The sequence below is a fragment of the Blautia hominis genome (assembly GCA_002270465.1).
GTDB classification, from domain to species: domain Bacteria; phylum Bacillota; class Clostridia; order Lachnospirales; family Lachnospiraceae; genus Blautia; species Blautia hominis.
On the sequence record NQOF01000001.1, the window covers coordinates 405730 to 463400 of the forward strand.

Annotated in this window: 55 protein-coding genes and 4 tRNA genes (2 of these 59 only partly in view); 9 read left to right on the forward strand and 50 right to left on the reverse strand. The window is 45.9% G+C overall.

Annotation, left to right across the window (positions count from 1 at the left end):
- Positions 1-181 carry the start of an ABC transporter substrate-binding protein gene (locus CI595_RS01895; protein WP_095171134.1) on the reverse strand. The gene continues 830 nt to the left of window position 1, outside the view, so the window shows 181 of its 1011 coding nt (coding positions 1-181); it begins with the start codon at positions 179-181; the stop codon falls past the left edge of the window.
- A gap of 204 nt (positions 182-385) precedes the next feature.
- Between CI595_RS01895 and CI595_RS01900 the strand changes: the two genes are divergently transcribed.
- Positions 386-1393, forward strand: a complete 1008-nt coding sequence (locus CI595_RS01900; protein WP_095171136.1) for a helix-turn-helix domain-containing protein — start codon at positions 386-388, stop codon at positions 1391-1393.
- Here CI595_RS01900 and CI595_RS01905 read toward each other — a convergent pair.
- The 8 genes from CI595_RS01905 to CI595_RS01935 form a co-directional block, all read right to left on the reverse strand.
- The gene (locus tag CI595_RS01905) at positions 1381-1938 is read right to left on the reverse strand and encodes a GNAT family N-acetyltransferase (RefSeq protein WP_095171138.1); all 558 of its coding nucleotides are present in this window, start codon (positions 1936-1938) and stop codon (positions 1381-1383) included. The two genes, CI595_RS01900 and CI595_RS01905, sit on opposite strands and share 13 nt — an antisense overlap.
- 41 nt (positions 1939-1979) lie before the next feature.
- A complete protein-coding gene (locus CI595_RS01910; protein WP_162291785.1) occupies positions 1980-2750 on the reverse strand; it encodes an APH(3') family aminoglycoside O-phosphotransferase in 771 nt (256 codons plus the stop codon).
- A 19-nt stretch (positions 2751-2769) separates the two neighbouring features.
- Positions 2770-3213, reverse strand: a complete 444-nt coding sequence (locus CI595_RS01915; RefSeq protein ID WP_095171143.1) for a GNAT family N-acetyltransferase — start codon at positions 3211-3213, stop codon at positions 2770-2772.
- 61 nt (positions 3214-3274) lie between these two features.
- Positions 3275-3898 carry an NUDIX hydrolase N-terminal domain-containing protein gene (locus tag CI595_RS01920; protein WP_095171145.1) on the reverse strand — a complete coding sequence of 208 codons (624 nt, stop codon included), beginning with the start codon at positions 3896-3898 and terminating at the stop codon, positions 3275-3277.
- Positions 3895-4017: a hypothetical protein gene (locus tag CI595_RS26535; protein WP_279233383.1), complete on the reverse strand. Its 123-nt coding sequence runs from the start codon at positions 4015-4017 to the stop codon at positions 3895-3897. The genes CI595_RS01920 and CI595_RS26535 overlap by 4 nt, the downstream gene beginning before the upstream one ends.
- A 416-nt stretch (positions 4018-4433) precedes the next feature.
- On the reverse strand, positions 4434-5261 hold the full coding sequence (locus CI595_RS01925) for an Rpn family recombination-promoting nuclease/putative transposase (protein WP_095171148.1): 828 nt from the start codon (positions 5259-5261) through the stop codon (positions 4434-4436).
- Positions 5262-5409: 148 nt separating this feature from the next.
- Positions 5410-5685, reverse strand: a complete 276-nt coding sequence (locus tag CI595_RS01930; RefSeq protein ID WP_095171149.1) for a hypothetical protein — start codon at positions 5683-5685, stop codon at positions 5410-5412.
- A 5-nt stretch (positions 5686-5690) separates the two neighbouring features.
- Positions 5691-6083, reverse strand: a complete 393-nt coding sequence (locus CI595_RS01935) for a cupin domain-containing protein (protein ID WP_095171152.1) — start codon at positions 6081-6083, stop codon at positions 5691-5693.
- 242 nt (positions 6084-6325) lie between these two features.
- On the opposite strand from CI595_RS01935, the gene CI595_RS01940 reads away from it, so the two are divergent.
- Together CI595_RS01940 and CI595_RS01945 are read left to right on the forward strand one after the other, a co-directional pair.
- Entirely contained in the window at positions 6326-7141 is an 816-nt protein-coding gene (locus CI595_RS01940; RefSeq protein WP_095171155.1) for a MerR family transcriptional regulator, read from the forward strand.
- On the forward strand, positions 7138-8196 hold the full coding sequence (locus CI595_RS01945; RefSeq protein WP_095171157.1) for a BtrH N-terminal domain-containing protein: 1059 nt from the start codon (positions 7138-7140) through the stop codon (positions 8194-8196). Before CI595_RS01940 ends, CI595_RS01945 begins: the two co-directional genes overlap by 4 nt.
- A 275-nt stretch (positions 8197-8471) precedes the next feature.
- On the opposite strand, the gene CI595_RS01950 is transcribed toward CI595_RS01945, so the two are convergent.
- From CI595_RS01950 to CI595_RS02085, 28 genes are all read right to left on the reverse strand, one after another.
- A complete protein-coding gene (locus CI595_RS01950) occupies positions 8472-9167 on the reverse strand; it encodes an alpha/beta hydrolase (protein WP_330397233.1) in 696 nt (231 codons plus the stop codon).
- 19 nt (positions 9168-9186) lie between these two features.
- The gene (locus CI595_RS01955; RefSeq protein ID WP_095171162.1) at positions 9187-10497 is read right to left on the reverse strand and encodes an MFS transporter; all 1311 of its coding nucleotides are present in this window, start codon (positions 10495-10497) and stop codon (positions 9187-9189) included.
- Positions 10498-11209: 712 nt separating this feature from the next.
- Complete coding sequence (locus CI595_RS01960; RefSeq protein ID WP_095171164.1) at positions 11210-11824, reverse strand: hypothetical protein; 615 nt, start codon at positions 11822-11824, stop codon at positions 11210-11212.
- Complete coding sequence (locus CI595_RS01965; protein WP_095171166.1) at positions 11805-12275, reverse strand: RNA polymerase sigma factor; 471 nt, start codon at positions 12273-12275, stop codon at positions 11805-11807. Before CI595_RS01965 ends, CI595_RS01960 begins: the two co-directional genes overlap by 20 nt.
- Positions 12276-12483: 208 nt before the next feature.
- A complete protein-coding gene (locus tag CI595_RS01970; RefSeq protein WP_095171169.1) occupies positions 12484-14118 on the reverse strand; it encodes a BCCT family transporter in 1635 nt (544 codons plus the stop codon).
- A gap of 118 nt (positions 14119-14236) precedes the next feature.
- Complete coding sequence (locus CI595_RS01975) at positions 14237-16357, reverse strand: acetate--CoA ligase family protein (protein ID WP_095171170.1); 2121 nt, start codon at positions 16355-16357, stop codon at positions 14237-14239.
- 59 nt (positions 16358-16416) lie between these two features.
- Complete coding sequence (locus CI595_RS01980) at positions 16417-16956, reverse strand: 2-oxoacid:ferredoxin oxidoreductase subunit gamma family protein (RefSeq protein WP_095171172.1); 540 nt, start codon at positions 16954-16956, stop codon at positions 16417-16419.
- A gap of 2 nt (positions 16957-16958) precedes the next feature.
- Positions 16959-17696: a thiamine pyrophosphate-dependent enzyme gene (locus CI595_RS01985; RefSeq protein ID WP_095171175.1), complete on the reverse strand. Its 738-nt coding sequence runs from the start codon at positions 17694-17696 to the stop codon at positions 16959-16961.
- 1 nt (position 17697) lies between these two features.
- The gene (gene vorB, locus CI595_RS01990; protein WP_095171177.1) at positions 17698-18750 is read right to left on the reverse strand and encodes a 3-methyl-2-oxobutanoate dehydrogenase subunit VorB; all 1053 of its coding nucleotides are present in this window, start codon (positions 18748-18750) and stop codon (positions 17698-17700) included.
- Between the two features lie 12 nt (positions 18751-18762).
- Positions 18763-18966 (reverse strand): 4Fe-4S binding protein, encoded by a 204-nt coding sequence (locus tag CI595_RS01995; RefSeq protein ID WP_033142472.1) that lies wholly within the window; start codon positions 18964-18966, stop codon positions 18763-18765.
- A 49-nt stretch (positions 18967-19015) separates the two neighbouring features.
- Positions 19016-20305 (reverse strand): MFS transporter, encoded by a 1290-nt coding sequence (locus CI595_RS02000; protein ID WP_330397234.1) that lies wholly within the window; start codon positions 20303-20305, stop codon positions 19016-19018.
- A 27-nt stretch (positions 20306-20332) separates the two neighbouring features.
- Positions 20333-21505 carry a Glu/Leu/Phe/Val family dehydrogenase gene (locus CI595_RS02005; RefSeq protein WP_095171181.1) on the reverse strand — a complete coding sequence of 391 codons (1173 nt, stop codon included), beginning with the start codon at positions 21503-21505 and terminating at the stop codon, positions 20333-20335.
- Positions 21506-21746: 241 nt separating this feature from the next.
- Entirely contained in the window at positions 21747-22505 is a 759-nt protein-coding gene (locus CI595_RS02010) for an IclR family transcriptional regulator (RefSeq protein WP_095171183.1), read from the reverse strand.
- A gap of 455 nt (positions 22506-22960) precedes the next feature.
- On the reverse strand, positions 22961-23245 hold the full coding sequence (locus CI595_RS02015; RefSeq protein ID WP_095171186.1) for a metal-sensing transcriptional repressor: 285 nt from the start codon (positions 23243-23245) through the stop codon (positions 22961-22963).
- A gap of 34 nt (positions 23246-23279) precedes the next feature.
- A complete protein-coding gene (locus tag CI595_RS02020; RefSeq protein ID WP_095171188.1) occupies positions 23280-23867 on the reverse strand; it encodes a DJ-1/PfpI family protein in 588 nt (195 codons plus the stop codon).
- Positions 23842-24504: an ABC transporter ATP-binding protein gene (locus tag CI595_RS02025; protein WP_095171190.1), complete on the reverse strand. Its 663-nt coding sequence runs from the start codon at positions 24502-24504 to the stop codon at positions 23842-23844. Before CI595_RS02025 ends, CI595_RS02020 begins: the two co-directional genes overlap by 26 nt.
- A complete protein-coding gene (locus tag CI595_RS02030; RefSeq protein WP_187143988.1) occupies positions 24494-25438 on the reverse strand; it encodes an ABC transporter ATP-binding protein in 945 nt (314 codons plus the stop codon). The genes CI595_RS02025 and CI595_RS02030 overlap by 11 nt, the downstream gene beginning before the upstream one ends.
- Positions 25439-25447: 9 nt before the next feature.
- The gene (locus CI595_RS02035; RefSeq protein WP_095171193.1) at positions 25448-26314 is read right to left on the reverse strand and encodes an ABC transporter permease; all 867 of its coding nucleotides are present in this window, start codon (positions 26312-26314) and stop codon (positions 25448-25450) included.
- Complete coding sequence (locus CI595_RS02040; RefSeq protein WP_095171195.1) at positions 26311-27300, reverse strand: ABC transporter permease; 990 nt, start codon at positions 27298-27300, stop codon at positions 26311-26313. Before CI595_RS02040 ends, CI595_RS02035 begins: the two co-directional genes overlap by 4 nt.
- Positions 27301-27413: 113 nt before the next feature.
- Complete coding sequence (locus CI595_RS02045) at positions 27414-29090, reverse strand: ABC transporter substrate-binding protein (RefSeq protein WP_095172342.1); 1677 nt, start codon at positions 29088-29090, stop codon at positions 27414-27416.
- A gap of 220 nt (positions 29091-29310) precedes the next feature.
- Positions 29311-30147 (reverse strand): hypothetical protein, encoded by an 837-nt coding sequence (locus CI595_RS02050; RefSeq protein ID WP_095171197.1) that lies wholly within the window; start codon positions 30145-30147, stop codon positions 29311-29313.
- 56 nt (positions 30148-30203) lie between these two features.
- On the reverse strand, positions 30204-31037 hold the full coding sequence (locus tag CI595_RS02055; protein ID WP_242987070.1) for an ABC transporter permease: 834 nt from the start codon (positions 31035-31037) through the stop codon (positions 30204-30206).
- A gap of 9 nt (positions 31038-31046) precedes the next feature.
- Positions 31047-31967, reverse strand: coding sequence for an ABC transporter permease (locus CI595_RS02060; RefSeq protein WP_095171199.1), 921 nt, complete (start codon positions 31965-31967; stop codon positions 31047-31049).
- Positions 31968-32018: 51 nt separating this feature from the next.
- Positions 32019-33626, reverse strand: a complete 1608-nt coding sequence (locus tag CI595_RS02065) for a glutathione ABC transporter substrate-binding protein (RefSeq protein WP_095171202.1) — start codon at positions 33624-33626, stop codon at positions 32019-32021.
- 21 nt (positions 33627-33647) lie between these two features.
- The gene (gene argH, locus CI595_RS02070) at positions 33648-35156 is read right to left on the reverse strand and encodes an argininosuccinate lyase (protein WP_095171204.1); all 1509 of its coding nucleotides are present in this window, start codon (positions 35154-35156) and stop codon (positions 33648-33650) included.
- Between the two features lie 8 nt (positions 35157-35164).
- Positions 35165-36547, reverse strand: a complete 1383-nt coding sequence (locus tag CI595_RS02075; RefSeq protein ID WP_095171207.1) for an MmgE/PrpD family protein — start codon at positions 36545-36547, stop codon at positions 35165-35167.
- A 3-nt stretch (positions 36548-36550) separates the two neighbouring features.
- Positions 36551-37522, reverse strand: a complete 972-nt coding sequence (locus tag CI595_RS02080) for an ABC transporter ATP-binding protein (RefSeq protein WP_095171209.1) — start codon at positions 37520-37522, stop codon at positions 36551-36553.
- Positions 37509-38504 carry an ABC transporter ATP-binding protein gene (locus tag CI595_RS02085; protein WP_095171211.1) on the reverse strand — a complete coding sequence of 332 codons (996 nt, stop codon included), beginning with the start codon at positions 38502-38504 and terminating at the stop codon, positions 37509-37511. Before CI595_RS02085 ends, CI595_RS02080 begins: the two co-directional genes overlap by 14 nt.
- 393 nt (positions 38505-38897) lie before the next feature.
- Between CI595_RS02085 and CI595_RS02090 the strand changes: the two genes are divergently transcribed.
- From CI595_RS02090 to CI595_RS02110, 5 genes are all read left to right on the forward strand, one after another.
- Positions 38898-39761, forward strand: a complete 864-nt coding sequence (locus CI595_RS02090; RefSeq protein WP_095171214.1) for a helix-turn-helix transcriptional regulator — start codon at positions 38898-38900, stop codon at positions 39759-39761.
- A 204-nt stretch (positions 39762-39965) separates the two neighbouring features.
- Positions 39966-40613, forward strand: coding sequence for a TetR/AcrR family transcriptional regulator (locus CI595_RS02095; RefSeq protein ID WP_095171216.1), 648 nt, complete (start codon positions 39966-39968; stop codon positions 40611-40613).
- A 145-nt stretch (positions 40614-40758) separates the two neighbouring features.
- A complete protein-coding gene (locus CI595_RS02100) occupies positions 40759-42177 on the forward strand; it encodes a trimethylamine methyltransferase family protein (RefSeq protein WP_095171218.1) in 1419 nt (472 codons plus the stop codon).
- Positions 42178-42243: 66 nt separating this feature from the next.
- A complete protein-coding gene (locus CI595_RS02105) occupies positions 42244-43368 on the forward strand; it encodes an MFS transporter (RefSeq protein ID WP_162291786.1) in 1125 nt (374 codons plus the stop codon).
- Between the two features lie 130 nt (positions 43369-43498).
- Entirely contained in the window at positions 43499-45031 is a 1533-nt protein-coding gene (locus CI595_RS02110) for a BCCT family transporter (protein WP_095171223.1), read from the forward strand.
- 93 nt (positions 45032-45124) lie between these two features.
- Here the strand turns inward: CI595_RS02110 and CI595_RS02115 are convergent, their stop codons facing one another.
- Genes CI595_RS02115 through pdxA form a run of 8 tightly spaced genes read right to left on the reverse strand, consistent with a single transcriptional unit; the run spans position 45125 to position 53521 of the window.
- Positions 45125-46402: a TRAP transporter large permease gene (locus tag CI595_RS02115; protein ID WP_095171226.1), complete on the reverse strand. Its 1278-nt coding sequence runs from the start codon at positions 46400-46402 to the stop codon at positions 45125-45127.
- An 11-nt stretch (positions 46403-46413) separates the two neighbouring features.
- Positions 46414-46908: a TRAP transporter small permease gene (locus tag CI595_RS02120; protein WP_095171228.1), complete on the reverse strand. Its 495-nt coding sequence runs from the start codon at positions 46906-46908 to the stop codon at positions 46414-46416.
- Between the two features lie 36 nt (positions 46909-46944).
- Entirely contained in the window at positions 46945-48012 is a 1068-nt protein-coding gene (locus tag CI595_RS02125) for a TRAP transporter substrate-binding protein (RefSeq protein ID WP_162291787.1), read from the reverse strand.
- Positions 48013-48029: 17 nt separating this feature from the next.
- Positions 48030-49091 (reverse strand): uroporphyrinogen decarboxylase family protein, encoded by a 1062-nt coding sequence (locus tag CI595_RS02130; RefSeq protein WP_162291788.1) that lies wholly within the window; start codon positions 49089-49091, stop codon positions 48030-48032.
- Positions 49092-49120: 29 nt separating this feature from the next.
- Positions 49121-50164 (reverse strand): zinc-binding dehydrogenase, encoded by a 1044-nt coding sequence (locus tag CI595_RS02135; RefSeq protein WP_095171235.1) that lies wholly within the window; start codon positions 50162-50164, stop codon positions 49121-49123.
- Positions 50161-51207 carry a zinc-dependent alcohol dehydrogenase gene (locus CI595_RS02140; RefSeq protein WP_095171237.1) on the reverse strand — a complete coding sequence of 349 codons (1047 nt, stop codon included), beginning with the start codon at positions 51205-51207 and terminating at the stop codon, positions 50161-50163. Before CI595_RS02140 ends, CI595_RS02135 begins: the two co-directional genes overlap by 4 nt.
- The gene (locus CI595_RS02145; protein ID WP_095171239.1) at positions 51161-52468 is read right to left on the reverse strand and encodes a four-carbon acid sugar kinase family protein; all 1308 of its coding nucleotides are present in this window, start codon (positions 52466-52468) and stop codon (positions 51161-51163) included. The genes CI595_RS02140 and CI595_RS02145 overlap by 47 nt, the downstream gene beginning before the upstream one ends.
- A 9-nt stretch (positions 52469-52477) precedes the next feature.
- A complete protein-coding gene (gene pdxA, locus CI595_RS02150) occupies positions 52478-53521 on the reverse strand; it encodes a 4-hydroxythreonine-4-phosphate dehydrogenase PdxA (protein ID WP_095171241.1) in 1044 nt (347 codons plus the stop codon).
- Positions 53522-53740: 219 nt separating this feature from the next.
- Between pdxA and CI595_RS02155 the strand changes: the two genes are divergently transcribed.
- Entirely contained in the window at positions 53741-55540 is a 1800-nt protein-coding gene (locus tag CI595_RS02155) for a sigma-54-dependent transcriptional regulator (protein ID WP_095171243.1), read from the forward strand.
- 112 nt (positions 55541-55652) lie between these two features.
- On the opposite strand, the gene CI595_RS02160 is transcribed toward CI595_RS02155, so the two are convergent.
- The 5 genes from CI595_RS02160 to CI595_RS02180 all read right to left on the reverse strand — a co-directional run.
- Positions 55653-55726: transfer RNA gene (locus tag CI595_RS02160), tRNA-Met, on the reverse strand.
- Between the two features lie 32 nt (positions 55727-55758).
- Positions 55759-55831: transfer RNA gene (locus tag CI595_RS02165), tRNA-Val, on the reverse strand.
- 37 nt (positions 55832-55868) lie between these two features.
- Positions 55869-55942: transfer RNA gene (locus CI595_RS02170), tRNA-Met, on the reverse strand.
- Between the two features lie 30 nt (positions 55943-55972).
- Positions 55973-56045, reverse strand: a tRNA-Val gene (locus CI595_RS02175).
- A 189-nt stretch (positions 56046-56234) separates the two neighbouring features.
- On the reverse strand, positions 56235-57671 hold the 3' portion of the coding sequence (locus tag CI595_RS02180) for an ABC transporter ATP-binding protein (protein WP_095171245.1). It continues 303 nt past the right edge of the window; 1437 of the gene's 1740 nt are visible here — the last part of the coding sequence; its start codon lies beyond the right edge, outside the window; its stop codon occupies positions 56235-56237.

Here is a 57671-nt window from a genome sequence, read left to right on the forward strand (position 1 = left end):
TTCCCTCTTTGACAGCCGATGTGGATGACTGATTCTCAGGACTTTTCGCATTCTGGGAGGTACTTTTCTTTTCCGTATCCACCTTATCTTTTCCTGTTCCCTGTGCAGAGCATCCTGCTAACAGGCTCACGGCAGCCAGCACCGCAAAAGCCGGCGCCAGTTTTCTTGTCAAATTCATCATAATGTCAACCCTTTCTCAATTACATTCTATCCCTTAGTTAGTTATAGCTAATTGACAGCAGTTATTCTAGCATACTATACTATTTAAGGCAACATTTTTTCTTAATTGCACCTGATAGGAATATTTCCGTCACCGCATATGCAAACAGATATTTCTGTGGTAAACCTGTAAAACCGAGACATAATAAGAAAAAGGAGGAGCAATATGAGTATACACAGCCATCGCGAATTTCAAGACGTCATTCTGCAGAATCTGGAATTCCATCCTATCAAAGAAAACCACTGCACCCGGTTTACCAACAAAAACCGCCCTGAGGACGGCACTTTTGTTTTATACGAACGGCCCGGTCTGTATTCATTGGCAGCCGCAGATTATACGGCTGCAGCCCCTTTCTCTCTTAAATTTGAATGCCGGGAAACCCTGCTTCGTTTCGGCAGTTTCTACTATGGGAAAACCCGTTTTGAAATCCAAGGGATTGCCGCACATACCTCCTCCCCTGCGTCTTTTCTGGTACGCGAGGAGAACATGAAGGGCCGGCAGTTCTGGAATGCAGGACAAAAATGCCGGGGAATTGAATTTGCTTTACATCCCGCCTTCCTGAAACAACTGAACACCATCGACCCCCATACTTCTGTACTGGACAGTCTCTCCAAAAACCGCACATACCATTCATTACCTCCGGCAGTTGTCACAACGCTGCACCAATTGTTTCGCATGATACAAATGGACAGCCTGACGCCTCTCATGCTGGAGGGCAGTCTTATTCAATGCATGGGGATGATAACAGGATCCATGGAACAGGGTATGCTCCATACCCCGGAAGAGATGCCTGCTGTGTATTTGGGAAAGAAAAAGATAACCTTTGATGAATTTGACCTGCTGGCAATTCAGCAGGCAAAACAGATACTCACGGAAAACCTGGCCAATGCCCCCACGATTGCGCAGCTTGGCAAACAGGTTTTTCTTAATGAGCAGAAATTGAAAGCCGGTTTTTCCATGTGTTTTCACATGACGATCGGCTGTTATCTGAAAGAATGCCGCATGGCTAAAGCTGCCGCCCTGCTCACAGCCACCAACTTAAGTGTCAGGGAAATTGGGCAGGCTGTGGGCTATGCAAGCTGTGCAAGTTTTATCAAAACCTTCCGCAGCCATTATCAAAAAACGCCGCAGGCTTTCCGCCTTACACATCCGGGCGGCAGTCATGAAAAGTAATCTTCTGCCAGAATGGCATATCCTGATGCGTCGCAGATTCCCTGATTATTCAAGTCGGCCTGCCTTCTGGTGCCTTCGTATTTCATTCCGCACTTCTGCATCACTTTTCCGGAATTGAAATTACGTGGGTCATGGCGGGATTCCACACGATTCACCTGTACTTCCTCCATAAAATAGCGAATCACCTCTTTGAGTGCCTCAGAGGTCACGCCTTTGTGCCACCAGTCTCTTCCAATACAGTAGCCAATGTGGACCATTTTTATAGAATCATCTTTGGATACAACGGAAATGCCGCCCACCGGTTCCTCCCCATTTTCCTTTACCGTGATGGCCCACTGATAAAAGTCTTTCTCTCCATAGTGAAATATCCAGTCTTCCAAAACTTCCCTGGAAACTTCCTGGCTCTTGTGAGCAGGCCACATAAGGTACTTTGTCACCTGTTCATCCTTTGCCCAGTTGTGAAACATTGCCGCTGCATCGTGAATGGTAAAACGGCGCAGAAGTAATCTGTCCGTCTCCAACACTTTCGTTCCTTTATGCTGCATGGATTCCGCCTCCTTTTCTAATTTTATAAGCTTTTTATAAGCTAAAACAGTTCATCCAACAATATATAATATCTGATTTTCTCCCAGTCCGGAGCGATTTCCAGTTCCTCAAACAACTGCTTTACGCACCCTTCATTTTTTCCTATATTGTATTGCAGGCTTCTGACACACAGTGCAATATCCTGCCAAAGATCCGCCATGCCGGCTCTTCCCAGATCTATAAAACCACTGATTCTCTTATTTTCAGCAAAAATATTGGGCAGACAGTAGTCTCCATGGGAAAAAACCATCTCCTCCCTGGGTTTATGTTCTCTCAGCCATAAAAGAAGTTCTTCCGGGCTGTGAAATTCTTTTGTTCCGTATAGATCCGGCTCTGTTCCTGTTTCCAATTCCAGCCCCTCTGCCACATTGACAGAAGCCTGCTGTAATTTAAAGTCCAGATTCCGCATGGCCGGACACCCGCTGATATCCACCTGCCGCAGCATTTTCAGCCCCTCCGCAAGCAGATGGACCAAAAGTCTGGGATTTTTCAAATACTGCGTATCACAGAGCATGGCGCCCTTTATTTTGGTCATCAGCAAAAATCTTGTATCCCCCATTTTCTCTGCACAGATGATCTTTGGTACCGGAAGTCTGCCCTGCAGCCAGCTCAGGATTTCATGCTCATTTCCGGATTCCTCCCTGTCTCTCTCTGCCTTCAGAACCATGTCTGAAAAACAAAGTATCTGGGAGCCTGACCTGCCGATGGTATCCCTGCTGTATTCCTTGCTCTCTATCTGTTTTTTTATACTTTCTGGAATCTTTCCTTCCATACCTGCCCTCATTCTGCTTCTATTTAGCGCATTTTTTCATAAAGATCAAATCTTTATCTGTCTCAAATCCATTCTTTTCATAAAAATGCTCTGTGGCATTTCCTCGAAGTGTCATGAGCTGAATCTTGTCAATGCCTTTTTCCTGCAGTCTTCGCTCAAATTCATGGTAGATAGCAGAACCGAGTCCGTTTCCACGGCTGGCATTTTTTACACAAAACTCTTTTATCTCAAACAAAATGCCATCGTAAAACTGTTCGGAAAATCCTAAGACCATGCCGCAGAGAACTTCCTCCTCAAAGGCACAAATCCCGTAAAAAGTTTCGGCCGCCGCCATCTGCCCCAGTCTCTTTCCCGCAGTCTCCTCTGTCCAGGCATCGTTCCACGGCGGAGCATTAAACGTCTCCACATACATGGCTGCAAGGGACGGCAGATCCTCTCTCTCAATTTCTTTATATGTAAGCATTTATGAAACCTCCTCTATGAAAATAACAGAATCCCAAAGTGTGTCTCAGCACATCTCCATCTTAATCAAACTGTGTTTTCCAGTGCTCCGCTTTTGACGCTTCAAAACACATGGCGATCTGCTCTTTTGTATTTTTATCCTCCGCAAGCAGCGGCAGCTCATCCATGGAAAAATAACCACTGTCCACAGTTTCCAAATTCTTCTCAAAATGACCGCTGATCGCTGTGCACAGAACAAAAACTTTGCATATTTTGTATGCGTATAGTGGTTTATTATGCTTTTCCCTGTCCTGGACCGCAATGACCATATCGGCTGTTACATTAAGGCCCGCTTCCTCTTTCACCTCTTTGATGGTGTTCTCCTTTACCGACAAGTCCACGTCCACCCATCCGCCGGGCATAGACCATCTGCCGTCATTTTCTTTTACAAGAAGAATCTTATCTCCTTCTATTATGGCTGCCCTGCAATCCATCTTCGGCGTCTGGTACCCCACCTCACAGCAAAATGGATCTTTGACTTTTTCAAAAGGCATCTCCGCCTGTTCACTGATGATCTCCGCGGAAATTTCCCGGATACGCTCAAAACGTTCTATATCATATTTGTCTTTGCAGTAATACAGTGCGCTCTGCGCAAGACTCTGAAGCTCCACTGCCCAGTCCAGCCATTTCTTACTTTCATCCTTCATTTGAATCCTAACAGGTATTCCCGCCTTATCTTTTCCGGCAGGAATGCTCCGGCCTGATGCCGGCCTGCTGCTCCTTTCGTAATTCTCTCATCTATTACTGTTTCCTGTATGATCGCCATAGCTTTTCCTCATTATAACAGAAACAGGGGGAGAAAAACACCTGTAGAATATAACAATATAGGGGCATTCCCCCCTTTAGATCACTATTCACAGTATACTAAAAGTACAGTAACTGTTCAGTACCCTCACAGTTACAGGTAAAACACACAGTCCTATGCTCAGTTTCCGGAGAAAACGAACAGATTGGGTCCAAAAGAAAAAGACAGAATTCCGTATCATATTTCATTTATTTTGTGGAATGTAAATAGAAATATTCAGACAGGCGGATCATTTTCATCCGCCTTCATTCATGAGAATAGAAAGTTCACGGAACGTGCTTTCTATTGAAGATTTGTAGTAACGTTAAAATATGTAATAATAAATGATTTTAGCCCGAGATGGCTGAGAACTGTATCAATAGACATTGCGTACACGATCATAATTTATATTCCTCATATAAAGCATTCAGCAGATGTGTGTCAGAAGCGGCTTTCACGATCAGGTCACTTCGTCCGTCTTTCGCCAACTGAAGAATCAGACCGCTGTAGCGATTCTGTTCTTCACTCCTTCCCTTAGAAATGCCTTCTTCACCGGCCTTTTTCTCGGCATCCTTGATCAATTCTTCCAACAGCATAAATTTCGCCCCCATTTCCCGATTCTTTTTCAATTCTTTGATCCTATTGTGGATCTTATGAACAGTTTCACTTTGGGTTTTTTCTGCACAAGAATCCGTGCTGTCTTCTACATACGCAAGAAATGCAAGCAGTTCTTCTGAAACATCCTCCGGATTGGTACCTTTTGTGTTAAAGAAGATTTTCATCGTCTTATCTCCGAGAGGCATATCTGTTTCCAGGCAGCGATTTTCAAAAGTATACTTATACAGACCTTTGCCAAATGGGTCAAACGTACAAATGAAAATAATATAGCCCGGCTTCATATCATTGTAATCTTCTCCGGGTTTTAAGGCGGCTATGTCCAGTTCGCTCTGGTAATACCGCGACCGCATGGGCAGATTATTTTCCTTCTCATTTTGCATTTCCATATTATAGCCAACGGATAACTCGTCACTGGCATAGATATCCAGCCGGACGCTTTTGAAATCAGAACTGAGCAAAATACTGTGTTCCGCGTGTACGGTTATCTTCGCTATGGGATACCCTAAAAACAACTCCAGTATCAGCCGGCACGCCTCCGGATCTTCCAGTGCAGCAGAAAAGAGAAAAGCATCCTTTAGATCCAGCTGTTCAAATTTTTTCCTTGCCATATGGTTTCCTCCTGGAAAATATGACACGGAAACTCTGTCTGTGCGTTTATTATAGCCCATATCATGCAAAGTTACAATTGTTATATTTATTAAATTTATATAATATTGCAGCTCTATGATATATCATCTGATTTACTGAAATACTAATTTACTTTAGACTACCTATCGCTGCTCCCAGCGCGATCCCCACGGCAATACCTGTACCCAGATTTCCAAATACGGTTTTACCCAAAGCCACTCCCAACGCCAGGCCTAAGCAAATACATATAGACAGCCGTTTTCCTCTTTCACTCTTTTCCTCCGGTATTTCTTCCGCAGTATCTTTTATTTTCTCTTCGGTTTCATCGGTCTGTTCCTCGGCACTTTCCTGTCCTATGGCCTCTTCCGGCAAATTGGATTTTGTCCCTTTATGTTCCTCTTTCATATTCCTTATCCCTCCCCAGCCAACTGTTTGTCATTTTTTATTTTCTCTCTTTTATCCATTCCATCCGGCACAAAGCGAAAGACAATAAATTCCGTATCTTCTTCTGTATCATTTTGAAATGTATGAACAGAATTCTGCACACGCACAATGTCCTTTTCCTTTGCCCTGGCTGTACGAACCACTCCGTCTTCTTTCCATTTACAGGTCAAAACCCCTTTCGTAACCACCAATACCTCCTCAATCTCCGAATGAAAATGCCAATCCTGCACAGCCCCTGCCAAAAGACAGTTTAAGTGAATCTCGTACTCCGGGTAAATAAAATAATCTACAACTGTACGGTTATCTTTTACAACATGTATGCCGTCTCCCCGTCGGTCTATCAAAAGTTTCTCTTCCATAAAAATCTCCCCCTTTTCCGTTTTACTGCATATGCTGACGCATGTTCTGATTATACAATATTCTATATCCGATTACAATGAACCTATAAATCCTCATATCCGCCACATGACAACCCTATTTTCGTTTACATCTTTCTGTTGGCTGTGATAGACTGATTACATATCAGGCGGCAAATGCCTATTGACACTCCTGTGCGGGGGATGGTTTAGACTGGAACGTATCTAAAACAAAGGAGGTTATGATGTATAAAATCAGCCAGTTTTCCAAAATTTCCGGATTAACTGTAAAAGCACTGCGTTATTACGATAAGGAAGGCATCCTAACACCTTCCTTCAGAGACGCAGAAAATCAGTACAGATATTATAGTGATGAGGATTTGAAAAAGGCCCTGCTCATTAAATTCCTGCGCTCTTTAGAATTCTCCATCATGGAAATACGGGAGATTACGGAAGCTGTGGATACAGAAGATGACTTAACATACGTTCTAAAAGAAAAAATCCAGTTTATTGAGACAAATATTGCAAAGGAAAAAGAGCTCATTAAAAAAATAAGCAGAAGGATGCCGTCTTTTGAGGGAAAACAGAAAAGCCAGACATACCATATTGATATTACCGATGTAGAAGAAGTGCTGGCAGCTTCCATCCGTTTTACAGGCAGATACCGTGATCTGGAACAATATGTACCGCTTCTTTACAAAGCTGTAAAAAACAACATAGCGGGCAGACATTTCAACTGTTACTACGATGAAGACTGTGCAGAACCGGCAGACATAGAGCTTTGCCTCCCCGTCAAATGCAGAATAAGGGATGGAGCCGTAACCTGCAGAAAACTGCCCGCTTTTAAGGCATTGCGCACGGTTCACTATGGCAGCTACGACACTTTATATCTTGCCTATCAATCTATCTTTGCCTATGCCAACGCCAACGGCTATAAGATACTGACTCCCACAAGAGAGGTTTACCAAAAAAGCCCCGGTATGATTTTTAAAGGAAATCCTGCCAATTATGTTACAGAGATTCTTTTGCCCTTTGAAACCATCCAAAGGAGTAAGAAATGAAAACAGTGATCGAAGATTTTACCCCCCAGGGAGGAAAGCATTGTATTACCAATGCCCTGAAACAGATTTTTACCTATTACGGACATCCAGTATCGGAGGAAATGCTGTTCGGGCTTTCTTCGGGTTTATCCTTCCTCTACCTCAACCAGTCCGCCAGTCCTATGATAAGCGGAAGAACAAAGGTTTTTGAATTTGAAAAGAAACTGGCCGGACGTCTGGGCATTACCATCAAATGTAAGTCCTCCAAACAGTATTCCCGGGTTTTCCAGGCTGCAAAACATCTCATAGACGAAAAGCATCCTGTTCTGATCTATGCTGACATGCCGTATTTAAAATATCTTGATATGGATCCGGACAGTCATTTCGGAGGACATGCAGTTGTCCTGTTCGGCTATGATGACGCGGCACAGAAATTCTGGATTAGTGACAGGGACAACCATGACTATCCCATCCGGGTGCCCAAAGGACAGATTTCTGAAGATTTTCATCTGGCAGATTACGCGGAAGTGGAAATGGCGCGCACCAGCACGCACAGACCTTTCCCTGCTGACAATAAATATTTAGTCTTTGATCTCACAGGATACCGGGAGCCCGGAAAGGCTGTTTTGTGCGAGGCCGTAATGGAGACCTGCAATACCATGCTCTATCCTCCCGCACAGCTTCTGGGCATTAACGGCATCCTGAAATTTTCTAAAGAAATCCTGAAGTGGAAACAATTCAGCCCTGATAAACTCCGTCTGGCCGGAATCACAAACTATTTTCAGATCCGTGCGGACGGCGGCACGGGAGGCGGTATATTCCGCAAAATGTACGGAGGATTCCTATGTGAGTGCGCGCCTGTATTTCAGGATGAAAGGCTTCCGGAAACAGGGCAGCGTTTTATACAGACAGCCGCATTATGGGATGTTGTGGGTGAAGATTTATGGCAATTGTCTCAAAACGGAAACACAGAACTTCTGGAAAAAATGTCTGCCTCCATTGCAGAGATATACAAAATGGAAAAAGATATGTATCTGTCATTGCTTGAGATCATCAAGCTCCATTTAGCAGAATAAAAAAAAGAGACAAGCTGTCTTTCAGAAATCTATTTCCCAGAAACTATTACAGAAATGCGGTTTTACGGAATACACAAGAGACAAAACCATATGGTGGTGATTATAAGATTCTCCCGTCAGAAAAAGAAATCTGACTCACAGAAACACTTTTCCTTTTGCCTGTACAGTCTCCGCCAAAATCCGTATGGGAACATCTGACATCATCAAAAACAGCCGGACAGCATACCATGATCGCTCACTGCTGCCCGGCCGTCTGTACGTCCATGCCTATCTATTTATAATTCTTTTTCCAGCCAATCCCTATATTTTTCAAGCTGTTCCTTTGTATGAAAATAGTGTTCGCCCTGCTCAACCACTTCCAGGCTGCAGCCAAACCGCTCTGTAAACCTTTTTATTCTGTCATATTCACACAGATCATCTTCACTTCCATAGAGAATGCAAGTGGGGGCATTCCATTTCACAATGGGGTGCTCTCTGGTATAACAATAATAATCCCAGTAAAGTTTCTGCCCTATAGGCGTATCCAGTTCGCCGCTGGCTTCTAAATGCTCAGGCGTAACTTGGAACCAGGTCATCATATTTTCTATCAGCCTTTCCATATCCACCACAGGTGAGAGAAACAGGCATTTTTCAAGCTTCTCATCCTTGCAGGCAAGAAGGCTGAAATATGCACCCATACTGCAGGCAAATAATCCTATAGACTTCCATTTACCTTTTACATATTCCATAACGGTTTTCAGCTCTTCCACACAATTCTGCACCTTACAGGGAATCTGTCTGCCTTTACGTTCCCCATGCTCCGGCAGATCAAAACTCAGAACCTGATATCCTTTGGCCTGTGCAGTTTCTGCTAAAATCCGTATGGGTACATCGGTCTTATTGGACTGGTTTCCATGTACTGCTAATATGACTCTGTCCGCCTCCTCTCCATAGAGAACAGACGGTATGTTATCTATCTGAAATATCTGCATCTTCATTTCCTTCTACACCTCACATTCTCTCTTCCAAATCCCACAGATGCCTGTCCTTTCTAAAAAACAGGCAGATTAAAACTCCTGTTATTCCCAGAAAGAAAAACAGCATAGCTGCACCGGAACCTTTTCCGCTTCCAAAAGCATGCACCAGATAACTTCCCGCTGCCTGTCTGCCCATAATCGGTTCAAAAACCTTATCCACAAACAGTCCGCCTAAAAGATATCCCACCGGAATTGTAAAAAACTGCAGGGTGTTGCGCACAGAATACACACGTCCCTGTATTTCCAGGGGCGTATGGGAGCGGATCAGCACATCCATATTGGCAGACATAAAAGGGATAAACAGCCATCCCAGCACTGCTCCAAAACACCAGACCGGCGCACTTCTTCCGAAGGCCAGAAAAAAATTCTCCGTACTCATGGAAAACAGAAGGGAATTGCAGATGACCCGCATTCTGCTCTTTGGAGGTGCGGACATGGAGACCCAAATACTGCCTGCCACATTTGCGAGCCCTCCGCAGGCATTCACCCATCCAAGTGCCATCTTACTGCCCCCGTTTCTGGACAGAAGCATGGCCGGCAGCGCCGCGTTGTACATGGATGCCACCAGATTGATGGCCGCCAGGAAAAGGATCAAATCTAGGATACCCCTGTTTTTCCTCATATACCCAAGGCCTTCCCCTGCTGCTTTTAGGAGGGAACCCGTCTGCGCCCCGGATGCCAGCTTTTCCTCCGGAATCCGGATAAAGAAGGCAAGGGTGAGAAACGCCACGGCGAAGGTTGCCAGATCAATGGCTATTACTGCCCCAATCCCCCAAAAAGACATGACTGTCATAGCCGCAATGGGATTCAGCACAGTCACAAGTGAGTTTGAGAACGAACGCATACCACTCACCCTCTGGTATTGTTTTTTAGGCGTGAGCAGGCTGACTGCCACATCGGAGGCAGGCTGCTGAATGGTATTCATCAGGCCGTTCAGCCCGTTGATAAAATACAAGTGCCAGATTTCCAGGCGGCCTGCTGACAGCAGATAAAATACCGCAGCCGTACTGACTGCCGCAATGGTGTCACACACAAGCATGGTGTGCTTTTTGTTCCACCGGTCACTGAGCGCCCCCGCAAAAATACTCAGAAGCACATAAGGCGCATAGGAACAGATCGACAGTAGTGAAGTGGACAGCGCTGAACCTGTCTGCTGATACGACCAGATGACTAATGCATAGCTGGTCATGGAACTGCCCAGTGTGGAAAACGCCTGCGTTGCCCACAGAAGGATAAAAGTATGCAGTCCTTCAAATAGTGATTTTACGTTATTCAATTTTTTCATTTTGACTTTGCCCTTTCTTTTATAAACTTGGTTTATTCAAAGAACGCAAAGTCTGACGGACAAAAAGGCATTACGCCCAAAAATTCGTCTCCATACAAATCCGTCCGTGTCTCAGACTTTGCATGGAGCTTTTAAAATGCAGAGTATCACTGTGATCATCCTCTCTTTGTTTTTTTTTGATATTAACATTAACTATTGCATTTGTAAAGTTACATTGATCAACTTTGGATTTTTGCCACAAAAAATAGCAGTTAGGGCAAAACAAAACCCTAACTGCCATCTTTACAAACTTTTACTAATGCGATGGATGGGAATACGAAAATGTCCAATCGGACAATTTTTTAATTGGCGCACCACAGCATTTACATATAATTGCTCGCATTGTATATACCCAGCACTGTACCGGACTCACTTCTACGTGTGATATCACAGTACCTTCATATGAATTACAAGGTACATGAGAACACGATGCAAATAGTGATATACCACTTTCTTCACATTTCTTACCATCACGTTCCAATCGTTCTAAAAGCAAAGCAACCATATCCTTTGAGATATTAATTTCTTTACCTTCTTCATTATAAAATCTGAATTTAAGTGTTTCTCCTTCTTCAGATTTAGCCCAAACATTGACCGATGACGTTAACAAAACCGTAACCAATAATAATATACATAATATCTTTTTAGTTATTTTGATATTTCCCCTTACATCTTATTTTAATAATTCAGCACTACATACATCTCCCCTCCTTTCTAATGAAAGTGTGATATCTTCAACTTGCGCCTCCTTATTATGTACTCTTATTTTCAATATAGATTTATTTGTCTTCGGCAGATATATGATTTCACCATTTTCATCAGACAATTTTCCACTTAAACTGCCATCCGGCAGCCAGTAAATTGTATTTCCATTCCGAAAAATATTTTCGGAATACACATTATCTTCGCTTTCTACTGTATAGTAATATTCTGTTTCTTTGGTGTCTAACGTCAATACATATCCCATTCCCAATGGTGTAAACTGCTTTTTAAGTATTACGCTTTCACCTGTTTTTAACTTAACTTCACCGGAAATACTTGATGCATACACAAGAACATCAGGCTTATTTACCATAACAGCTGTTACTACTGTCAAGATAAGTATGATGACGACAGCAGCGGCTCTATGATACAGATTTTGGGGTCTGTTCCCTTTCCCATCTAATCTGGAATAACATGTAGATAACACTCTGTCACTATCTTTCTCTGAAAAAACGATATCTTCAGCCAGACCTGCAATTCTTTCAAAATCAACATTCATATATCCTTTATTCCTGACTCTCTTCATACTTATCCCTCAATCTTCTCCTCGCTCTTTCTAATCTTTTCTTGACAGCTCCCTCAGAAATCCCAAAAAACTCCGAGATTTCTTTACAGGAATATCCTTCTATGTAAAACAAAATAAGAGGTTCTTTGTCTTTATTCTTTAGTCCAAGAAGAGCATTCATCAGACCAATATCCTCGGTACTATGAGAATGAGAGGAAAGCTCCTCATAAGTAGCTGTCGGATGCATTCTGCGAAACCGAAGCATATTCTTACAAATATTGATATTGACCCGAATCAGCCAGGCTTTTTCATGCTCTTCATTCTCGAAACATTTATCTGCAGATAAAAGCCTGGTAAAAGTATCCTGTACAGCGTCATTGGCATCCTGCTCATTACAAAGCATTAATACTGAAATTTTATACAACATTTGGCTATATTTGAGAAATAGATGATGTAAACGACTTCCTTCCATATGTGTTTTATTACTCCTTTACAAATAACACACCCCAGTCCCGCTTTTAGTGACACGTCATCCAAAAAAAATTATAAATAAAACCAGACAAAGGAGGCTGCATCCCGCCAAAGCGGATACAGCCTCCCTTGTCTGTCATGCGTGAATTCAAATCCATTTGGAGCCGCAGTTTGCGGAGGATGCGGCTATACTTATATCATAGCCAATCCTATTCCTCTTTACAAGCCACCCCAGGGGATATTTTTTCTGTTTCAGAAGAATCTGCTGTCTCCAAGGGCTCATTTGTTTGGATGTTTTCCGGTTTATTTTCTAAAACATCCCTGCTCTTTTTTGATTTATCATCCCCGGTAAGCATCTTCTTCACTGAAATGATCAACAATATCAATACCGCGATCAACGGCAGTCCTGTGAGTACGGAAATGGTCTTGACTGCCTCCAGTCCGCCGATCAGCATAAGGCCGATTGACAGAAGACAGAACAGGATTGCCCAGAATATCCGGTTCCACCTGGCAGGCTCCTCATCTCCCTTTAATCTTTTCATTGTAGTCCCTGCCAGAACATAGGCGCAGGAATCAATGGTAGTTGCAAGATATACAAAACAGACAATACACAGGAATATCATCATAAGCTTCGGCATGGGCAAAGTCTGCAGAATCGCCACAATGGCGGCGCTCTGCCCTTCACTCTGCAGAATGGATGCAAGATCCACCCTGCCTGTCTCCTGCAGGAACAATGAGTATCCTCCGAATATCATAAAGCTTACACAGCAGCCCAGGCTTCCCCATATCAGTTGTCCCCACACCACATTCCGTATGGTCCGCCCTTTGGAAATCCTTCCCACAAACATTCCCATCATAGGCATAAAGGCCAGCCACCAACCCCAGTAGAAGACTGTCCATTCCTGCGTAAACTTTCCGCTCCCGAACGGGTCCGTGTATGTACTCATCTTCACAAAATCGGAAGCATAAAGACCCAGGGAATTTACTTCCATTTTGAAGATATCTGTTGTCGGCCCTACAAAAAGCACAATTGCCATAAAGACAAAAGCCAGCACTACATTTATGTTGCTGAGTTTTTGGATTCCCTTGTCCAGTCCCAGGTACACAGAGGTTCCGAAAATACAGACCCAAATGATCAATACTACAATACGCACAACAAAATCATAACTCTGGGGAATCCCGAATACTTCCCGGATAATAACAGAAAGCACAGGTGCCCCAATCCCAAGGGATGTGGAGATAGAGCCTACAATGCCGAAAATAACAAGCATGTCGATCAAATTTCCCAGAAATCCCCTGGAACGTTTCTTTAACACCGGTTCGCAGGCAATACTCAGACGCATTCCCGGCTTCCTGCGTACGAACATCATATAAGCCGTGGCAATGATCGCCGGATTATAGAATGCCCAGGCGCTCAGTCCCCAGTGGAACTGCCCATACATATGCGCATATTCATACGCCGGTTTGCTGAATGGCTCCAGATCAAAAGGAGGGCCGCTCACATAATAGATCGGTTCCAGAAAACCCAGGATCACGATGCTGGTTCCCACACCGGCAGTAAAAAGCATGGCGATCCAGGAGAGATTAGAATACTGCGGTTTATCCTCGGCAGTACCCAGCTTCACATTCCCGTGCTTGCTTACTGTCAGCCAGATAAGAAAACCAAAAGACACAAGACAGGCCAACAGGTACAGAAATCCCAGTCTTCCTGTACAGAATTCAAAAACACTGGAAATGATCTTGTTGGACGCCTCCGGTGCCAGATACAATGGAATAATTATGACTGCCAGGATTATCACAGCCGGGAAAAAAACTTTCTTCTCAATCTTCTCAAACAGTTTCACATCATGTCCCTCCTTTATGGATGCCTGTTATTCCGTCAGGTAAAGTGCCCGGCTGCCGAAATGCACCCCTGCCGGCCAAAGAGTGTTTGGAGACCGCGGGGGTGCACTGGCTGCGTTCCTATGACCGGCTTTCTTCTTTGCTGCCGTATTTGACAACAAGAGCGTCAGCAACACCTACTCCTTCCCCTTCCGGGTATACAAACAGAGGGTTGATATCCAATTCTTTCAGGGTATCCCTGTTTGCACTGGCGAAATCAGCAATACTTACAATGGTATCACACAGGGCGTCTATATCACATTTTGCCCCGCCGCGATAACCGTTCAAAAGTTTAAAAGATTTCAGTGATCTCAGCATATCCATAGCCTCCGCCTTGCCTATAGGGGCCGGATACAGTGCTACATCCTTGAACAGCTCAACGAACACACCGCCCATGCCCACCATGACCATGGGGCCGAACTGCGGGTCATTGTTCACACCGATAATCATCTCTACTCCTGATTTTAACATAGGAACCATTAATATTCCATTGATCTTCGCGTCAGGGCGTTTGGATGTAACGCTCTCCATAATTTCATTATATGCCCGGACCGCCTCTTCTTGACCATGGATGTTCAGCTTCACGCCGCCCACATCACTTTTGTGTAAAATATCGGCAGACTCCACTTTCATGACCAGCGCTTCCTCTGTGTTTCCCGCAAACTCTGCCGCTTCCTTGGCGGATGTTACAATAACTTCCCTTGGAACCGGAACCCCGTAGGCCCCCAGCTTTTTCTTACTGTCATGTTCAGACAATGCGTAGGTCTCACCGCTCTTCTTCTGTCCCACTGCCAGACTCAGGCTCTTATTTTCCGGTGTGTAGGAAATAAAATCAGCCAGATGACGCAGGATCTTAAATGCATAGACCGTAGGCGGAAGCACTGGAACACCGATATGAAACAGCTTTTCCTGGTATTCTGCATTCCTTGTATTTTCGGCAAAGGGAATCATAGCAATTGGCTTGCAGTTCTCCCCTTTTTCTTTTACCACCTTCTCGATCCCTTCATACATATAGTGGATCGCCGGGTCTGCGATCTCCAGAAGCAGTGTATAACCGATCAGGACCATCCCAATATTCGGGTCGTCCATGACAGTCCGCAGGGCTCCCGCGTACAGATCAGCGTCATAGGAAAGACTTGCCGTCATATCCAGCGGATTATTCGGGGTGGCGTAAGAGGGAAGCTGCTCCTTCAAAGAAGTCAGGGTCTCCTCTGTAAAATCCGGGTATTCAATGCCGTTTAAGCTGCCCACATCCGCACAGATTCCCGTCTCCCCTCCGGAGAGGTTCATGGATGCAAATGTGGCCTGCTTTGGCATCTGTTTTAGAGTGGAGAGCATGAGGGACATAGCCATAAGCTCCTCCAGGTCATCCACACGGATCGCTCCGAATTTTTTCAGAACTGCATCAAAGGAGGCATCCGAACCGGAAAGGCTTCCTGTATGGGACGCTGCGATGGCGCCGCCTTTTGCGCTCCGCCCGGCTTTTAAAATTACCACCGGTTTTCTCTTATCCGCGGCTTTTTTGAGGACTGCCGCGAATTTATCCGCATTTTTAACACCTTCAATATAAATACTTACTACCTTGGTATTCTCATCCTCAACCAGGAATTCCATGTAGTCTTCCATCTGTACGATCTTACCGTTTCCTGCTGATATGCTGTAGGAAAAACGCATGCCCGGACAATCCATCAGGGACAGGCAGAGCTGGCCGCTCTGGGAAACCACTCCCACGCCTCCTTTTCTATCTCTCTTATCAGAGATAAAGGCAAATGCCTGTACGTTATCCACATAATTGACGAATCCGGCACAGTTTGGACCCATGACTGCGATTCCAAGTTCTTTGGCTGTCTCCATCAGTTCCTTTTCATTGGCCCGGCCTTCGTCCGTCCCCACTTCGCCATAACCGCTGGCAAATACAACGGCACCCCCGCATCCCTTTGCCGCGCCTTCCCGCAAAAGCGGTATGACCGTTTTCTGTGAGGTACAGATCACCATCAGATCCACAGATTCCGGAACATCTGACACGCTTTTATAACAGGGCACTCCAAACACCCGGTCACGTTTCGGATGTATAAAATATACATGGCTTCTGTCTTCCATATAGGCAAGGATATTGCGGCATACATCGCCGCCGAAGCCTTCCTTCTCGCTGGCACCGATGACTGCTACGGACTTCGGTTTCAGCAGTTTTGTCAAATCCATAGTTTTCTACCTCCTGTGAGAGGGCACTCATCCTGCCCTCTCATACTCATTCCCCGTAATTATTTACCTTCTACTCCCCTGCGGTAGCAGGCTACATTCTTCTCATTAAATTTGCCTTTCCCTTTCTTCTCGAAGAAAGAGACAATGGCTGTTTCCATATATTCAATGGTAAATAAATCACTGTGGGCAGCCAGCGCACCCAGCATTACAAGGTTGGCACCCTTTGGATTTTTCACCTCAGCAGCAATATCCGTTGCAGGGATCTTCACTACCTTGATATCATCCCTGTAGGTCCTGTCCTCCGGTACGATGGAGGAGTTCACCAGCAGAAGTCCGCCGGGTTTCAGGCGTTCCTCGAATTTGTCAATGGCAGGTGTATTCATGGTAAACAGAATATCCGGACATTTTGAAACCGGGCTGGCGATCAGTTTATCACTGATCTTCACGGTACAGTTGGCGGTCCCGCCCCGCATCTCTGAACCATAGGAGGGATAGAATAAAACATTTTTCTCCTGTTCCATACCGGCATTGATGAGGAGCATTCCGGCTGTCAGCACTCCCTGTCCGCCGAATCCGGCACAAATAATTTCTTTTGCCATGTCTATTCCTCCTCCTTTTTGTCTTTAAATTCACCCAGAGGGAAGTATTTTTCCATCTCATTTTTCAGGTGTTCCATGCTCTTAACAGGAGTCATGTTCAGGTTTGTGGGACATGGGGAAAGCAGCTCCACCAGACAGAATCCCTCACCCTTCATATGTTTTTCAAAGGCTTTTTTAATATACTTCCTGCACTGGATCATACCCTTTGCATCTGCCATAGTACCCCTGGCCAGATATGCGATATCAAAACCGGTAAATGCCTGCTCTACTCTAAAAGGCATACCCATTTTTTCAGGGTCTTTTCCCCGGGGAGTGGAGGTTGTGATCTGACCCGGAAGGGATGTGGGCGCACACTGTCCGCCCGTCATGCCGTATAGGCTGTTGTTGATGACTACAGTCACCACATTGTCATTTCGGATCGCTGTGTGCATGGTCTCTGCCATACCGATAGAGTAAGCAGCGCCGTCCCCTATGTAAGCCAGTACGGGATTTTCGGGACGTACTTTCTTAATCCCCACTGCTGTAGCCACGGGACGTCCGTGTGCTGCCATGACAGTGTCAAATCTCCAGGAGTCTATATTTAAAGAACCACAGGCCACGTCAACCACAGCCAAAAGTTTTTCACTCAGACCCATCTCTTCCATTACTTCGGCAATCAGACGGACCGCCAGGCCGTGTCCGCATCCGGGACAGAAGCCGCTCTGCGTAAATGTTACGGTTTCAGGAGCTACCAGTCTCATATTATACTCCCTCCTTTTCAAGCATTTCTTTTGCTTTTGCAATGATCCCGTCAGATTCCGGAATCTCGAAAATAGAACCAAAATGATCAACCGGATATTTTCCGCCGGTAGCCAGGCGCACATCGTCTGTCATCTGTCCTAAGATATTCATCTCCACAGTGAGGAATGCTTTCGCGTTCTTTGCCTCCTCAAATGCCTTAACCGGGAACGGCCACAGAGTAATGGGGCGGATCAGGCCCAGTTTCATCCCCACTTCTCTTGCCAGCTCTACGGTCTCACGGCAGACTCTGGAGCTGATTCCATAAGCCACAAGTACCAGATCTGCGTCTTCTACCCGGATATTTTCGTAGCGCTGTTCCTCCCGCTCCATATCCTCGTATTTCTCTCTCAAATAATTCTCATAATCTGGATGGGTATAATAAACATTCTGGATCTTGCGCTGCTCACAGCCTTTTTTACATCCCTTGATGCTCCAGTCAAATTTATCAATATCGTGGTCCCTGAATTCCGGGATCTCCACAGCTTCGATCATCTGTCCGATCGCCGCGTCAGAAGCGATGAGGACCGGGTGGCGGTATTTTTCCGCCAGATCAAAAGCTTCCACCATCAGGTCAGCATTTTCCTGGACAGAAGCGGGTGCCAGTACCAGTGTATGGTAATCACCATGACCGCCGCCTCTTGTGAGCTGCCAGTAATCGCCCTGCCCCTGCGCAATGTCTCCGAGACCTGTTCCAATTCGCATGACATCCACAATAACTGCCGGAAGATCTGCTGCAACCAGATAGGAGATCCCCTCCTGTTTCAGTGAAAATCCGGGACCTGCGGATGTGGTCAGTGCGCGCGCACCTGCCGCGGATGCTCCCAGTACCATATTTACGCCTGCTAATTCAGACTCTGCCTGGATGAATACACCGCCTACATCTTCCATTCTCCAGGACAGATATTCCAGGATCTCTGTCTGCGGAGTGATCGGATATCCGCTGTAGAAGCGGCATCCGGCTGCCAGTGCGGCCTCCGCCAGAGCCTCATTTCCTTTAAATAATACTTTTCCCATAACGAACCTCCCTCATCGAATTTCAAATACATAGTCCGGGCATACGCGGTAACACATGCCGCATACCACACATTTCTCTGCATCCACTTCAACCGTATTGTATCCCTTGGCATTTACATGGCCGGATTCCTTAATGGCCTCCTGGGGACATGCATTGATACAATAGCCGCAGCCTTTGCAGCGGACGGGATTGGTGTAAACTTTTTCTTTTCCCATAATTTCATTTTCCTTTCTATCATACTTCAGGAGACTGTGAAGCGTAACTTCAGGCAGCTTCTCCCTGTTTTGCTTTCTTACCGTGCCTGTAAATCAGTAATGCCAGTGCGGAACCTACCAGACCTGAAACTGCCAGGAAACCAAATATAAAATTGTATCCGGAACCGCCGAAGGAATCCAGCCAATTTCCAAAGAGGACAGAGTAGATGGAATCCGGCAGATAGCCGATAATGGATGCAATACCGATCACCGTTCCTGTCATAGCCCTTGGGATTCCCGCCTCACTGACTGTGGAGAACACAACGCCGTACATCATCATGGCAAACGCGCCCGGGATCAGGGTGTACAGGCTGGCTGCCATGGGACTGATACTGGAAGGCAGAATGAGAACTGCCCCAAAAAGAGCTGCCAGTATGATAAACGCCGTGGAAAGCCATTTACAGGTTGATTTAAATACTTTATCTGCAATAATACCGCCTACAGGAGCCAGCAGAAGAAGCAGATAGTTGCGGACAATGGAGATAAACCCTGAACTCTCCGGTGACACGCCTATGACTTCTGTCAGATAGGGGTTGAAATAAGAGATGCTGGTATAAAATCCATATCCGCAGAAGATGGTAAAGGAAACGATCCATACAACCGGATTTTTTACTAATTTCCCCACATCACCTATGCGGAATTTCGGTTCCCCGTCACTGACTTCTTTTTCTTTGTCACTGCCTTTCATAAGGAAGAACAACAGAATAGCTGCAATGATAGCCACAGAGCCGCCTGCCAGAACTGCCCGGAAAAATCCCTGTTCCATGTCCCCGCCGGCTGTCTTATATATATTCAGTGCCAGAGTATTGGTCAGGGCTGCTGTAATTCCGTTGCAGGCATAATAAAGGCCGTACATGAATCCCTGTTCTTCCTCTGTACCGATAATGCGGACAGCCTTCATAAGTGCGGACCAGAATACAAACGCCGTACTGAAGGAGAGTCCCATCCAGATAAACATGGCAATCTTAAAATCCATGGTAAACGCGTATAGGTAGGCCAGAGCCGATGTACTGAGAAGGGAGATGATCAATGCTTTTTTCGGTGATACTTTATCCGCAATGATGCCGCCCGGTATGTAGAGGATCATATTTCCCACCGTATACATGGTGAGCAGCAGACCGGATTGAGTGTTGCTCATATGCATGGCTGCAAGCTGTGCGTCATAAAAAATGTATTTCACGTAGGGCAGAAAATAGATGGAACCTCCTGCCAGGCCAAGTGTTATGACCGTAAGGTATTTTCTCACTTTAGAATTCATAAAAACCTCCATATGCGTAGAATGGGGATGCTTTTTTCGCATCCCCACCCTCTCTAGCAGAATAACGGATTACATATCCGGAGTGTCGGATTTGTCCGGTGTGAACAGCCTTCTGGCTACGTCACGGGTGAATTCACCTGTCTTTTTGGACTCTTCAAATACCCGGCGTGTCTGTTTGCGGATCAAGTCTACTGTGTCTTTTACAATAGCTGCTGCTGCATCTTCGTCGTTCATGTCCTCAATCTTCACAAGGCGGAAGATAACTGCTTCGTAGATACGGATGCCTCCCAGATTGGAGATAAAGTCAACAGCTACGTCAACTCCATTTTTGCGGAGAATCGCATCAGCTTCCGGAGTGGTGGGAATGTTGGCTGCCTCCACTAACAGGGATGCTTTGATCTTATCGGCATTGTCTTTATTGATAACATCTTCCAGAGCTGCCGGGATCAGGATATCGCATTCTTTTTCCAGCCACTGGCTGTTTGGATAAATTTCGTAGTTGTCTTCAAAGGACTCCTTGTTCAGCTCACCTTTTGGGAGTCTGGTCGCTACCAGTTTCGGAATATCCAGACCATCTTTGCAGTATACAAGTCCGTTTACATCCGCGATACCGATGACTTTATAGCCCATGTTGTTCAGGGAGTTCACGCAGCTTGCGCCCACACATCCAAATCCCTGGATGATAACAGATGCACCTTCTTTGCCGCCTTTCATTTTCCAGGCTTCATCGGCTGCTGCCGCAACGCCGTAACCTGTGATCATGTCATACATTTTAAATCCGTCATATGTAAGCTCTTTTTCTGCCCTGTCATGGTTCACAATACCCTGATGGATATCCGGGTCCTCTTTCATAGCCTTTGTCTGGGGAATACCGATTCCCAGGTCATCTAAGATTCTTAAAACATCGGAGTAATCAACACCTAAATCTCCGCCGATGGATACGCCTGCATTGATAACCGGTGCGGTAGCTGTCAGGAAACGTCTCAGAACGTCCGGTGCGTCCGGTGCTTTATAGTCATATGCTATACCGGCCTTACATCCGCCTGTTGTGAGAGATTCACATGCTTTGTATTTGTATCCCATCGTTGTTGCAAGGCGGATAACCTCTTCCTTGGTAACTGTAGGATGCATTCTTGTTCCGCCTCCGCAGTAATGATTTACGAAGTTGTATGCACACATCCATCCTTTTGCATCTGTCTCAGTGTCATTCCATTCCACTACTAAATACGGTTTGTTTGCCATTTTAAAAATCCTCCCATTTTATGTTGTTCTCTATTACAGAACTTTGTTCTTCAATAGTTTTATTTTTTTACTCGGCATTTTGCCGAGTAATGGATTCCGCTGCTATTGGTTTATGTTCTGTATGTAAGAACCTCGTTCTTTTTTGATGATATGAGCATATCACACCTTGTTTGTTTTTTCAATATATTCCTTGAATCTTTTTTCTTTTTGTGCAAACTATCCAATTTTGACCCTTTATTTTCTATAAGCGCTTTTTGATCTCATTTGCATACCGTTTCAGAATCTGTACAAATATATCCCGCTTCTCATCATCCATGCGCAGAGACGGGGTGCTGATACTGATGGCGCCCTCCACCTTTCCCATATGATTCATCAGGGGCACTCCCACACATTTGACTCCGAATGTATTTTCCATGTTGTCCACAGCGTAGCCGTCTCTCCGTGCATTCCTGACTTCCTCCCAGAGCTTTTCCTTGTCCGTTATGGTATAATCTGTGTATGGTGTCTTCTCACGGCTCAAGATCTCTTCCACTTCCTCGTCGGGCATCTGGGAGAGGATGACTTTGCCTACACTTGTACAATACATTTTAGAGCGCTCTCCTGTTACAGACCTGCCCGGCAGCATCTGGCCTTCCGGATATACGGCTTCCAGATAGACCACCTCATCCCCGTGGGGAATGGCCAGATAGATCAGTTCTCCCGCTTCTTTCGCGATCTGATGCATGTAAGGGAGCACTACCTTGGTGATGGTAAGGCTTTCCTTCAGTGCACGGCTCAATGTGAATACAGCGGTCCCCAGGCTGAACTTACCGGTTTCCGGGTCCTGTTCCAGATAGTCCATGGCCTTGAAGGTCATTAATATATTATGCACGTTGCTTTTGTATAATCCCAGCTTCTCACTGATCTCCGTCACACCCAGAGGTTGTTTTTCCACGAAACATCCCAGGATCTCCAGTGCCTTCTGCAGGCTTTTTACCTTGATCTCTTTGTCTTCACTCATAGTGGTTTTCCCTCCTAAACTTTCATGCAGGCCTTAATCGTTCCGTATTCAAGAACTCTGTTCAATATTTTACCTTACTAAAATATTAACATTTCTGCAGGCATATTACAAGAGTGTGTTTCAAAATATCTCCGGGAGATGTGCACACAAAAAGCCGCATCCCGGCGTAGGATGCGGCTTTTTGAACTTGGAGTGTCTGTGAATTCAAATCAGGCTTCACGCGCCGTTTATAAGCGGAGGGAACGGCACGGAAAGCTAATACTGTAAATGTTTCCGGTCAACTTTTGGAGGAAGATCAACCGTGATATTATCTTATAACATACATCCTCTTCCCGCAAGCCGCCCCCAGGGTTAAAGATCTAAAAAAAATTTTCTTTTTTTAACCCGTAAAATAAAGGCTTTTTCCTGCTCTTAGTCCTCTTTTTTCTCTCCTGATCACCCCATCCCGGGGTTCCTCATTTTAAGAAAGAATCCAACGCTTTGTTCAGACGTTTCAGGCTCTCCGCGTCCCCCTTCTCCAATGCCTCCTCAATACACTCGTCAATATACTGCTTCAGCACTTCTTTCCCCGCGCCATTGACAGCGGAGCGCACAGCGGCAAGCTGGATCAGGACTTCACTGCAGTCGCGTCCCTCCTCCACCATACCGCGTATGGACTTCAGATGGCCGGTAGCCCTGGCAAGACGGTTGACCATGCTCTTGTCATATTTTGTCCCTGTATCTTTCTTTTCTTCTCTCATCGCACAGTTCCTCTCTCACTTGGATCGCCTTACATCAGCAATAGATTTCCTCTCCTCCGGCCGGGTCCCAGGGATATCCTGTCTGCCGGGCAGCCTCTGATGCCACATCAATATCAATTTGGTCGGCCACCATCCAAAGTGTCATATCCAGGCCCGCCGCTGTACTGCTGCAGGAATAATATTTTCCGTCAGCCACCACTCTGGCCCCCTCGATCCTCTCGATCCCTGCTGTAAACATCCTGTTCCAGTTTTTATCAAGAGGACAGTCAGCCAGTTTCCGTCTGTACAAAAGTCCTGTCTGTGCCAAAATAGCAGAGCCGCTGCCCACCATCAGGCAGGTATCCGCATTTTCTGCTGCCCGTTTCACCAGATTCAGGGTCCTCTCATCCTGCCAGAGCAGGCGCCGCGCCCCTTTGCCTCCCGGGATCAGCAGAACCCCCTCTGTCTCCTCGGGGATCAGAAAATCAGTCCATATTTTTGCTCCCTGTACACTGTTAATGATATCCCCCGATACGGAGAGATAACGGATATGGAAATATTTTTGCAGTTTTCCCAGTATCTCCGCAGGCCCGAATACATCCATCCCCTCAAAATCGTCAAACAGTACCATATTCACATCCATCTTCGCACCCGCTCTCCTCTGCACATTCTATATGATTTACATTTGCCAGATCCAGTGTTCTGGTACACACCTGGCCTGCCAGCGCCATGTTATGTGTCACAGCCAGCAGACCTATCTTTCTCTTTTCCACCTCTCGGAGCATCAGATTCCATATCTGTGCCTGTGTAATGACATCCAGCATGGTGCTCATCTCATCAGCCAGCAAAAAATGTGTTCCCTCGAACAGAGAACGTGCCACACAGAACCGCTGCAGCTCTCCCCCTGACAGCTCCCTCGGATACCGGTCCAGCCATTCCTTCTCGATCCCCAGAGCGTCCAGGACCTCCTCGCGGTACATACCTGACTCCTCCAGGACCTTCTTCATTTTCCAACGGGGATTGATGGCCTTCTCCGGATGCTGGTAGATCAACTGGACCGGACAAACACCTTTTTTATCCAGCGGTTTTTTATCCAGCAGAATTTCGCCTTCACAGGGTTCCAGATATCCCCCCAGCAGCTTAACCAGGGTGCTTTTGCCATAACCGCTGGGCCCCACCAGACCCACACGCTCCCCTTCCTCTATGGTGAAATTTACATTTTTCAGTATCCACGGCCCATTGGCGTAGCGAAACCCCAGATTCTTTGCTTCAAGTCGCATGTATACACCTCACATATCCTCCCCTGACTTCACGCATGGGTATATTATTTTCACACTCTTTTGTTTTATATGGACATCTTGGGAAAAACAAGCATCCTTTGGGCAGGTACTTAGCATAGGGCTGAAAGCCCGGTATAGGCCGGAAGCCATTCTGGGGCAATGCCTGCCACAGCGCCTTGGAATAGGGATGACGCAGTTCCTCCATACCTTTTCTGAAGTCCTCCGCCTTTGCCATCTCCACGGTAGTACCTGCATAGAATACAGCGATCCGGTCTGCAATATGAAATGCCAGATCAATGTCATGGGTAATGAGCACCACTGCTTTCCCCTCATCTGCCAGTTCCCGGAATATCTTAAGCGCCTCCAAAGCCATCTCCAGATCTAATCCCGGTGTGGGTTCATCCGCTATGATCAGGGATGTATTGCTGATAACGGCTGTTGATACCAGTACTCTTCTCGCCATACCTCCCGATATCTGAAACGGATAATATCTTTCAATTTTTTCATCCAGATGAAATCTTTTAAATATCTCTTTCTGTGATTTTTGTTTTTCTTTCTTGGGGTCACATCCAGTCACCTGTTTTCCCACCCTCATCAGAGGGTCCAGATAGGCTACGGACTGGGGCACAAGAGCAATCTCCGTTCCTCTGAGTCTCTCTTTTTTCTTCTGGTCAAGTGCCTCTCCCTTAAAGATGACCTTTCCCGTAACTTTAGCATTTTCCGGCAAGATTCCCATCACTGCGTGGGCTAAAAGACTCTTGCCGGAACCGCTGGATCCCGCGATTGCCACAATTTCCCCCGGTCTTACGTCCAGACTCAGATCAGATATGACTTTCAGATCATATTGTTCCAGCCCCTTGTCATACATATGGAATGTCACAGACAGGTCTTCCACTTTCAGAACCGGCTCTTTTTCTATTTGTTCCTTTTTCATGTTACACTCCTATTCATGTGCGCTGTATGGATCTAATATTTTCTTCATATTTTCTCCCAGACGGTCAAAAAGCAGTACGATGATCACAAGCATGAGACCCGGAAAAAATGCAAGCCACCACATACCGGATGACAAGTATTTCATGGATTCCGAAAGGATAATACCGATAGCGGGCTGTTCCGGTGACAGACCGAATCCCAGAAAGGTAAGTCCCGATTCATGCATAATGGCATGGGGAAATAGAAGTATCAGCCCGATAATAAACTGTGGTACCATGTGGGGCAGAATATGGTGCACCGTGATCCACCAACTGGAATGCCCCAGCTTTTTGGACACTCCTATGTATTGCTGGGAACGTATCTGGAGCACCTCGCTCCTTATGATACGGGCAAGCCCGGTCCAGTGGGTGACGGCCACACCGATCAACACACCTTTCAGACCTTTTCCACAGGCAAAAGAAATGAGGATCAGCAGGACCGTGTGAGGTATCCCCATCACCAAGTCGATCAGCCAGTTGATAAAATGATCCAGCCAGGAACGCCCGGTTGCCGCTGCCACTCCCACGAACAGGGCGATCACCGCACTGACGCTGGAAGCGATCATACCCACGGAAATACTGACAGAAAGCCCTTTGATGGTACGCACCAGCATATCCCTCCCAAGAAGGTCTGTTCCGAAGGGATGTTCCAGAGATGGTTTCAGGGCTTTCTTGGAAAAATCCGCCTGGATCAGATCATCACTTAAAAAAGCCCCTGACAGATATACCCCCAAAATCACCATTAAGATCAGGGCTGCAAAAATAATTGTTTTGGTCCTCCGGTTCACCCCAATCCTTCTGCCTTGTCTGCCGGATGCCGCCGCAGTCATATTACTCATTTTAAGTACCCCTCCCTTATCTGTGGGTCCACAACCCCGTATATTATATTTGCCAGCATATTCCCGATAAAGACAAACAGCGCGGAGAACAAAGTGATCCCCAAAAGCAATGGTACATCGGACCCCATGCCTGCTGCTGATGCCGCAGCTCCAAGGCCCGGATAAGAAAATACATTTTCCGCCAGCACAGAACCGCCGAACAGTTCACTGAAAGATCCGAACTGCATGGTCACAGCGGGCAGCATAATATTACGGATCCCATGTCTTTTCAGGATACTCCATCCAGATTCTCCCCTTGCTTTTGCAAACAGTACATATTCACTTTCCAGCACATCCACCAGCTTTTCTCTTGTATGGAGCGCTACATTTGCAAAGGAAAGAAAGCTTAATGTCAGAGCCGGCAGTATCAGATGGTGAATCCTCTGCAATATGGTCACCTGGTCCGTGGGCACACCTTTCGGCACACTCATTCCCATTGGGAACCACCCCAGCTTTACGGAAAATATCATAAGGAATACAATTCCGATCCAGAACGTGGGAATAGAGCACATGATAAGACAGACCTTTTTCAGGACTTTATCCGGCCCTTTTCCATGAAACGCCCCCATCACACAGCCCACCATAAATCCAATGATTCCGGAAAACAGCCATGCCGCTGCCATGAGTGCCAGGGAAGTGATAAATTTCTCTTTCATGATATCCAGCACAGGTCTTCGGTAAATCAAAGACACGCCAAAATCCCCGTGAAGGACTGACTTTGCCCATGCGAAAAAACGCTCCACAGGCGGGTCATTGAGTCCCCAGTATTCCGCTATCTTAGCTCTCTGTTCCATACTTACATTTGGCACTGCCCCCACATACTGCTGCACCGGGTCCACCGGAGACATGCTGACTAAAATAAAACTTATGATACTGACTGCGATCAGAAGCGTTACCATGCGGAGCAGATATCTCCCCGTAATTTTCAGATAATACTTATTTTTCATTCTGTCTCTCCATTCGATTTTCTCTTGTGACCTTCCTCCTGAAACACGAACAGCCCCGAACGCAAAATCTATAGTACAGGTTTTACGTCCGGAGCAAAATTCCCTGCTCTCTTTTAATTCCAGGTCCACTCTGCAAGATTGGCAACCAGAGGCCATGCTGCGCCGTGGGCATGAATCCTCTGTTTTCCTATATCCAATCCGTCTTTCACATAATAAAGATGGGACATATTCACATAGAATGCCCAGGGTGCTTCCCCTCTCATGGAAGTACCTGTCTCCCCATCCCACTGAGCCTTCTGCCACCACTGGTAAGAATCTTCTATGTTAATGGAGTTCATGGCCTGATCCAAGTATTCATCCGTCTTTTCACTGGTATAAAACTCAGGATTATAAAAATCGGTCTTACCTGCATTGCTGCTGTGATACAACATGTAGGAGGTCATGGGACTATCAGAACCCCATCCCATTATCATGGGTTCCGAGAACATTCTCTTTACTGTATCGTCTGCACTGACACCTTCCACGGTAATGTCAAATCCCATATTTTCCTTTGCCTGGTTTGCTACGGACATGGCAACCGCCTGACGCATGGAGTCTCCTGCAAAATACATTAAGTTAAAAGCCAGCTTTGTGCCGTCTTTTTCCCGGATCCCGTCTCCATCCTCATCTTTCCATCCCGCTTCATCCAAAAGCTGCTTTGCCTGATCCACATCGGTATCAATAACTGTTTCTTCATTCCACCAGGGCATACCATCGCATTCGGTATAGGCCGGTTTCGCAAAACCGTTCAGCGCTTCTGTAATGATTTTTTCCCTGTCAATGCCGTAAGCCAAAGCCTTTCTGACATTGACATCTGAGGTAATGTTGTTTCCGATCTTGTAGCCGTCCTCTGTTGTTTTTCCTTCGTCAGGAACTGTGGGCAAAGTGATACCTCTGTTATCTACAGACTCCACTTCCTCCACATGCATGCCCTCGATCTCATTGGTGGCAATCGTGGCGGAAGTCAGCGCAATATCCACATCCCCGGCTTTGGCGGATACGAATCTGGCATCCTCCTCCTGGATCAAAAATACTGCCTTCTTGATGGCAGGCTGTTCTCCGTAATAGTTCTCGTTGGCTTCCATGATGAACTGCTGCCCTTTGTCCCACTGGGTCAGCTTGTATGGGCCGGAACCGATGGTTTCTTCTGCGGACAGCCCGAATTTGTCGCTGTAGGATTTCTCAGGGACAATCCCAATCTGGGCTATGGTATAGATAAAAGTCACGCAAGGTTTGTTCAGCTTAAATTCCACGGTAGTGTCATCCTTTGCCGTACAGCTCTCCAGCATGGTAAGATCCATGTAGGTTGCCTTCTCTTTTGTCGTGTTGAAGGTGAACGCCACATCTGATGCCTTCAGCGGTTCTTTGTTTGAGAACACCACATCATCCCTGACTTTGAAAGTCCATGTCAGGGCATCTTCACTTACATGGTACTCCGTTGCCAGATCGTTCTCCAGCTTATCATCCCCGTTTACTTTCACTAAAGAGGAATACAGCGGGGAACCTGTATAACCAAACCCCGTACATGGGTCCCAACTATCTGCATCGTTGGAAAATCCGATAGTAACTTCATCCTTCCCCCCAGTCTCCTCCTGCGGTTCTTCTGCTGCGTCCGCTTTAGAGGATGTATCCTCTTTCTGCTCTGTTTCTTTTGCTGAGTCGGTACCGGAATCCCCCGCGTTTCCACAGCCTGCCAGCATGGACATAGTCATTGCCAGACAGCAGAGGACTGCTGCAATCTTTCTCTTCATACGTTCTGCTCCTTTTCCTGTTAGATATCTTTTGTCTGTCCGGAAATATTCCCCTTCCTCCGGGCTGTCATGAATGGAGTATAGCAGAGGGAAAAATGGCCCGCAAGCCGCCCCCGGGGTTTTAAAAGAAAGGTTTTTCAAAAGAAAAAAAGCCCGTAACCGGCGGTATTTATGCCAATTACAGACTTTAGTCCCTTCTGTTTTAACCCCATCCCGGGGTTCAGTCTTCGCCCTGGGCCAGCTCTTTATAATAGCAGCCAACATGACGCTGGCAGTGTCTGCATCCCCCTACACAGGTAAACAGACTGTCCTCACATGCGGATACCCCTGCCCCCTTCAGTCCAAGACAGAGGTCCCATGCCTGCTGGATGGCTGCCTCCTCCCCATGGAGCACAAAAGTCCGGGTTCCGTCACCGGTACCGAATCCGCTGCCGGCTATCACCACTGCCTCCACCCCGAAGAGGATCTCAAATGCTTTCAGTTCCGTGATGACAGGGCCATAAATATTGTACAGTCCGATGGCTGCCCCCATGGATAGATCAATACCTGCTCTGCCGCTGTGGGCCTGGGCAGCCCCCAAATCAGGGATCAATTTATTGATGCCCGCCAGGATCAGCATGGGAACCCCCTGCATATACGCACTGTGAAGCGCGTATCCCCTGCTGCCTCCCCCAAGAGCCGCAAAAGCCAGTGCTGCTCTTCCCATGGGGTCAATGGCATTTGCCCCCACAATAACCAAGTCTTTGTCATTCAGGGTTTCTGCCACCTTCTGGATACTGCTGTCCACATTCTGTCCTTTCCCCTGATCCACCAGCAGATTATGGGGAGCCTTAGCCTTTTTCAGGGCAGTTCTGGCACCGCTGGCATCAATTCTGCCTGATATGCGGAGAGGCCCCAGACCCAGCTCCTCCGAGAGAGCCGACACGGTAGTTCCGCCGCATAAAAGAATTTTATGTTTCTCTAAGCGCCCCTGTATCTCCGGCATCCTCACTGCCGCTTTTGCGATCAGACGCTTTCCTTCATTTCCGGTCAATGTAACCTGTACTTTTTTCGCCATTCTTATCCTCCCAACTAACTGCGCGGACCTGCTGAAGTATTTTCTCCCGGCATGGTCTACATATTTCTTGTTCTGGGGTCCAGGTAATCGCGCAGCGCGTCTCCGATCAAATTCACCGCCACCACGGTAACGGTAATGGCCAGACCCGGAATCAAAGCCAGATAGGAAGCTGTCCACACATAATTTCTCGCAGCGCTTAACATGGCCCCCCACTCAGGTGTAGGCGGCTGTGCTCCCAGCCCCAGAAAACTCAGTGTAGCGGCAAGCAGAATAGAGGAACCGATTCTGAGCGTAGCCTGAATAATAATAGGTCCGATGGAATTTGGCAGGAGATGCCGGAAAATGATCCGCAGATCCCCTGCCCCCGCTGAACGCACAGCCTCCACAAAACAGCTCTCCCGAAGCGACATGAACTGTGCTCTCACAAGACGCGCGAACACTGGTATGGAGCTGATGCCAACTGCCACCATGGGTGTATATATTCCGGGTTCCATTACCATGACAATAGCCATCGCCAGCAAAACACTGGGGAACGCCAGCAGTATATCACAGACTGTCATGAGTATCTGATCTAAAAGGCCGCCGTAAAATCCGGCAAAGGCTCCCAGCAAAAGTCCCCCCGTAAGTCCCAAGATCACTGATATAAATCCTGCCAGAAGGGAATAATGTGCTCCTGTTACAATCCTGCTGAACACATCACGCCCAAAGTCATCCGTGCCGAACCAGTGCTCCCGGGAAGGGGGCATAAGTTTGATGGCGGTATTCTGCTCATAAGGAGACTGTACCAGAAAAGGCCCTGCAATACTCACAACGATCAGGAGCAGAAGAATGCACAACCCCACAACCGCACTGGGGTTTCTCAATATCTTACGAAATGTACTCACATCCATCCCTCCCTTCTAAGAATACCTGATACGGGGATCCAGCAGTGCATATACCAAATCCGTGATCAGATTAATGATTGTAAAAGTAGCCGCAAGAATCAAAATACCGCCCTGCACGATCTGCAGATCTCTGGTATTTAGCGCATCCACTATCATCCTGCCGATTCCCGGCCAGGAAAATACAGTTTCGGTCACCACCTGTCCTCCAAGCAGTACACCAAACTGAAGGCCAATGATAGTGACCACAGGCACAGCCGCATTTCTCAGTGCATGGACCCATATGATCTTCCCGCTTTTTACACCTTTTCCCTTAGCTGTCCTGATATAGTCCTGCCCTAAAACCTCCAGCATACTTGTCCTGGTAAGTCTGGCTATATTGGCAGCCACACCCAGGCCCAGAGTCAGTGACGGCAGGACAAAGCTGGAAATCCCTTCTCTTCCATAGAAAGGGAACCAGTTATGGTTGACTGAAAATTCTATGATCAAAAGCAGCGCCAGCCAGAAAGAGGGCATGGATACGCCCAAAAAGGCCGCCACCATGGCAATGGTATCCCCCGGCTTCCCCCTGTGAATGGCCGCAAAAATACCGATGGGAACGCCAAGCAGCACTGCCACGATCATACTGCATACCGCAAGCTGAAGGGTTGCCGGCCAAGCGGACTTCAGGATTTCCATGACCGGCTTGTTGGTCCTGTAGGAATATCCCAGATCACCGTGGAGCAGATTTCCCATGTAGCTGACATACTGCTTTCCCAAGGGCTGGTCCAGTTCCATGGCACGCCGCAGGTTATCCACATCCTCCACGGTTGCCTGGGGCCCTGCCAGGGCCTCCGCGGTATCTCCCGGAATGGCATGGAGGAGCAGAAAGGCGCAAGTGGCTGCCCCTATCAACACAATGCATGTAAAAATAATTTTCTTTATTATATATTTCAGCAAACAACCGCCTCCTTGGCTTTTATGGCCTGCGGATTTCCGCAGGCCGGTACTCTACTGCTTTGTGACTTTTTCCAGCATAATATGTTCTGTGGGCAGCATCTCAATCCCCGCTATATTGCTGCGGTAGGATAACGCCTGTTTTGGATAATACAAGAATGTCCAGGCAGCGTCCTCCATGATGGTCTTCTCCGCTTTTGCATACATCTTTCTGCGGGCAGTTTCATCCACTTCAGTTTTGGCTGAATCCAAAAGCGTATCCACTTCCGGGTTATTATAAAAAGCTCTGTTGGAGTTTGGGGGGAACTGCGTGGAGTGGAATACAGGATATAATCCCTGGTCAGCATCCCCTGTGGACGGACTCCATCCCAGCAGGACCATATCAAATTCCCCATTCTTCACTTCAGACATCAGGGCCTGGAATTCCCATTGACGGATATTCACATGGATCCCGGCCTTCTCCCACTGTGCCTGCAGATTCTCGCTTACCTGTGTGTCCATAAGATAACGTCCCACAGGCGTCCACAATTCCAGTTCAATCCCATCCGGATATCCGGCTTCTGCCAGCAGCTCTTTGGCCTTTTCCACATCACACTCGTACTTCATACTGGAATCATATCCCCATGTATAAGGAGAGATGGGGGAGTCTGAAACAGTAGCCATGCCGCCCAGGATATCTTTGACGATCACATCTTTATCCACCGCGTAATTCATGGCCTGACGTACTTTTTCATCCCTAAGGACCCCTTTGCTGTTATTGAGAGCAACATACATGGTCATGACCGTATCACCCTTCTGGATCGTTACATTCGGGTCGCTTTCCAGCCTGTCTGTCTCAGTTACCGGAAGTCTGAGGGCAACATCCGCCTGGCCTGACTGGAGCAGAAGCGCTCTGGTGGCATCTTCGGGAACCACTCTGAAATATACCTTCTCTACAGCCGGGGCCCCCTTGAAATAATCCACGTTTCGCTCCAGGACAAGTTCTTCCCCTGTCTTCCACTCCACAAATTGAAAGGCACCTGTTCCGACCGGATGTGTGGAGATTTCTTCCCCATACTCTTCCAGAGACTTAGGGCTGATAATAGCTGCGACCGGGTGGCACAACTGCTGCAGCAAAGCGCCGCAGGGCACGTCGGTTGATATATTTACCGTGTTTTCATCCACAGCCTCTATCTTCGTGATAGCAGCCAGTACAGACCTCCTGGGCGAACCAAGGTTTTCGTCCAGCACCCTCTCAAAGGAAGTCTTTACCGCTTCCGCGTTAAAATCTGTTCCGTCATGGAATTTTACACCTTCTTCCAGTTTAAAGGTCCAGGTCAGCTGGTCCTCTGAGATAGACCACTCCTTTGCCAGATCCGGCTCTATCTCCATATTTTCATTAAAGCGCACCAAATTGTTGAAGATATTTTTATTAAAGATCTCTGTTGCGGAATCCGTACAGAAATGAGGGTCAAAAGTGGACGCATCACTTCCCGTCAGGACGATCAGTTCGTCTGCCACCTGCCCTGTCCGGGCATCCGTCTGGTCTGAATTTTGTGTCTGTTCCGAATTTTGTGTCTGTTCCTGAGTCTGCTCTTTCTTATTCCCGGAATCTCCTCCGCAGGCCGATAATGCCAGCACTAAAATACCGGATAAAATCATTGAATACATTTTTCTCTTCATCAGCTAAACCCTCCTCTGCCTTTACGGCCTTCCGTCTAAGAGAAATGTCTGCACACACTGATGCATCTTCTCCTCCGCGTTTTTCCATACACTTCTCTTTCTCTCCGCATCTTTTTTTACTGACTGGCCCTGTTCTTTCTGCAGTTCCAACATTCTGTACACCTGGGAAGGTGCGGCTGCCCCCTGACAGTCCCTTCTTTCCACTGCAATCCTGAAATCCTTTGCATTGTCTACCTGCTCTTTTGTAAGAGGGAGGCCGGTGCTGCAGATCTCATGGCACCAGTGATCCAGCAATTCCCAGGTCAGTGCATCCTGGCCTTTTCCTCCGCGGAAAAGCTCACTGACCGCCCCTCCCACCACTCTGTGTGCTTGTCTGAAAGACAGCTTTCCTTCCAACACCAGGCTGTCTGCCAATTCCGTGGCATTTGAGAAACCTTTATACAAAATTTCTTCCATGACATCCTTGTTGAATTTTAGGGATTTAACATATTCTCCGCTGATCCTGCACATGCCTTTGGCTGTCTCCACACACTCCAGTACATCTGTCCAGGCTGCCGTCATATCCCTGCTGGCCTGAAATTCCACGGAACAGGCAGAACAAATTCCGGCATACCGCCCTGACATAAGCCTGGCCTGGGAACGCACGGTTGCACAGATGACAGGATTCCGCTTCTGGGGCATAATACTGCTTGAATCGATCAGATCATCGGACAGGTCAGCAAAACCCGCTTCATTGGAACACCAGTTGATAATATCCTCCGCAAGTCTTGCCAGTGTGACCAGGACCGAGATGCCGATGCCCGCTGCTTCCATCATATAATCTGCGCTGGCCACCGCATCTCCCGTGTGCTCCCACACTGTCTCAAATCCCAGCAATTCTTTCGTCCGTTCCCGGTCTATGTTATATTCGGTCCCGGACATGGCAGCAGCGCCCAGAGGATTTTTGTTAAAGCGGTCAATACACTGCAGTATCCTCTCCGCATCTCTCAAAAGAGGAGCCGCGATCCCCGACAGATAGAATCCCATATTGACAGGCTGTGCCTGCTGCCCATAGGTATAGCCCGGAAAAATGTAGTCCACGGTTTCCTCTGCACGCTTGTGGAGGACTTCAACATGCTCCAGAATGGCATCTGCCAGAAACAGTAGTTTTTCCCGCAGCTCGATTCTCCACATGGCTGCCTCCACATCATTGCGGCTTCTGGCAACCGGCAGAAAACTGCACACATCCTCCCCGGCCTCCACAGTGATCAGATGTTCCAGATTGATGTACAGGTCCTCCAGTGACGGGTCCAGCTTTGGAATCCGTTCCCCCCATCCTTCCATCACAGACAACAGCCTGCGGGCTGCCTCCTTTGGAATAATGCTCTGCTCTTTCAGCATGATAACATGGGCTTTCATGACACGGACCAAATAGGGAAACGAAGTATCGGATTCCATCATTTTCGGCCCATAATAATATTTCAGGACCACCGGATTGATATTTCCCTGTATCTGTTCAAAAAATCCTCCCTTTTTCTCTTTGTTCTCCATTTCTCCTCCTATATTTGCCTTTTTAAAATATCTGTAATTCTGTGGGTATTTTCCATATTGCTGCTTTTTAAAACCGTATCAGCTATTTCCCTTGCTACGTGTTCCCCCACTATGCCCCCTGTCAGGTCCATAAATTTTCCGGTAATGTCTTCTTTTGACAGAGGGTTGAACATGGACCCTTTGGGTGCGGTCACGGTTTCTGCGTCACTGCTGCCATCTTTCCAATGAACCGTGACCTTTGCGGCACTGCGCTTTTCATTTCGCCTCAGCCGGTTCATGGCTTCACTTTCCGCAACCACTACTTTACCGGCAGTTTCCAGGATCCTGCTGTCTCTTAAACGTTCCTCCGTATAGTCCCCGGCCTGCCCCCTGCAGCCCATCAGACCCAGCGCTACTCCGTACGGAATACTGATCTGTGCGGACACGATAGAATCCTGCCGGTAATTACTGCCTGCCATCTCTATGGCTGACCGGTTCACTTCTGCCCGCACGGTACAGATATCTTCCGGCTCTCTGAATCCATGTCTTCTGTAGATCTCATAGGCCGCAGTATAAGGGGAATGTACGGATTTGCAGGACGCAAACCATTTAAACTCTACCTCCTCAATAGCTGTTTTTTCTTTTACGGCATCCAGCACGCCGAGACAATACCGGCTGCTCATCATGCGGTAGATCCCACCGTCCGCAGCTTCCAGTACATGGCGGGGTCCTGTGATCCCGTGTTTTGCCAGATAAGCGCTTAATATCCCGTCCCTGGCTGCCAGTCCCGGATGGATACGTTTTGTCATGGCCCCGTCTGCGGCAAAAGCCCAGCTTCCCCCTGTTCTGCTCCCCGCAATTCCCAGCGCATTTGTCATCTGCTGCTCATCCAGTCCCAGGAGCATTCCGGCGGCTGCTGCAGCACCAAACGAGCCGCAGGTTGCAGTTCCGTGCCAGCCCCTTTCCCTGTGTTCCAAAAAATCCATCCCCTCCGCGATCCTGACGGATACCTCCACTCCTGTAATGACCGCCCCAAGAAGCTGCCTCCATGTGGAACCGCAGCGCTGCGCAACTGCCATGGCGGCAGGCACACATACGGCCCCTGTATGTAATATGGCATAGTGGACATCATCCAGTTCCCTGATATGACATAACGCACCGTTTACCATGGCCGCCATATCCTCGGTCAGCAAGTTTTGTGTCCCCCACACCGGAATATCACCGCAGTATTTAAGGTCTGCGGCTGCCTGTATCAGATTCCTTCCTTCCCGTGTACGGCTGCCGTAGATCCCGCACCCGATTTCGTCTAAAATGCACATTCTGGCTGCCTGTTCTGCTTTTGGAGACAGCAGCGTCTCCTGATGTTCAAACAGATATTTAACCAGCCTTTCTATTCCCGTTCTTTCTTTCATCTGCTAAAGCGGAAAGTGACATGCCACGATCCTGTCTCCTATCTGCCCGTACGGCGGTTCTTTTTCCCTGCAAATCGGTTTGCAGTATCTGCATCTGGTGTGGAAATAACACCCAGTCGGCGGGTTGGATGCAGAAGGGATATCACCCTCAAGTATGATCCTCTGCTTTTCAAAATCAGGGTCCGGTATGGGATTGGCGGACAGCAAGGCCTGCGTATAAGGATGTGCCGGTTTCTCAAACAACTGCTCTGCGTTGACGATCTCCGCCATCTTTCCCAGATACATGACTCCGACCCGGTCTGAAATATGCTTTACTACACTTAATCCGTGGGCAATGAAGATATATGTCAGGCCCAGCTCTTTCTGCAAATCATCCAAAAGGTTCAAGATCTGGGACTGCACGGACACATCCAGAGCTGACACAGGCTCATCGCATATGACCAGTTTGGGATTTAAGATCAGTGCTCTGGCTATCCCGATCCGCTGTCTCTGGCCACCTGAGAATTCATGAGGATAACGGTGATAGTAATCCGGCTGCAATCCCACTCTCTCCAGCATTTTCTTCACCTTTTCCCGTCTCTCATCTCTGGAGCCGATACAATGGATGAGAAGGGGTTCCTCAATTATACTGCCTATGGTCATTCTGGGGTCCAGAGAAGCAAAAGGATCCTGGAATATCATCTGTATCTCTCTCCTGACCTTTTTCATCTCACTTTTTGACATCTGAAACAAATCTTTTCCTTCAAACAGAACCTCCCCCTGCGTGGGCTTTGTCAGGCAGTTTATCACCCTCCCCGCAGTGGTCTTGCCGCACCCGCTCTCCCCTACCAGTCCAAAGGTCTCCCCCCTGTATACGGTAAAAGAGATTCCGCTTAGCGCATGTACTGTTTTTTTCCCTTTGCTGCCTTTACTGACAAAATCCTTTCCGAGATTTTTCACTTCCAGCAATGGTACTTTCTTATTACCTTCTCCCATTGCACGTATCCTCCTTATCTGTACCCAGAGGAAAATGGCATGTCACTCTGGTTGTCCCGATCATTTGTTCCGACGGTTCCCGGCAGGTGCATATTTCCTTTGCGTAAGGGCATCTGGGATGAAAGCGGCACCCTTTTGCAAACTTGTCCGGGGATGGCACCATACCTTTGATCACTTCCAGTTTCTGTCTGCTGTCCATTCTGGGAATACACTTTAAAAGGCCAAGTGTATAAGGATGCCTGGGATTTTTAAATATTTCCCTGACCTCTGCCTCCTCCACAACTCTTCCCCCATACATGACAATGACCCGCTGTGCCATCTCCGCCACAACTCCCAAGTCATGGGTAATAAAAAGAATTGTCATATCCAGCTCTTCTTTCAGCTTCTTCATCAGGTCCAGTATCTGGGCCTGTATGGTCACATCCAGGGCAGTTGTGGGTTCGTCCGCGATCAAAAGTTTAGGCTCACAGCTTAAGCCCATGGCGATCATGACTCTCTGTCTCATCCCCCCTGACAGCTGGTGCGGATATTCCCGCATACGTGACCCGGGATCTGAAATCCCTACCAGATCCAGCATGTGGACCGCCTTTTTTTCGGCCTCTTTTTTATTGAGCTTCTGGTGGATCCGAAGTGTTTCCATCAACTGATCTCCAATGGAAAATACAGGGTTCAAAGAAGTCATAGGCTCCTGATAGATCATGGAGATGACATTCCCCCTTATGCCGCACATCTCGCTTTCCGGCTTTTTCAGAATGTCCTCCCCCTCAAATAATATCTGGCCGCCGACGTATCTTCCAGGGGGCGTGGGCACAAGCTGCATGATGGACAGAGAGGTCACACTTTTACCGCTTCCCGATTCCCCTACAATACACAGTGTCTCTCCTTTGTTGATATGAAAACTCACCCCGTCAACTGCCGGTATTGTCTTATCCGGGGTAAAGAAATACGTTTTCAAATCTTTCACTTCCAATAGTTTTTCCAAAATCACACCTCCTGGTCATGCCATGAAATCAGTAAATTACAAATTTTTTATAATTTTTCTAAATAACTGCCTTCAATTATATCGAATTGTTTTCATCAAATGTTCTTTTAACTTGCTTTGTTAAGACATTAAATTTGCTGTTTTTTAATCTGTACCGCTTTTTCTTTAAAAACCCTTGTTTTTCAACGTATAAATTCATCCTGTCTCCATTTCCGGATTTTCCGTATTGCAGAATCTTGCTTATTTCCGTTTGAAATATGTGTTATTTTGCGATATCGCAATGGAATTATTTACCTATTTTCCATATTTCTACATCTATTGACAAAAGAAACGGCCTGGGATATACTTTTCAAAAAGTAATGTAAAGTATGGGGAAAAGGGGGAAAAACAGATATGGAAATACGCTTTTTTACAAAAGAAATGTGGCAGGAAAGTCCGTTTCACTTTCATGACCAGATGGAAATACTGCTCATCATGTCAGAAGGCGAAAGTTTCTATATCCGTGACAAAATATATCCCATTTCCAGAGGCAGTATCTTCATTCTAAACAGCAGCGACCTGCACAGAAGTGTACCGAAGCCGCGCTCGATCTATCAGTATTATTCCATTCGTTTTTATCAGGAGGAAGTGGAGGGAATCTCTACAGAAGAATTTGACCTGCTGAAATGCTTCAGAAATCATAATCAGTTCAATCATATGAACAAGCTCAATATTGACCAGATAGACCATTTGCTGAAACTGATCAATAAAATTGAATACTATCTGGCCTCGGACTGCTCTGCCTTTGGCAGAGACATTTTTGCCAGAACTCTGCTGGCAGAAGTATTGGTCTATATAAACTTTCTCTACGATACCCCGCTTATTAAGCAGGTACCCAGTGAAGAACAGATATCCGCTTATTATCCTGTCATTGACTATATAAATGAACATATAACCGAAAAAATAAGCCTGGACTGTCTTGCCCGGAATTTCTATGTGAGCAAATATTATTTAAGCCACCGTTTTAAAGATCTGACAGGAATGACCATCACAGACTATATTATCAAACGACGTCTTACCCTGGCAAAATCCTATCTCAGACAGGGTCTTTCCGTTATGCTGGCCGGTGAGCGCGCCGGTTTTAACAGCAATAATCATTTTATACATACCTTCACCAAGACAGTGGGTATGTCCCCCAAACAATATGCCAGACAGTATTTGCGGCTGGACAGCTATGTATCACCTACTCCGCCGAAGCGGGATATTTTCACCCGCTGAAAAGCGTGCTGCCAAACTCCAAAATGGGACATAATCACGTGTGGTATATAAGTACATTATCATAAATCAATCAGACGATCTGCCAAACTCCAAAATATGTATTGACAAAAATATGGATATGGATTATGATTCACCTATACGGTAAACATGTTTACCATGATTCCATTTTATAAATATTAAAATAAATCACAGCAGGTATAAAGAATGAACCCGGAAAATAACACCAAACAAATACTGATCGAAGCAGCTTATCATATGATACTGGAAAAGGGCGCTGAAAATATTCGAGTACGGGACCTGGCAAAACGGGTCGGCTGTTCACCCGCAGCTCTGTACAAGCACTTTGAAAGCCTGGACTATCTGCTGGCCCTGGCTTCCGTAAGATTTTTGCAGCCTTACATTGAGGAATTAGAGGAAAATCTGAAGAATGCGGATGATATTATCGAGGCACAGATAAATGCCTGGAGACTTTTTAACAAGTATGCATTTATGCATCCCTATATATTTTTAAATTTGTTCTGGGGCACCATGCGCAATGAGCTGGAATCCATACTGCAGGAATATCTTAAAATGTATCCTGTCTTTGTGGAGGGAAGCAACACTGCAATGTTTTACTGCTCCATTTTCAGCGGATGTATTGAGGACAGAGATTACATCTGGTTTCGCCGTGCTGCTGCAGAAGGACGGCTCAGCTATGATGATGCGGAGTATGTAAGTCAGATCAACTGCCTGATCGCCAGGGGACTTTTGAGTGAGTATATCAATAGTCCCAAGGACTCGGAGGCCTACAAAAAAGCGGTTGCACATTGCAATTCCCTGATTGAAAAAAACATCCGTATGTATCTCATTTAAATGCTCTGTGACCTGCAATGGGCACAACATAGGGCGGACTTTTATTTCCGCCCTAAACAGGATGAAAAATCTTTTATCCTGTGCTGCATATTTTTTTTACCCCATAGGTTAACATGTTCACCACAAAAAGGAGGTTATTTTCCAAATGAATGACAATGTAAAAAAGATCCACGAAGCCAGCATGAACATCCTTCAAAAAACAGGTATGAAATTCTACCACCCGGACGCAGTCCGCATCCTGAAAAGCCATGGCATAAAAATGGATGAGAACGTGGCACATTTTACGGAGGCCCAGATAATGGAATGGGTCAAAAAAGCCCCTGCCAAAGCACCTCTCTATGCATCTGATCCCAAGTACAACATGCAGATCGGGGGAAACAGCCGTTATAACGGTCCATGCGGCGGTGCTACTTTTATTATGGATAAAGAGGGCCGGACCAGACCTGCTCTGTTTTCGGACTTTATCAAGCTGCTGAAACTTTTTGAGGGGAATCCATCCTATTGTCTGAACGGAGGACTGGCCTGTCAGCCCAATGATATTCCCACGGAATCCTACATAACCCTTCTCGCCCTGGCTAGCATGCTGCATACCCAAAAATGTATCTTTGCCGCTGCAGGGGATTATGATTCCATGGAAATGCTCATCCGGATGGCCTGTATCCGCTATGGAATTACGGTGGAGGAGCTGATGGAAAAACCGCGTATCTGTACCATTGCCAATACCAATACTCCCCTGTATCTTGACAAAAACATGACGGAGACCGTGCTCACCATGGCAAAATACCGCCAGCCTGTCATCATTGCGTCCGCGGCAATGGCAGGCACCACCGCTCCCGTCACCCTGGCCGGTATGCTTGCCATTGTCAATGCAGAGGTTCTCGCCACCATAGCACTGGCCCAGATGTGTCAACCCGGAGCGCCTGTTATCTACGGTTCCCAGTCCACTAATGCGGACATGGCAACCGGGGCCATCGCTGTAGGGTCCCCTGAGGGTGCCCTCAGCTATAAATATTGTGCTGAAATGGCAAAATTCTATGGTATTCCCAGCCGCGCCGGCGGCTCTTTAAGCGATGCAAAATCATTTAACACCCAGGCCGGATATGAATCCATGATGACCTGCATGGCCTGCAAGGAAAGCGGTATCAATATCATGACCCAAAGTGCCGGAATTATCAACAGCTATCTTGCAGTCTCTTATGAAAAACTCATAACTGATTTTGAAATCTTAGATTTTACAGAGCGGTACATACGTGATATTGAAGTGAATGCTGATACCATTCCTCTTGACCTCATTGATGAGGTAGGACATGCCGGTCAATATCTCATAGAAGAACATACCCTGGAATTCTGCCGTAAAGAATTATTTGCACCTCACGTAAGCGTAAGGGGGGCGATTGCCAATCCTGCAGAGCAGTTTGACAAAAATATAGAAAAGCAAACAGCACGGCTGCTGGAAGCATACAAAAAACCAGAGGTATCTGCAGAAGTTCTTAAGGATCTGAAGACGCTGCTTCTAGGACAGAATATTGAAGAAACGTATATTGATATGGCAATTGACTCGTAACTGTAACGTTCCGGCAGGCCAGCGCAGCAAATGCGCTGCCTGTAAGAAAGCATGGAGGGAATTAGAATGAATTTATCAAGATCCAAACGCAACCTATTAGTAACCCTTTTAAGCTTTATGGTTGGAATGATCTATTTCATTCCGTTTATTCGCATCTCCTTTTATGACCAGACAATCGCTGCACTGCGTCTTACCAACACACAGTTGGGTTTCCTGGGCTCCGTATATGGCACTCTGGCAATCTTCTGTTATGCCATAGGAGGGATCCTGGCACAAAAGTTCAGCCCTAAGATCCTCATTGGGATCTCTCTGGCAGGTACCGGCGCAACCACTCTTTGGCAGGCCTCTTTTCCGTCATACACCAGTCTCATCATTATATTTGCTTTATATGCTGTATTCACCACTGCCACACTATGGTCACCGTACATTACACTGATGAGGAGCTTTGGTTCTGATGCGGAACAGGGCAGATTATTTGGAATCAGTGAATCGCTGCGAAGCCTTGTCTCTGCGGCTGTCGGATTTCTTTTCATCTGGATCTTCAGCCTGTTCTCTGACGAGATGGGCGGTTACCGGATGATATTGATCATTGCTGCTGTCATTTATTTTGTTTTTGCAGTTTTGGCTTTGATCGTATTTCCCTCTTCTGTTCACACAGAAAAGAAAGAGACAGCTAAAAAAGGCAGTATCCTTGCGGCCCTAAAACTTCCGGGTGTCTGGCTTGTGGGCCTGTTCATTTTCTTCTGCTATGCGCTGAACTGCGGCGGGGCCTATTACTTTGGAACTTACACCACACAAGTCCTCCACACCAGCACGGCTGTCTCCAGCGGACTGCAGATTTTAAGGACGTATATTCTGGCGATCGGCCTTGGTGTGATCGGCGGCATTATTGCCGATCGGTTCAAATACCGTTCCAGATTTCTTATCTTTGTGCTGATAGCTGCCACCGAGTGCTGTCATGCCTTTTTTGGGAAATTTCTTATGGATCGCTATTGTTGTATCGGTGATCATCTCGGGAATAAACTATATGATCAAATCTATCTATTATTCGATCATGGACGAGGCTGTGATCCCCAGAGAACTGACGGGTGCTGCCAGCGGTATCATTGCATTTATCGCATATATACCGGATGCTTTCATTACCTCCATGGTGGGGGTCTGGCTGGATCAGGATATTACGGGCGGCTTTAACAAACTGTTTGCCTTTATGGCAATATGTGGTTTGGCTGCTATTGTGATCGCGGTCATCATAAATAAGCGATACATAAAAGTGCATCCGGAAACAGAGTCTGCAAAAGAATAGGGTCCGGAGGCAGATGGTATGAAAAAAATAAAACCAGAAGTGTTTTTACCGCCCTTTTTTCTGTTTTTGGTGTGTATTATCATAAATATAGCAGACAGTGATCTGTTCACAAAAATTGTCAACACCTTAAATTCTTTCATTGTTGATCAATTCGGGTGGCTGATCATCTTACTTCCCGTCCTTATATTTTTCGTGTGTATTGCCATTTACTTTTCCGGATTCGGCAAAGTAAAGATTGGGGGAGCAGGTGCCAAGCCTAAAATGAGCCTGCTCTCCTGGTTCAGCATCAATATCTGCACTACCATTGCCTGCGGCATTATCTTCTGGTCAGCCGCTGAGCCAATACAGCACCTGCTGCATCCCCCGGACAGTCTCCATATCGAAGCCATGTCACCGGATGCCGCCAAATTTGCCATGTCGGCGATCTATACTCACTGGACCGTACTTCCATACGCCATTTACACGCTTCCGGCTGTCATGTTCGCCTTTGGCTATTACAACAAGAAGAAGTCATTTTCACTGGCAGCTATGATCACGGTGCTGCTTAACGGACGGGAACACAAATACCTGAACGCAGTCATAGACAGCGTCTGCCTGTTCACGCTCGTAGCCGGACTTACCGGTTCACTGGGCGTGGGAGTTCTGAATTTAAGCGGTGGTCTTCATAAACTGTTTGGAATTGACTCCACCCCGTTTGTGTGGTCAGCGATCATGCTTGTGGTCATCATCACCTTCCTTGTCTCCGCACTGTCCGGAATCATGCGCGGCGTGCGGCGGCTGTCCAATATGAATGTTTATATTTACTTCTTCATCATTGGATTTGTACTGATATTCGGAGGGACACATTTCATATGTAATTTTGGAGTGGAATGTCTGGGTGATTATCTCAATCACTTTTTTACAAAGTCTCTTTATACCGGTACCTTTGCCAAAGACTCCTGGACAGCCCAGTGGCCAATCTTCTATTTTGCCAGCTGGATGTCCTGGGCACCTATTACAGCAATCTTCCTTGGAAAGATCGCATATGGACGAAGGATCAAAGATTTAGTGGCCATGAACCTGTTCTCTACCTCTGTGTTCAGTATCCTGTGGTTTACCATTATGTCCGGCTCCACAATTCATTTTGCTCTAAACCGGCCAAACAGCGGCATGGTGGAAGCGTTTCAATCAGGAATTGAAAACACCATTTACCAACTTTTTGAAAATATGCCTTTCACCGGGGTCCTTGTTTTTATTTTCCTCATAGCGGTATTTCTCTCCTTTGTTACAGCGGCTGACTCTACAGTTATCGCCATCTCCGACTTGTCCACACATGGTCTGGAAAAGGAAGGGGCTGAATCCCCCAACAGTATTAAAATCCTCTGGGCTGTTTTGATCGCGTTCATTACGCTTATCATGATGAATGTGGGCAGCGGCGTTGACGGATTGAAAATGATATCCAATATCGGTGGACTTCCTGCGGCGGTATTTTTACTGCTGGTTATGGGCAGTGCGGTAAAGCTTATGTTTATGCCGCATATGTATAGGGAGGAGAAAGAAACGCCTTCATAAAAGATGTGCAGCAGACTTCCGATTTGTAAATGATTAGGGGGCATCCCACGATGCCCCCTCTTTTCGTACATCCATTATCTGTATTCCCCATAATCACAGATTAGGCAAAAACAGAGAAATGCCCGGTAAGTAGGTGATCAGGAGCAGACACAAAATAAGTGCCAGAATAAGCGGCCACGTCTTTTTGGTATAATCTTGTATTGATACTCCCGTGGCCGCACAGGTAGTAAACATGAAAGTTCCAAACGGCGGTGTTGTACCTCCAATCTGGATATTGATCGCAAACAGTATACCGAAATGTACCGGATTGATTCCCAAGGCCTGCACAACAGGAACCAAAAGTGGTACAAGAATAATCGTAGATGCAGTACCTTCCAGAAACATTCCGCAGATCAGCAGGAAAATATTAATAATCAAAAGAAATACATATTTATTGGTTGTTAACCCCAAAATACCGGCAGATACCAGCTGCGGGATACGTTCCCAGCTCAGATAATAACTAAACGCAGCTGCGCCTGCTATAATGAACATAATATTCGCCGTAGTCTTCAGGGACTCCATAAAAACCTTAGGTAATATCCGCACTTTTAATTTCCTGTATACAAGAAAACCAACAAGTACACAATAGATAAATACAATTGCACCACCCTCTGTGGGAGTAAACATCCCGACTCTCAGCCCCATCAAAAGGCCCAGAGGAATAAATAATGCCCATATTGACTTTGCTGTTGTAACCGCAATTTCTTTTAAGGAAGGCCAGGTATCACGGGTTGGAGCATAACCTTTTTTCTTTGAAATAATCGACACGGCCACCATTAAAATAATGCACATCAGCGCACCGGGCAAATATCCTGCCAAAAACATATCCGATACCGATACGCTTGCCAAAGTTGCATAGAGGATCAATGTGATACCCGGAGGGATAATCGGAGTTATACAAGCCGATGTAGCTGTTACACCGGCAGAGAATGCAGGATCATATCCTCTTTTTGTCATTTCCGGAACAAGCATCTTTGCTTCCATTGCCGCGTCTGCATTTGCCGATCCTGAACAGCCGCCCATCAATGTACTGAGCAGTACATTCACTTGTGCAAGCCCGCCCCGCATACGGCCGGTAAACAGATCAGCAAAATTCAGCATATGTGCAGCAACACCGGAATATTCCATCATAACTCCTGCAGTAACGAAAAAAGGAACTGCAAGTAATGTGAATGATTCACACTGCGCGATCATTCTCTGAAACAGCATTACCACGGACATACCTGTATTGAAAAATCCAAAATAAAAAAGAGAGGACAACATCAAAGAATATGATACGGGAAAATCTAATAATATTAATACCACCAGCAGTAGTAACGGCCAAAGGTTCATACAATGTCCTCCTATTCAGTCTTTCGCTCTGTTTCTGCAAGTTCCTTTTTCTTAACCGCATAAATAAAATCTTTAATCGCTATCAGTGTCATGCAAAAAAACATAATTGCCATAGAAGCATCAATATATGTGTATTGTATTCGCATCAAAGTCGTAAATTTTGCACTTCCCTGCCTGGTAAATGCAATTGCCAGATAGAGCAAAATCCCATTTATGATCACAAGAGAGAATCTTTTCAGATAAAAGACAGCGTTTTGAAGATTTCTGGGCAGCATGAGTACAAATGCATTGATAGATATGATTTCCTTACTTTGATAAATCAGAACCGTCCCTAAAAAAACCGCATAACAGAAAAATATATAGGAATATTCCTCCGCCCATTTTATCGAACTGCTCAGCACAAAGCGTAAAATAACATTCACAGCTATCAGGCAGATCATACTTACCAGTGACAGACAGCCGAATACACTGCAGATCCGAGTGATCCATTTATCCATCCTTTCCATAAGCAACCTCCTTTTCCAGCAGCTGATCACTTTTTGTCAATGCCCAAGTATCTCCATACATTTTTCATAAGTTCCTTCTGTAAATTTCATTTCATCATAAGCTGATTTTGTTGCTTCTGCCCATTCGTCTTTATCCTGCACATCAACAAAGGTCACACCTTCAGATTCTAAAAACTCACGCTGCTTGACGTCATCTGCTTTTACGAATTCAATGGAATCATCACATACTTCATCAATTGCCTTCTGAATGTTTTTCTGAATATCCTCAGGCAGTGTATCAAACCATGTTTTTGACGCAGATACACCTATAAATGCATGGATATGCTCGTCCATTGTAATATAAGGGCAGACCTCATAAATCTTAGTTCCGACTATAGAGCCCAGCGGAGCTTCACACATATCCGCCACGCCTGTATTTAATGCGGAATAGATTTCCGACCATGCTACTGTGGTCACATTCCCTGTAATAGCCTCACACATGGCATAACGCATGGGAGTATTGGCGGTACGCATACACACCCCTTTAAAATCGCTGGGAGAATCAGCATCCGGTCCTACTTTATGGATCACATTTCTGCTTCCGAAATAAATAGTTCCCAGACAGTAAAGATTGGAACCCGCTAAAGTCTCCATCTGTTCCTGCCACCAGTCCGACTTTTCCAGAGTCCTCATCTCTTCCGGTTCATAAAAGAAGAAAGGTCCGTCCAGAATACCCAGGTCATATGCATAGGACGCATAAAAATCCATTGTTTCAAAACTAAAAATATTGGCTCCCTGCTGAACCATTTCGTTTACATCATTACTGGTCCCAAGTTCTCCGTTATAATATCTCTCTACAGTCACCTGGCCTCCTGTATATTCATTGACCTTATCGGCCAAAATTTCCATCTGCTGGCCAATAGCTTCCTCTTTGCTCATGGATGTAGCCAATTTTAAGACATATGCCCCACTTCCTTCTGTCTGTACCGCTTTCTCTTCCGATTTGGAATCCGAAGAAGGTTTTTCTGTCTGTGCTGCAGAATCATTTCCTGTACCGCAGGCGGCCAGGGACAAGATCAAAGTCAGGATCATACAAACAGCCACCACTAATTTCATTCTCTTCATTTTTTTCCCTCCTGTAATTAATAAATGTACCTGTACTCTTCTACCGCTTTGCTCATAGCCATTACATTTTGAGGTGAACACCATCCGGGAACACTGTTGGAATCCGCTAGGACATAACCACCTCCGGGTCCAAAAGTCTCAATTCTTGTGCGAACATCTTCATATACCTCTTCCACAGATGCATCAAACAGAATATGGTTGATATCAATATTGCCAACCATGGCCAGCTTCCCTTTATAATTCTCAAGCAGCCAGTCCTGATCTATAGACCCTCGCTCAATCGGATGGATAGCGTCTACTCCTATATCAATAAGGTCATCGAGAATCAGTGAGTAGTTTCCGTCGCTGTGATAAATAAATGGCTTTGTAATCGGCTCCATGGCATACCTCATTCTGTCTTTAAAATATTCACGGAACATTGCCGGCGAAATAAGCATAGATTTGGTATAAGCAATATCATCTGCAGTCCAGAAATAATCAAACCCCAGTTCCATAAGGTTTTTATTGAACCGATGTGTCCAGTCGGTATACATCTCCATGCATTTCTCCAACGTGTCATCTTCCTCTGCTATCATCATAGCGATGTTATCCATCCCAAGACTGAGTAAGGTAGGAGAAGCTCCAAGACGAATTTTAGCACCCACGGCAAATTCGTGATCCCGACACATATCCACCATGTGTTTAATTGTATCCAACAATTTGGAATCATCCGGATCCGGCATAGCTGCTTCACATTGTCTCAATACCTTCCCACTGTCAATGAGTCCGCCAGCCACACAAGCATCCTCTCCTCTGATTTCCTTTTTTACGAACATAGGCGGTATCACCTGAATGGTCATCGCATCCAGATTCAGCTTTTCCGCTGTCTCCGGTATACAGCAAAACACAGGTTCCACCTTTGCCTCCTCTGTTGGTGCGCCAAGCCAGCCCGCATTATTCAATCCATTGTATACCGGAAGCGTAATTTCATGGCCAATGATTGCTTCCTGTACGTTTTGATATAGAGAAATAAGCGCATATGGCACTTTATCAGGGGTTCCGCCTTTTACAGCTGTTAAGAATCTTTCTTTTTTATTCATTTTGCCTCCCAAATACAATCCTGTTTTAATCATGGTATCAATATAAGTTTTCCGGGAACTCCCATTTCAATATCTTGAAAAGCTTTTTCATAGTCTTTCAGTGGATAAATACCGCCAATCATTCTATCCAGTTTATAATCCGGAGAATTTAGGATTTGAATACATTCATCCCATGTCTCGTACATCAGACGTCCTGTCACCCCATATACGGTTGCCTCTTTGTAAATAATATCATTTGTCCAATCTAGCGTAATATCCTTTGAGGGGAGACCTACCACTACAAACGTACCGTTTTTTCTCAAACAGCGAAAGCCTGATTTAAGAGCCTGATTGTTACCGGTATAATCAATCACCACATCGACTCCCACACCGTCTGTCTCACCATAAATAATATCCTGCAGCTCCTGATGTTTCGTATTGACTATGACATCCGCCCCGACCTCTTTAGCCACTTTCAATTTTGTATCGAATAAATCTGCACAGAATATTTTCTCTGCCTTCCTTACTTTTGCAGCACCAACTGCCATTAAACCAATGGGACCAGCTCCATAGATCAAAATCGTCTTTCCTGTAACTTCTGCCCTCGATACGCCATGGACTGCAACCCCCATCGGTTCCAGCATACACCCGCGCTCATAACTGAGTTCATTATGAAGCACATAAACACAGTCAGCCGGTAAGGAAATATATTCTGAAAAAGCCCCCGCTGCATGGACACCGATAATTTTCATGTTTATACAGTTATGCCGTCGGTTTGATCTGCACATATAGCATTCATTACAGGGTATGTGCGTTTCACCTGCTACCCTCTGTCCGGGATGAAATTCTGTAACCTGTGAACCGGTTTCCACAATATCGCCTGCGAACTCATGGCCAAATACCATAGGCAGCTTTAAACGTGCCTGCGCATAAGGTGTCCAGGAAAAGATATGCTGATCCGTTCCGCAAATAGCTGCAGCCCGCACCCGCACCAGTACATCCCTGGGGCCGACTTTTGGAACAGGCAAATCTTCATGCCAGACAGCCCCCGGTTCCGGCCTCTCTTTTACGACACCACACATGATTTCTTTCATACTTCGCCTTCTCCCTTCCTATTCTTCCACTCCAGAATAATTTTAATGACATTTTCTTTTTTCTCAGCAAGCATTTCCATTGCCTTCTGCACATCTTCCACAGGCATACGCTGTGTAACAAAGGCGGACAGCCTCTCATCTGTCTGCACTACCCCTAAAGCATCTTCAAAATCACAGGTCTGGTAAATCTGACTTCCAAAAATACGCTGCTCCCGGAATACAATTGAATAACAATAAAAAGTTATTGGTTTGGTGATCATAGCAACCAGTCCGATTTCCCCTCCTTTTCTGGTCATCTGTGAAGCCTGGTCTAAAATCATGGGTGCCCCGGCAGCCACAATACAAAGATCAACCCCCTCCCCGTCTGTAATCTGCATGGCTGCCTTGACAGGATCTTCCGAAAGTGGATCCACTGCAAGATCAGCGCCAAATTTCAATGCCTGATTCCGATTATAAGCGGCCGGATCGCTGCAGATTATTTTCTCAACCCCCTTCTTTTTCGCAAGATACAAGGTCATCAAACCAATGGTACCACCGCCTATAACCGCCATTGTTTTTATCTCCTGTACACTGGCCCGTCTGAGAATATGTGTGGCTACAGACAGCGGCTCTGTCAGGGCTGCCCTGGAGAACTCTACATCATCATGGATTTTGTATACCGTTTCTTCTGGGGTTGGAAAATATTCTACGAAACACCCAATCCATGCATCTGTTCCGGGCGCTTTTCTCTGCTCACAAATATTTTCCAATCCTCGTCTGCATGCATAGCATCTTCCACAACTGACCGATGGATTTACAGTCACCCTGTCACCTATCCCAAATTTTGTGACGCCTTCTCCCAGTTCACAGACAGTACCTGACATTTCATGCCCCAGAATAACCGGTGGCTTCCGAAAAGCATGGACTCCAAGAAAGAGGTGCAGATCTGAACCGCATATTCCTACTGACTCAATTTTTATCAGTACTTCTCCTTTTTTTGGTACAGGTTTGTCAATTTCACGTATTTCCGTTTGCTTTACGTCTGTTATGTACGCTGCCCTCATAATTTCCCCCCTCACATTCCACCAATTTGTCCGCAATTTCTGTCATTACATTTACCGAACCAAATCCTCCGGATTTTGATACTATCTGCAGGATCTTATCTCTCCATTTAAGCCTTGACAACACCACCCCCTGGCTAAGTTCACAGACAGGTATAAATTCAGGATTTTCTACCATCTTCATAAGACCCATGAGCGTATCCCCTCCTGTCATAAATATGGTGTAATCCACCCCTTTCTCAATGAGATAACGAACGATCATGCTGTGACATTTTGTTATAGAGAATCTGATTTCTTCCGGATCTATCCCCATGGTCTCTGCATACTTTTTGGTCTCCTCCTCTCTTTTGTCAAAAGTATCTACAATGATCCTGGGATTAAAAATACATTGCCGATACACTTCTTCCAGAAATTCTTTTCCTTCCTCTGTTTTATAATATTCCGTATCCAATTTTTGACGCGGTGTCAGGCTGATCCTCAGGAAGCCTTTTTGTTCCGCGTACATCACCTGTTCTCTTGTAATGGGATTTAAACTCCCGCAGGCCACGTACAGTCCCTTCTTTTTTTCATATTTTCGATAAACCACTCCCTCAAGTCCAAGTGCTACGGGCAGAAAAGCCGCAAATCCTGCACATCCGGCCAGAAAACTGAGTTTACTCTCCTCCTTCAGTTCCTTTATGCGCACTTCTATGTCTTTATTAGATCCTGCATCAAAGATTATGATTTTTTTCTTTTCCTTTATATAGGTTTCCTTACCCTCCATACGCCCAATGCATTTCACTTTATTTTTGGCATATTCACCCAGAATGGCCGGAAGATAGGAAGAATGCACAGGTTCAAATGGGTCTTCTTTAAATGCACTTTTTTCCAAAGGGACATCTCCTATATAATGGATACCTTTTAAGGTAATCCTTCCAATATCAGGAAATGCAGGAATGAAATATAGATTTTCTTCTGATGCATCTACAACAGCACTTAGCTCTGCACCCACATTTCCTCTAAGTGCTGAATCTGTTTTTTTATAGATAATAGGTATTGTAGAACGAACGGCCCATTTTGTCAGATTATAGACTGCCCTGTAAGCATCCTCCGCTTTCATCGGCCTTGTCTCCAGATCCACCACCAGAACACGTGCTGTTTCCGACACTCTAAGCTCTGTCTGTGAGCCTATTACTACCTGAGTAATAATCCCTTTCTTGGCAAACTGTATTCCCGTATCCAGCGCGCCTGTAAAATCATCAGCAATTATCAGCATTTTTACCATGGTTTCACCCTATCTGTTTTTGGCGAATCTGACAGCATATTCTATGGCATTAGCCAAACTTCGTTCATTTGCACTTCCATCACCTGCATGTCCAAATCCTGTTCCATGATCTACAGAAGTACGGATAATGGGCAGGCCTAATGTGATATTCACACCTGCCACTGCATCCCACCTTTTTAGAGATTTATTGTATACAAATCCCTTAACCTTCAGCGGAATGTGACCTTGATCATGATACATGGCTACCACAATATCATACCAGCCACCCAGCGCTTTGGAGAAAACTGTATCAGGAGGAGTTGGTTTTAATTCCGGTATACGGATTCCTTCTGCTACAGCCATATCTATTGCAGGCTGTATTTCCTCAATCTCCTCCATTCCAAACATACCATTTTCACCGCAATGTGGATTAAGCCCTGCCACTCCGATCTTTGGTTCTTTAATGCCTAAAGCTTTGCATCCTTCATCTGCAATACGAATGACTTCCAGTACCCTGCTTTTCTTCACACTATCACAGGCCTGGCGAAGAGATACATGCGTAGATACATGTACGACCCGCAGCTCCTCATGGGCCAGCATCATTGTGTACTTATCCGTATCCGTGTAGTGAGCGTAAATTTCTGTGTGGCCGGAAAAATGATGGCCGGCCAGATTAATAGCCTCTTTATTTATAGCATTTGTTACGGTTGCGTCCACTTCTCCATTCATAGCCATTTGAATAACCTTTTCTACATAACGAAATGCAGCCTCACCACATTCAGCGGCAACTTTACCATAAACACGTTTTTTTAGATCTACGATCTTCATATCAAAAACGTCAATCGTACCATATTCAAATTTTGCATCTTTTACATCTACAATAGGATTAAGTTTTACCTGTTGTTCATTACCTGTAATCTTTATTGCCGCCTCCATACAATTAGCATCTCCGATAATAAGAGGACGGCATTTTTCATAAACATCGCGCTTTGTCAGAACTTTTACAGAAAGTTCCGGTCCATTTCCGGCCGGGTCACCCATAGTAATTCCAATTATTGGTTTTTTATTTATCATATCGCTCTCCATTGTTTTATTTTGAAACCTTTCAATTGTTTTTTATGTTGTTTTCTTTATACTACTTCGTTATATACACATTTTCAATAGTTCTGCATAAGTAAAACGTATTTATTTGAAACATATTTTGTATTTATCATTGTATTTTAGTTTGTTTTAATGTAAAATAAATAAATGGTTTCATTTTAAAACAACATTTGTGCATAAGAGGATAACAATATGAAAAAAACAAAGATATTAGTGGTGGCACCTTATGAGGGTATGGCAGAATCTATCATTGCCACGGCTCAAAAAAGAAAAGACATTGAATTAACTGTACAGATTGGTGACCTAAGCACAGGAAGAAAGATTGCCCAGGAACTGGCCCATAACAATTATGATGTCATAATCTCCCGGGGCGGTACAGCCGATATGATTCGCGCCGCAGTAGAACTCCCGGTAGTAGAGGTGGCTATTTCTGTGTATGACATACTCCGCGCTATCAAAATGGCTGAGAACTATTCCGGCAAATTTGTCATCGCAGGTTTTCCCAGTATTACCAACTGTGCTCATGTACTGTGTGATCTGCTGCAGTATAATATTGATATCATCACTTTCAGCAATGAAGCTGATGCCGAACCTGCTCTGCAAAATGCAATGGAACACGGGTGCACTCTGACTCTCTGTGATATGATCGGTTCTACCGTGGCTCAGAAGCTTGGCTTGAATTCCATCCTTCTTTCTTCCGGTACGGAAAGTATAGATGCCGCACTGAACGAAGCTGTCAAACTTGTTAACTCTTCACAGTATGTTCATAAGCAGAAAGATTTGTTTCAGGCCATGCTTACAGAGGGTGAAAATGATTTCCTGATTTATGATGCTTCCGGTACCCTCTGGTTTTCAAGCCTGTCCGCCGATGACACTGACTCTCCGGTGATGAACCTGGTCCATACTTATTTGAATGCTTTTCTTCAAGGCCCGGACCAGACAGTTGAACAGCAAATCGGTCACGAAACAGTCATACTCTCCAACAGGCATCTGCGCTACGAGGAACACACTTACACAACAATCAGCATACAAAAGAAAAAGGCTCTGTACGAACCGGAGGACAACAGCATATCCATTTACAACAAGCCGGACCGACAGCCCAGTGACTTCATTACTTATTACAGCAGTGCAAATAATGTGGGCAGTGTAAAACAGTCTATTACAGAATACAGCAAAACAACCCTGCCTGTATTGATCATCGGTGAGACCGGAACCGGAAAGGATAAGGCGGCACATCTTTTATATGAAAACGGCCCTTATGAGAGCAGCCCTCTCTATACGATTGACTGCCCCCTTCTGAATGAACGTAAATGGAATACACTGATAGGCAGTGAAAATTCACCGCTGACTCATGTTCACGCTACCATATACATCAAAAACCCCGGAGCATTGAATAAAAATCAGCTTTCTAAATTATTTACCTACATGGAACAGACCGGCCTGCACAAACGCAACCGCCTGATATTTTCACTTGTAACCAACGAAGATGCCTATGCTGAAACAGAAACAGCACAGAATTACCTGGCAAACCATCTGTCCTGCCTAATTTTAAATCTTCCACCGCTGCGGGAGCGCAGAGAAGATATTCCCAGTATTTCCACATTGTATATCAACAAACTCAATGCCTCCCTTGGAAAGCAGATCATAGGATTTGATGCAGAGGCTATGGCGATCATGAAGGATTTTCCCTGGAAGCATAACTTAGACCAGCTTCAGCGAATTATTAAAGAGCTTGTAGTGATCACACCTGCCTCTTACATTTCTGCTGAAAGCGTTATGCAGCTGCTCCGCCGGGAAGAGCCTTATATTCCCACCGGGCCTGCTGACTGTGCTACGTCTATAGATTTAAAGCAATCACTGGACGAAATCAATTATCAGATCATCAAAATAATACTAAATGAAGAAAAGGGGAATAAAGAAAAGACTGCCCGGCGTCTTGGAATCGGACGCAGTACTTTGTGGCGGATATTAAAAAGCAGAGAAAATAACTGAGAACAAGACCCGAACTTTTAGAAAACAAATAATAGGCAATTATCAATACAATGATAATTGCCTATAACACAAAAGCACTTGCGGAATAAATTCCACAAGTGCTTATCTATAGTAGCGAGAGGGGGACTTGAACCCTCGACACTACGGGTATGAACCGTATGCTCTAGCCAGCTGAGCTATCTCGCCATCTGTATTTCTTCTGCTTTTTGGCAAAAGAATGGGACCTATAGGGCTCGAACCTATGACCCTCTGCTTGTAAGGCAGATGCTCTCCCAGCTGAGCTAAGATCCCATAATTTTATTTGATTATCTGCTGCTTGTACAGCAAGTAGCGAGAGGGGGACTTGAACCCTCGACACTACGGGTATGAACCGTATGCTCTAGCCAGCTGAGCTATCTCGCCATCTGTATCTCTTTGCTTTTGGCAAAAGAATGGGACCTATAGGGCTCGAACCTATGACCCTCTGCTTGTAAGGCAGATGCTCTCCCAGCTGAGCTAAGATCCCATTTCATTTAGCAGTCTCTGCTATCGCTTGACTGCTTTGCTATTATAACCTTAAATTGTGTCAATTGTCAATACCTTTTTTTCAAAAAAATACAAAAATCTCTTTTTCTCCCATCAATGGGAAACGACACCATATTTTGCATGTCGTCCCCATATTTCCTGCTTCAGCTTTGGGCTGAATTTGCCCCACTCAGGTTCCCTGTAAAGTCCATTCCTGGCTCCTGGTCTGAAGTTCCACCATATGGCGGTAAACACCGCCTTTTTTCATAAGCTGTTCCGGCGTTCCCTGCTCCGCAACTTTTCCGTCAGCAAGAACAACAATCTTATCCGCTCCCGCTACAGTTCTCATACGATGGGCAATGACCAGTACAGTCTTATCTTTTATAAGCCTTGACAGGGCGGCCTGAATCAATGTCTCATTCTCCACATCCAGGGATGCGGTTGCCTCGTCCAGCAGAATTACCGGTGCATTTTTCAAAAAGGCCCTGGCGATGGAAATACGCTGTCTTTCTCCTCCTGAAAGGGTGCAGCCATTTTCCCCTATCTTTGTGTTCCAGCCATCCGGCAGCTTCCCTGCAAATTCCTCACAATTTGCCAGCCTGGCCGCTGCCAGCACCTCCTCATCAGATGCATCTTTTCTTCCGATTCTGATATTTTCCATTATAGTATTGTCGAACAGAGTTACATCCTGAAAAACGATCGCATAGAGGGACAGCAGTGTTTCAGGTTCCACTTTGGATATGTCCATACCGCCGATGGTTATTTTTCCTTTGTCTATATCCCAAAAGCGCGCCGCCAGTCTGGATACTGTGGTCTTTCCGCCGCCGGATGGCCCTACAAGTGCTGTAACCTCATTCTGGCTTGCGGTAAAAGACACGTCCTTCAGGACTTCCTCTCCTGTGTTATACGCAAATCCCACATGGTCAAACACCACATCACAACCTTTTAGATTCAAAGTATTACCGCCGCTCTGCACCTCATGGTCCAGGATTTCATTCATTCTGGAAATATTCGTACGTGTGGAAATCACTGCTGCCAGATTCTGAAGGGCCCCCTGCAGCGGGTCATATAAACGCGATACTACCAAAAGAAACATGAAAAATGTCAGGATATCCAGGCTTCCTTTGACAAGCAGTACGGAACCGGCAAGGGCAGCCGTCGCTATGCCCAGCTTTAAAATCAAGGTGGCTGATACCACAAACACGGCCGTGCCCAGTTCTGATATGATGGCCCGTTTTTCCACTGCTTTAATCTTTTTATCCAATCCTTTCAGATACTCTTCTTCCGCATTGTTTGCCTTCAAATCTCTGGAAGTCTCAATACACTCCTGAATCCCATCGGCGCATGTCATTTTCGCATCCATCTGTCTGCCGTTGAGTTTTCCTTGTATCCTGGCTGAAAATCCTACAATCGCAAACGCCACAGGCATCACCCACAAGGCAGCCAGTGCCATACGCCAGTCAACAGCAAAGAGGCCCACAGCTACCAGCACGGTGGAAATCATGGCGCCTATCAGCTCAGGAATAAAATGAGAAAAGGCCTGTTCCAGAAAAGTACAGTCCGCCATAATTGTACTTGTAAGGTCAGCCAAATCTTTTTTTCCAAAAAAGGAAAGCGGAATCTTACG

Coding starts and splice junctions, on each gene's coding strand:
- CI595_RS02020 (WP_095171188.1), bottom strand. CDS start 23,867: ATGGATGTGAATATGGTACTGTTTGACGATTTTGAGGGGATGGATGTA.
- CI595_RS02080 (WP_095171209.1), bottom strand. CDS start 37,522: ATGGGAGAAGGTAATAAGAAAGTACCATTGCTGGAAGTGAAAAATCTC.
- CI595_RS02045 (WP_095172342.1), bottom strand. CDS start 29,090: ATGAAGAGAAAGATTGCAGCAGTCCTCTGCTGTCTGGCAATGACTATG.
- CI595_RS01910 (WP_162291785.1), bottom strand. CDS start 2,750: ATGGAAGGAAAGATTCCAGAAAGTATAAAAAAACAGATAGAGAGCAAG.
- CI595_RS01975 (WP_095171170.1), bottom strand. CDS start 16,357: ATGGATTTGACAAAACTGCTGAAACCGAAGTCCGTAGCAGTCATCGGT.
- CI595_RS02125 (WP_162291787.1), bottom strand. CDS start 48,012: ATGAAGAGAATGAAATTAGTGGTGGCTGTTTGTATGATCCTGACTTTG.
- CI595_RS01920 (WP_095171145.1), bottom strand. CDS start 3,898: ATGAAGGATGAAAGTAAGAAATGGCTGGACTGGGCAGTGGAGCTTCAG.
- CI595_RS02110 (WP_095171223.1), top strand. CDS start 43,499: ATGAAAAAAATAAAACCAGAAGTGTTTTTACCGCCCTTTTTTCTGTTT.
- CI595_RS26535 (WP_279233383.1), bottom strand. CDS start 4,017: ATGGCGATCATACAGGAAACAGTAATAGATGAGAGAATTACGAAAGGA.
- CI595_RS02100 (WP_095171218.1), top strand. CDS start 40,759: ATGAATGACAATGTAAAAAAGATCCACGAAGCCAGCATGAACATCCTT.
- CI595_RS01915 (WP_095171143.1), bottom strand. CDS start 3,213: ATGCTTACATATAAAGAAATTGAGAGAGAGGATCTGCCGTCCCTTGCA.
- CI595_RS01900 (WP_095171136.1), top strand. CDS start 386: ATGAGTATACACAGCCATCGCGAATTTCAAGACGTCATTCTGCAGAAT.
- CI595_RS02140 (WP_095171237.1), bottom strand. CDS start 51,207: ATGAGGGCAGCGTACATAACAGACGTAAAGCAAACGGAAATACGTGAA.
- CI595_RS01945 (WP_095171157.1), top strand. CDS start 7,138: ATGAAAACAGTGATCGAAGATTTTACCCCCCAGGGAGGAAAGCATTGT.
- CI595_RS01940 (WP_095171155.1), top strand. CDS start 6,326: ATGTATAAAATCAGCCAGTTTTCCAAAATTTCCGGATTAACTGTAAAA.
- CI595_RS01980 (WP_095171172.1), bottom strand. CDS start 16,956: ATGGCAAAAGAAATTATTTGTGCCGGATTCGGCGGACAGGGAGTGCTG.
- CI595_RS02090 (WP_095171214.1), top strand. CDS start 38,898: ATGGAAATACGCTTTTTTACAAAAGAAATGTGGCAGGAAAGTCCGTTT.
- CI595_RS02015 (WP_095171186.1), bottom strand. CDS start 23,245: ATGAGAGAAGAAAAGAAAGATACAGGGACAAAATATGACAAGAGCATG.
- CI595_RS02130 (WP_162291788.1), bottom strand. CDS start 49,091: ATGAATAAAAAAGAAAGATTCTTAACAGCTGTAAAAGGCGGAACCCCT.
- CI595_RS02055 (WP_242987070.1), bottom strand. CDS start 31,037: ATGGATGTGAGTACATTTCGTAAGATATTGAGAAACCCCAGTGCGGTT.
- CI595_RS02095 (WP_095171216.1), top strand. CDS start 39,966: ATGAACCCGGAAAATAACACCAAACAAATACTGATCGAAGCAGCTTAT.
- CI595_RS02030 (WP_187143988.1), bottom strand. CDS start 25,438: ATGAAAAAGGAACAAATAGAAAAAGAGCCGGTTCTGAAAGTGGAAGAC.
- CI595_RS01960 (WP_095171164.1), bottom strand. CDS start 11,824: ATGAAGAGAGTCAGGAATAAAGGATATATGAATGTTGATTTTGAAAGA.
- CI595_RS02050 (WP_095171197.1), bottom strand. CDS start 30,147: ATGGCGAAAAAAGTACAGGTTACATTGACCGGAAATGAAGGAAAGCGT.
- CI595_RS02120 (WP_095171228.1), bottom strand. CDS start 46,908: ATGGAAAGGATGGATAAATGGATCACTCGGATCTGCAGTGTATTCGGC.
- CI595_RS02010 (WP_095171183.1), bottom strand. CDS start 22,505: ATGAGTGAAGACAAAGAGATCAAGGTAAAAAGCCTGCAGAAGGCACTG.
- CI595_RS02025 (WP_095171190.1), bottom strand. CDS start 24,504: ATGCGACTTGAAGCAAAGAATCTGGGGTTTCGCTACGCCAATGGGCCG.
- CI595_RS02000 (WP_330397234.1), bottom strand. CDS start 20,305: ATGCGAAAAAAGCATCCCCATTCTACGCATATGGAGGTTTTTATGAAT.
- CI595_RS01930 (WP_095171149.1), bottom strand. CDS start 5,685: ATGAAAGAGGAACATAAAGGGACAAAATCCAATTTGCCGGAAGAGGCC.
- CI595_RS02135 (WP_095171235.1), bottom strand. CDS start 50,164: ATGAAAGAAATCATGTGTGGTGTCGTAAAAGAGAGGCCGGAACCGGGG.
- CI595_RS02105 (WP_162291786.1), top strand. CDS start 42,244: ATGAATTTATCAAGATCCAAACGCAACCTATTAGTAACCCTTTTAAGC.
- CI595_RS01965 (WP_095171166.1), bottom strand. CDS start 12,275: ATGGAAGGAAGTCGTTTACATCATCTATTTCTCAAATATAGCCAAATG.
- CI595_RS01985 (WP_095171175.1), bottom strand. CDS start 17,696: ATGAGACTGGTAGCTCCTGAAACCGTAACATTTACGCAGAGCGGCTTC.
- CI595_RS02145 (WP_095171239.1), bottom strand. CDS start 52,468: ATGGTAAAAATGCTGATAATTGCTGATGATTTTACAGGCGCGCTGGAT.
- CI595_RS01950 (WP_330397233.1), bottom strand. CDS start 9,167: ATGCAGATATTTCAGATAGATAACATACCGTCTGTTCTCTATGGAGAG.
- pdxA (WP_095171241.1), bottom strand. CDS start 53,521: ATGATAAATAAAAAACCAATAATTGGAATTACTATGGGTGACCCGGCC.
- CI595_RS02035 (WP_095171193.1), bottom strand. CDS start 26,314: ATGAGTAATATGACTGCGGCGGCATCCGGCAGACAAGGCAGAAGGATT.
- CI595_RS02155 (WP_095171243.1), top strand. CDS start 53,741: ATGAAAAAAACAAAGATATTAGTGGTGGCACCTTATGAGGGTATGGCA.
- CI595_RS01995 (WP_033142472.1), bottom strand. CDS start 18,966: ATGGGAAAAGAAAAAGTTTACACCAATCCCGTCCGCTGCAAAGGCTGC.
- CI595_RS02005 (WP_095171181.1), bottom strand. CDS start 21,505: ATGGCAAACAAACCGTATTTAGTAGTGGAATGGAATGACACTGAGACA.
- CI595_RS01955 (WP_095171162.1), bottom strand. CDS start 10,497: ATGAAAAAATTGAATAACGTAAAATCACTATTTGAAGGACTGCATACT.
- argH (WP_095171204.1), bottom strand. CDS start 35,156: ATGGAGAACAAAGAGAAAAAGGGAGGATTTTTTGAACAGATACAGGGA.
- CI595_RS01905 (WP_095171138.1), bottom strand. CDS start 1,938: ATGCAGCATAAAGGAACGAAAGTGTTGGAGACGGACAGATTACTTCTG.
- CI595_RS02075 (WP_095171207.1), bottom strand. CDS start 36,547: ATGAAAGAAAGAACGGGAATAGAAAGGCTGGTTAAATATCTGTTTGAA.
- CI595_RS02065 (WP_095171202.1), bottom strand. CDS start 33,626: ATGAAGAGAAAAATGTATTCAATGATTTTATCCGGTATTTTAGTGCTG.
- CI595_RS02115 (WP_095171226.1), bottom strand. CDS start 46,402: ATGAACCTTTGGCCGTTACTACTGCTGGTGGTATTAATATTATTAGAT.
- vorB (WP_095171177.1), bottom strand. CDS start 18,750: ATGGGAAAAGTATTATTTAAAGGAAATGAGGCTCTGGCGGAGGCCGCA.
- CI595_RS01925 (WP_095171148.1), bottom strand. CDS start 5,261: ATGGCAAGGAAAAAATTTGAACAGCTGGATCTAAAGGATGCTTTTCTC.
- CI595_RS01935 (WP_095171152.1), bottom strand. CDS start 6,083: ATGGAAGAGAAACTTTTGATAGACCGACGGGGAGACGGCATACATGTT.
- CI595_RS02040 (WP_095171195.1), bottom strand. CDS start 27,300: ATGAAAAATAAGTATTATCTGAAAATTACGGGGAGATATCTGCTCCGC.